General features: G+C 63.6%; 57 protein-coding genes (1 of these 57 running past the window's edge). 40 read left to right on the top strand and 17 right to left on the bottom strand.

The features are described from left to right. Window positions 1-943: the 3' portion of a DUF2332 domain-containing protein gene (locus NKI72_RS16250; protein ID WP_352491646.1), read on the top strand. Its footprint begins 101 nt before the window's first position; the window shows 943 of its 1,044 coding nt (coding positions 102-1,044); its start codon lies off the left edge, out of view; it ends in the stop codon at window positions 941-943. 16 nt (window positions 944-959) lie between these two features. Here NKI72_RS16250 and NKI72_RS16245 read toward each other — a convergent pair whose 3' ends face one another. Then, the gene (locus NKI72_RS16245; RefSeq protein WP_023721879.1) at window positions 960-1,127 is read right to left on the bottom strand and encodes a hypothetical protein; all 168 of its coding nucleotides are present in this window, start codon (window positions 1,125-1,127) and stop codon (window positions 960-962) included. 264 nt (window positions 1,128-1,391) lie between these two features. Here NKI72_RS16245 and NKI72_RS16240 point away from each other — a divergent pair, with 264 nt between their 5' ends. Together NKI72_RS16240 and NKI72_RS16235 are read left to right on the top strand one after the other, a co-directional pair. Continuing rightward, entirely contained in the window at window positions 1,392-2,309 is a 918-nt protein-coding gene (locus NKI72_RS16240) for an SMP-30/gluconolactonase/LRE family protein (RefSeq protein WP_352767356.1), read from the top strand. Window positions 2,310-2,341: 32 nt separating this feature from the next. Continuing rightward, entirely contained in the window at window positions 2,342-2,551 is a 210-nt protein-coding gene (locus tag NKI72_RS16235; RefSeq protein ID WP_352540817.1) for a tautomerase family protein, read from the top strand. A 107-nt stretch (window positions 2,552-2,658) separates the two neighbouring features. Here the strand turns inward: NKI72_RS16235 and NKI72_RS16230 are convergent, their stop codons facing one another. The 8 genes from NKI72_RS16230 to NKI72_RS16195 all read right to left on the bottom strand — a co-directional run bounded on the left by NKI72_RS16230 (window position 2,659) and on the right by NKI72_RS16195 (window position 9,765). Further along, window positions 2,659-3,192: an NADPH-dependent FMN reductase gene (locus NKI72_RS16230; protein WP_352767671.1), complete on the bottom strand. Its 534-nt coding sequence runs from the start codon at window positions 3,190-3,192 to the stop codon at window positions 2,659-2,661. Between the two features lie 40 nt (window positions 3,193-3,232). Beyond that, window positions 3,233-3,853, bottom strand: a complete 621-nt coding sequence (locus NKI72_RS16225; protein WP_352685342.1) for a pyridoxamine 5'-phosphate oxidase family protein — start codon at window positions 3,851-3,853, stop codon at window positions 3,233-3,235. Window positions 3,854-3,941: 88 nt separating this feature from the next. Continuing rightward, the gene (locus NKI72_RS16220) at window positions 3,942-4,607 is read right to left on the bottom strand and encodes a septation protein A (protein WP_352493215.1); all 666 of its coding nucleotides are present in this window, start codon (window positions 4,605-4,607) and stop codon (window positions 3,942-3,944) included. A 60-nt stretch (window positions 4,608-4,667) separates the two neighbouring features. After that, window positions 4,668-6,251 carry a signal recognition particle-docking protein FtsY gene (gene ftsY, locus NKI72_RS16215; protein WP_352850298.1) on the bottom strand — a complete coding sequence of 528 codons (1,584 nt, stop codon included), beginning with the start codon at window positions 6,249-6,251 and terminating at the stop codon, window positions 4,668-4,670. 11 nt (window positions 6,252-6,262) lie between these two features. Further along, a complete protein-coding gene (gene mtaB, locus NKI72_RS16210; protein WP_352850296.1) occupies window positions 6,263-7,564 on the bottom strand; it encodes a tRNA (N(6)-L-threonylcarbamoyladenosine(37)-C(2))-methylthiotransferase MtaB in 1,302 nt (433 codons plus the stop codon). Further along, window positions 7,564-8,448 carry a diaminopimelate epimerase gene (dapF, locus tag NKI72_RS16205; protein ID WP_352832365.1) on the bottom strand — a complete coding sequence of 295 codons (885 nt, stop codon included), beginning with the start codon at window positions 8,446-8,448 and terminating at the stop codon, window positions 7,564-7,566. Before dapF ends, mtaB begins: the two co-directional genes overlap by 1 nt. 74 nt (window positions 8,449-8,522) lie before the next feature. After that, window positions 8,523-8,684 (bottom strand): DUF1328 family protein, encoded by a 162-nt coding sequence (locus NKI72_RS16200; protein WP_031195454.1) that lies wholly within the window; start codon window positions 8,682-8,684, stop codon window positions 8,523-8,525. Between the two features lie 70 nt (window positions 8,685-8,754). Continuing rightward, window positions 8,755-9,765 carry an MBL fold metallo-hydrolase gene (locus NKI72_RS16195; RefSeq protein WP_352832366.1) on the bottom strand — a complete coding sequence of 337 codons (1,011 nt, stop codon included), beginning with the start codon at window positions 9,763-9,765 and terminating at the stop codon, window positions 8,755-8,757. A gap of 305 nt (window positions 9,766-10,070) precedes the next feature. Between NKI72_RS16195 and NKI72_RS16190 the strand changes: the two genes are divergently transcribed. Together NKI72_RS16190 and zapE are read left to right on the top strand one after the other, a co-directional pair. Beyond that, the gene (locus NKI72_RS16190; protein ID WP_352450179.1) at window positions 10,071-10,610 is read left to right on the top strand and encodes a protease inhibitor Inh/omp19 family protein; all 540 of its coding nucleotides are present in this window, start codon (window positions 10,071-10,073) and stop codon (window positions 10,608-10,610) included. A gap of 142 nt (window positions 10,611-10,752) precedes the next feature. Beyond that, window positions 10,753-11,955, top strand: coding sequence for a cell division protein ZapE (gene zapE / locus NKI72_RS16185; RefSeq protein ID WP_352832368.1), 1,203 nt, complete (start codon window positions 10,753-10,755; stop codon window positions 11,953-11,955). Window positions 11,956-11,989: 34 nt separating this feature from the next. Here the strand turns inward: zapE and NKI72_RS16180 are convergent, their stop codons facing one another. After that, window positions 11,990-12,415 (bottom strand): GNAT family N-acetyltransferase, encoded by a 426-nt coding sequence (locus tag NKI72_RS16180; protein ID WP_352832371.1) that lies wholly within the window; start codon window positions 12,413-12,415, stop codon window positions 11,990-11,992. 232 nt (window positions 12,416-12,647) lie between these two features. Between NKI72_RS16180 and mdh the strand changes: the two genes are divergently transcribed. The 11 genes from mdh to lpdA all read left to right on the top strand — a co-directional run bounded on the left by mdh (window position 12,648) and on the right by lpdA (window position 24,630). Beyond that, a complete protein-coding gene (gene mdh, locus NKI72_RS16175; protein ID WP_352456335.1) occupies window positions 12,648-13,616 on the top strand; it encodes a malate dehydrogenase in 969 nt (322 codons plus the stop codon). Between the two features lie 41 nt (window positions 13,617-13,657). Beyond that, entirely contained in the window at window positions 13,658-14,851 is a 1,194-nt protein-coding gene (gene sucC, locus NKI72_RS16170) for an ADP-forming succinate--CoA ligase subunit beta (protein WP_352832374.1), read from the top strand. A 261-nt stretch (window positions 14,852-15,112) separates the two neighbouring features. Further along, window positions 15,113-15,484 carry a cupin domain-containing protein gene (locus NKI72_RS16165; protein ID WP_352540826.1) on the top strand — a complete coding sequence of 124 codons (372 nt, stop codon included), beginning with the start codon at window positions 15,113-15,115 and terminating at the stop codon, window positions 15,482-15,484. A 2-nt stretch (window positions 15,485-15,486) separates the two neighbouring features. Continuing rightward, complete coding sequence (locus tag NKI72_RS16160) at window positions 15,487-15,984, top strand: DUF1579 family protein (protein ID WP_352832376.1); 498 nt, start codon at window positions 15,487-15,489, stop codon at window positions 15,982-15,984. Window positions 15,985-15,996: 12 nt separating this feature from the next. Next, a complete protein-coding gene (gene sucD / locus NKI72_RS16155) occupies window positions 15,997-16,899 on the top strand; it encodes a succinate--CoA ligase subunit alpha (RefSeq protein WP_352832377.1) in 903 nt (300 codons plus the stop codon). A 125-nt stretch (window positions 16,900-17,024) separates the two neighbouring features. Next, a complete protein-coding gene (locus NKI72_RS16150) occupies window positions 17,025-20,012 on the top strand; it encodes a 2-oxoglutarate dehydrogenase E1 component (RefSeq protein WP_352615459.1) in 2,988 nt (995 codons plus the stop codon). Window positions 20,013-20,041: 29 nt separating this feature from the next. Beyond that, window positions 20,042-21,343: a 2-oxoglutarate dehydrogenase complex dihydrolipoyllysine-residue succinyltransferase gene (gene odhB / locus NKI72_RS16145; protein WP_352470805.1), complete on the top strand. Its 1,302-nt coding sequence runs from the start codon at window positions 20,042-20,044 to the stop codon at window positions 21,341-21,343. Between the two features lie 9 nt (window positions 21,344-21,352). Then, window positions 21,353-21,934: a hypothetical protein gene (locus NKI72_RS16140; protein ID WP_352832380.1), complete on the top strand. Its 582-nt coding sequence runs from the start codon at window positions 21,353-21,355 to the stop codon at window positions 21,932-21,934. A 65-nt stretch (window positions 21,935-21,999) separates the two neighbouring features. Further along, a complete protein-coding gene (locus NKI72_RS16135) occupies window positions 22,000-22,452 on the top strand; it encodes a hypothetical protein (RefSeq protein ID WP_352832430.1) in 453 nt (150 codons plus the stop codon). Next, a complete protein-coding gene (locus NKI72_RS16130) occupies window positions 22,449-23,204 on the top strand; it encodes an SDR family oxidoreductase (RefSeq protein ID WP_352470803.1) in 756 nt (251 codons plus the stop codon). The genes NKI72_RS16135 and NKI72_RS16130 overlap by 4 nt, the downstream gene beginning before the upstream one ends. Before the next feature lie 19 nt (window positions 23,205-23,223). Next, complete coding sequence (gene lpdA / locus NKI72_RS16125; protein WP_352850294.1) at window positions 23,224-24,630, top strand: dihydrolipoyl dehydrogenase; 1,407 nt, start codon at window positions 23,224-23,226, stop codon at window positions 24,628-24,630. 914 nt (window positions 24,631-25,544) lie between these two features. Here lpdA and NKI72_RS16120 read toward each other — a convergent pair. Next, window positions 25,545-26,612, bottom strand: a complete 1,068-nt coding sequence (locus NKI72_RS16120; protein ID WP_352832385.1) for a TraB/GumN family protein — start codon at window positions 26,610-26,612, stop codon at window positions 25,545-25,547. Window positions 26,613-26,697: 85 nt separating this feature from the next. Then, window positions 26,698-27,636, bottom strand: a complete 939-nt coding sequence (locus NKI72_RS16115; protein ID WP_352540833.1) for a tyrosine recombinase XerC — start codon at window positions 27,634-27,636, stop codon at window positions 26,698-26,700. Window positions 27,637-27,751: 115 nt separating this feature from the next. Here NKI72_RS16115 and rimM point away from each other — a divergent pair, with 115 nt between their 5' ends. Next, window positions 27,752-28,351 carry a ribosome maturation factor RimM gene (gene rimM / locus NKI72_RS16110; protein ID WP_352540834.1) on the top strand — a complete coding sequence of 200 codons (600 nt, stop codon included), beginning with the start codon at window positions 27,752-27,754 and terminating at the stop codon, window positions 28,349-28,351. Continuing rightward, complete coding sequence (gene trmD, locus NKI72_RS16105) at window positions 28,348-29,046, top strand: tRNA (guanosine(37)-N1)-methyltransferase TrmD (protein ID WP_352540835.1); 699 nt, start codon at window positions 28,348-28,350, stop codon at window positions 29,044-29,046. Before rimM ends, trmD begins: the two co-directional genes overlap by 4 nt. On the opposite strand, the gene NKI72_RS16100 is transcribed toward trmD, so the two are convergent. Beyond that, on the bottom strand, window positions 29,028-29,780 hold the full coding sequence (locus NKI72_RS16100) for a sulfite exporter TauE/SafE family protein (RefSeq protein WP_023679781.1): 753 nt from the start codon (window positions 29,778-29,780) through the stop codon (window positions 29,028-29,030). The genes trmD and NKI72_RS16100 overlap by 19 nt on opposite strands. Window positions 29,781-30,146: 366 nt before the next feature. On the opposite strand from NKI72_RS16100, the gene rplS reads away from it, so the two are divergent. From rplS to leuC, 5 genes are all read left to right on the top strand, one after another. Further along, window positions 30,147-30,686, top strand: a complete 540-nt coding sequence (rplS, locus tag NKI72_RS16095) for a 50S ribosomal protein L19 (protein ID WP_254817835.1) — start codon at window positions 30,147-30,149, stop codon at window positions 30,684-30,686. 262 nt (window positions 30,687-30,948) lie between these two features. Next, window positions 30,949-31,746 (top strand): transporter substrate-binding domain-containing protein, encoded by a 798-nt coding sequence (locus NKI72_RS16090; RefSeq protein WP_031212709.1) that lies wholly within the window; start codon window positions 30,949-30,951, stop codon window positions 31,744-31,746. 266 nt (window positions 31,747-32,012) lie between these two features. After that, window positions 32,013-32,828, top strand: a complete 816-nt coding sequence (locus NKI72_RS16085) for an amino acid ABC transporter permease (RefSeq protein WP_352540836.1) — start codon at window positions 32,013-32,015, stop codon at window positions 32,826-32,828. 52 nt (window positions 32,829-32,880) lie between these two features. Then, window positions 32,881-33,516, top strand: coding sequence for a class I SAM-dependent DNA methyltransferase (locus NKI72_RS16080; protein WP_352817296.1), 636 nt, complete (start codon window positions 32,881-32,883; stop codon window positions 33,514-33,516). A 249-nt stretch (window positions 33,517-33,765) separates the two neighbouring features. Further along, on the top strand, window positions 33,766-35,175 hold the full coding sequence (leuC, locus tag NKI72_RS16075; protein WP_352470795.1) for a 3-isopropylmalate dehydratase large subunit: 1,410 nt from the start codon (window positions 33,766-33,768) through the stop codon (window positions 35,173-35,175). A gap of 58 nt (window positions 35,176-35,233) precedes the next feature. On the opposite strand, the gene NKI72_RS16070 is transcribed toward leuC, so the two are convergent. Continuing rightward, window positions 35,234-35,545 (bottom strand): hypothetical protein, encoded by a 312-nt coding sequence (locus NKI72_RS16070; RefSeq protein ID WP_023679773.1) that lies wholly within the window; start codon window positions 35,543-35,545, stop codon window positions 35,234-35,236. 161 nt (window positions 35,546-35,706) lie between these two features. Here NKI72_RS16070 and NKI72_RS16065 point away from each other — a divergent pair, with 161 nt between their 5' ends. Together NKI72_RS16065 and NKI72_RS16060 are read left to right on the top strand one after the other, a co-directional pair. Then, on the top strand, window positions 35,707-36,903 hold the full coding sequence (locus NKI72_RS16065; protein ID WP_352832390.1) for a GGDEF domain-containing protein: 1,197 nt from the start codon (window positions 35,707-35,709) through the stop codon (window positions 36,901-36,903). Between the two features lie 75 nt (window positions 36,904-36,978). Next, window positions 36,979-38,199 (top strand): GGDEF domain-containing protein, encoded by a 1,221-nt coding sequence (locus NKI72_RS16060; protein ID WP_352470793.1) that lies wholly within the window; start codon window positions 36,979-36,981, stop codon window positions 38,197-38,199. Here the strand turns inward: NKI72_RS16060 and NKI72_RS16055 are convergent. Beyond that, window positions 38,183-38,542 (bottom strand): hypothetical protein, encoded by a 360-nt coding sequence (locus NKI72_RS16055; protein WP_352450158.1) that lies wholly within the window; start codon window positions 38,540-38,542, stop codon window positions 38,183-38,185. The genes NKI72_RS16060 and NKI72_RS16055 overlap by 17 nt on opposite strands. Window positions 38,543-38,798: 256 nt before the next feature. Here NKI72_RS16055 and NKI72_RS16050 point away from each other — a divergent pair, with 256 nt between their 5' ends. The 7 genes from NKI72_RS16050 (at window position 38,799) to NKI72_RS16020 (ending at window position 44,195) form a co-directional block, all read left to right on the top strand. Continuing rightward, window positions 38,799-39,179 (top strand): hypothetical protein, encoded by a 381-nt coding sequence (locus tag NKI72_RS16050; RefSeq protein WP_352470792.1) that lies wholly within the window; start codon window positions 38,799-38,801, stop codon window positions 39,177-39,179. Between the two features lie 242 nt (window positions 39,180-39,421). Then, complete coding sequence (gene sdhC, locus NKI72_RS16045; protein WP_292663224.1) at window positions 39,422-39,841, top strand: succinate dehydrogenase, cytochrome b556 subunit; 420 nt, start codon at window positions 39,422-39,424, stop codon at window positions 39,839-39,841. Window position 39,842: 1 nt separating this feature from the next. Then, a complete protein-coding gene (gene sdhD / locus NKI72_RS16040; protein ID WP_292663226.1) occupies window positions 39,843-40,238 on the top strand; it encodes a succinate dehydrogenase, hydrophobic membrane anchor protein in 396 nt (131 codons plus the stop codon). Window positions 40,239-40,242: 4 nt separating this feature from the next. After that, window positions 40,243-42,081: a succinate dehydrogenase flavoprotein subunit gene (sdhA, locus tag NKI72_RS16035; RefSeq protein ID WP_352832396.1), complete on the top strand. Its 1,839-nt coding sequence runs from the start codon at window positions 40,243-40,245 to the stop codon at window positions 42,079-42,081. Window position 42,082: 1 nt separating this feature from the next. Next, entirely contained in the window at window positions 42,083-42,523 is a 441-nt protein-coding gene (locus NKI72_RS16030) for a DUF3052 family protein (RefSeq protein ID WP_352470790.1), read from the top strand. Then, window positions 42,523-43,302 (top strand): succinate dehydrogenase iron-sulfur subunit, encoded by a 780-nt coding sequence (locus NKI72_RS16025; RefSeq protein ID WP_292663232.1) that lies wholly within the window; start codon window positions 42,523-42,525, stop codon window positions 43,300-43,302. Before NKI72_RS16030 ends, NKI72_RS16025 begins: the two co-directional genes overlap by 1 nt. 251 nt (window positions 43,303-43,553) lie before the next feature. Then, entirely contained in the window at window positions 43,554-44,195 is a 642-nt protein-coding gene (locus tag NKI72_RS16020) for a YceH family protein (RefSeq protein ID WP_352470789.1), read from the top strand. Between the two features lie 47 nt (window positions 44,196-44,242). Here the strand turns inward: NKI72_RS16020 and NKI72_RS16015 are convergent, their stop codons facing one another. Then, window positions 44,243-44,668 carry an OsmC family protein gene (locus tag NKI72_RS16015; RefSeq protein ID WP_352470788.1) on the bottom strand — a complete coding sequence of 142 codons (426 nt, stop codon included), beginning with the start codon at window positions 44,666-44,668 and terminating at the stop codon, window positions 44,243-44,245. Window positions 44,669-44,890: 222 nt separating this feature from the next. Here NKI72_RS16015 and NKI72_RS16010 point away from each other — a divergent pair, with 222 nt between their 5' ends. From NKI72_RS16010 to NKI72_RS16000, 3 genes are all read left to right on the top strand, one after another. After that, window positions 44,891-45,130: a hypothetical protein gene (locus NKI72_RS16010; protein ID WP_352450153.1), complete on the top strand. Its 240-nt coding sequence runs from the start codon at window positions 44,891-44,893 to the stop codon at window positions 45,128-45,130. A 2-nt stretch (window positions 45,131-45,132) separates the two neighbouring features. After that, entirely contained in the window at window positions 45,133-45,489 is a 357-nt protein-coding gene (locus NKI72_RS16005; protein WP_352470787.1) for a YciI family protein, read from the top strand. A gap of 143 nt (window positions 45,490-45,632) precedes the next feature. After that, on the top strand, window positions 45,633-46,160 hold the full coding sequence (locus NKI72_RS16000) for a hypothetical protein (RefSeq protein WP_352818400.1): 528 nt from the start codon (window positions 45,633-45,635) through the stop codon (window positions 46,158-46,160). A 136-nt stretch (window positions 46,161-46,296) separates the two neighbouring features. Here NKI72_RS16000 and NKI72_RS15995 read toward each other — a convergent pair whose 3' ends face one another. Then, window positions 46,297-47,541 carry a ubiquinone biosynthesis hydroxylase gene (locus NKI72_RS15995; protein WP_352818429.1) on the bottom strand — a complete coding sequence of 415 codons (1,245 nt, stop codon included), beginning with the start codon at window positions 47,539-47,541 and terminating at the stop codon, window positions 46,297-46,299. Window positions 47,542-47,641: 100 nt separating this feature from the next. Between NKI72_RS15995 and tesB the strand changes: the two genes are divergently transcribed. The 5 genes from tesB to NKI72_RS15970 all read left to right on the top strand — a co-directional run bounded on the left by tesB (window position 47,642) and on the right by NKI72_RS15970 (window position 54,264). Next, complete coding sequence (gene tesB, locus NKI72_RS15990; protein ID WP_031212697.1) at window positions 47,642-48,517, top strand: acyl-CoA thioesterase II; 876 nt, start codon at window positions 47,642-47,644, stop codon at window positions 48,515-48,517. Window positions 48,518-48,736: 219 nt separating this feature from the next. Further along, entirely contained in the window at window positions 48,737-49,075 is a 339-nt protein-coding gene (locus tag NKI72_RS15985; RefSeq protein WP_023679755.1) for a P-II family nitrogen regulator, read from the top strand. Between the two features lie 49 nt (window positions 49,076-49,124). Beyond that, window positions 49,125-50,447 (top strand): ammonium transporter, encoded by a 1,323-nt coding sequence (locus NKI72_RS15980; protein ID WP_502893763.1) that lies wholly within the window; start codon window positions 49,125-49,127, stop codon window positions 50,445-50,447. Window positions 50,448-50,790: 343 nt separating this feature from the next. Then, window positions 50,791-53,448, top strand: a complete 2,658-nt coding sequence (locus tag NKI72_RS15975) for an FtsK/SpoIIIE family DNA translocase (RefSeq protein ID WP_352540844.1) — start codon at window positions 50,791-50,793, stop codon at window positions 53,446-53,448. 132 nt (window positions 53,449-53,580) lie between these two features. Continuing rightward, window positions 53,581-54,264 (top strand): outer membrane lipoprotein carrier protein LolA, encoded by a 684-nt coding sequence (locus NKI72_RS15970; protein WP_031213172.1) that lies wholly within the window; start codon window positions 53,581-53,583, stop codon window positions 54,262-54,264. Window positions 54,265-54,575: the final 311 nt, after the last annotated feature.

The raw sequence follows: 54,575 nt of genomic DNA, 5'->3' as shown, positions 1-54,575 counted from the left end.
GGTTCTCGACGCAAACACCAGGACCGGGCAGGCGGTGCTCGGTTGGCCGGGCGACGCGCGCGCCGACGCCCTCGCATTGCGGCTTTGCGGCGCGCTGCATGGGTTGGTCCTGACGGGTGCCAATGAGCGATTGGCACTGATCTATCCGCCCAACCAGACAAGCGAATCCGAGATCGCGGCGGTGCTGCCGGAGGCAATTGCGCGATCCGACGAGCGGATCGTCGCCGGCCTCGCCGGTGCGCCGCAGACCAATGAAATCGCCCGGTCGGCGATGCTGCTGCCTGGATTTCTGACAGTCGCGCGGGAAACCGGCCTGCCGCTGGACTTGTGCGAGATTGGCGCCAGCGCTGGGCTCAATCTCCTGTTCGACAGCTTTCACTACCGCTACGGCGATGCCGAGTGGGGCGACCGGACCTCCACCGTTCGGTTGGCGCCGGAGGTGCGCGGACTCGCTGTTCCGCTTGGTGGAGCGATCGACGTCCGCCACCGCGCCGGCTGTGACATCGCGCCGGTAGATGTCGCCGACGCAGCCACACGGTTACGGCTTCGGTCTTACGTCTGGGCCGATCAGGCTACGCGGCTGGCCCGGCTCGACGCTGCGCTGTCACTTGCCGAAAAGTTTCGACCGCCACTTGTCAAAGCGGACGCGGCGGATTTTGTCGGGAAGGCGCTGGCCGCGCGGCAGGAGGGTGGCGCTTTTGTGCTCTATCATTCGATCATGTGGCAATACCTGCCGCGGGCGACCAAGGACGCGATCATCGTCGCCCTGGAGCAGGCGGGCAGACAGGCCACGGCCGCTGCGCCTATCGCAAGGCTGAGGATGGAGCCGCGCGATCCCACAAACAATTGGGCGGTACTCAGCCTGACTTTATGGCCGGGCGGCGAGACGCACCGCCTGGCCCATTGCGATTACCACGGCCGCTGGATCGAATGGGTGGGCTAAGCCCGATCCCATTCACTCAGCCGTAGATCTGCTTGTGGACCTGGTAGAGCATTTCTGAGCGGTCGGCGCGCATGTCGGCGAGGTCGCGGCTGCTGAAGCTGTCGATTTCGGCGACGAGGCGGTTGTAATGCCGGCGCTTGGCGATGCTGGCGCGAGCGCGGCTCATGAGGCTGTCGATGATCATAGCGAGTTTCCTTTTGCGCCGCATTTCGCGGCCAGTTGTTCCTCCCTTGATCGATACGGAGCATGACATAGTTATGGTGCATTGCAAAAATAAGATGTTGCAATGCACCATTGCGCTGGGCGCATAGCCGGTTAACGGGATGTGACCTGCCGTCCGGGCCAGCATTCGCATTCCATAATGCTCTGACGCATCATCGATCTTGCCATATCGATCGCAGGCTGGCTTGATCGCGCCCTTGCCAAGCGACTGCTACCGGGAGGAACCATGGCCAGCGAATTCTACGAAGTTCTCGATCCGCGCTTTTCGCGGCTTTTCAACGGCAATGCACAGGTGGACAGGCTGTTTACCGGCTGCCGATGGGCGGAAGGACCGGCCTGGTTTGCAGCCGGGCGCTATGTGGTTTGGTCCGACATCCCGAACAATCGCATGCTGCGTTACGACGAGACCGACGGCAGCGTCAGCGTGTTCCGTCAGCCGTCCGGCAATTCCAACGGCAACACCGTCGACCGGCAAGGCCGGCTGGTTACTTGCGAGCATTCCGGCCGCCGCGTCAGCCGCACCGAGCATGACGGCTCGGTCATCACCATCACCGACAAATGGCGCGGCAAGCGGCTGAACTCGCCCAATGACGCGGTGGTCAAGTCCGATGGCTCGATCTGGTTCACCGATCCGAGCTACGGCATCGATACCGATTACGAGGGCGACAAGGCCGAAAGCGAAATCGGCGCCTGCCATGTCTACCGGGTCGATCCCGGCACCGGCGAGACCGAGGCGGTGATCACCGACATGGTCAGGCCCAACGGGCTCGCCTTCTCGCTCGACGAGCGCCAACTCTATGTCGCGGATACCGGCCGCACGCATGGTGCGCAAAATCCGGCACACATCCGGGTGTTCAATGTCGGCCAGGGCGGCAAGACGGTCTCAGGCGAAAAGGTCTTTGCCGACTGCACCGCCGGCCTGTTCGACGGTTTCAGGCTGGATGCGGACGGCCGCATCTGGACCAGTGCCGCCGACGGGGTCCATTGCTACGATCCAGACGGGACGCTGATCGGCAAGGTCAAGGTACCGGAAGTCGTTGCTAATTGCGTGTTCGGCGGCAACAAGCTGAACTGCCTCTACATCGCCGGCACGACCTCGCTCTACATGGTCCGGCTCATGGTCAACGGCGCCAAAACCTACTGAGCGGCCGCCAAGCATATGCAAGGGAGGGAACCATGCCATTCGTGAATATCCGCCTGGTCAAGGAGGTGATTGCCGACGACCCGGCCGGCAAAAAGGCCGCGATCGCCGCCCAGGTGACGGCGGCCATCACCGGCGTCACCGGCCTGACCAACAACGATGTCTGGGTGGTTTTCGAGGAGGTCGCTGCACGCGACTGGTTCGTCGGCGGGACCGACGTCGAGACGCGGAGGAGCAAGGGATAGTTCCCGGCACAGATTGGCCGCAGCTCCTAGCGTCGTCATCCCGGGGGCGGAGCAGGAGCGAAACTCCGTCGCGGAGACCCTGGGATGGCGAAAGCACGGTCCGGCGTTCACCGCGAGCGGATGAACTCCGCGAAGGCGGATAGGGCATCGCGCATCGTCAGCCGGTTTTCCGGCTGCGACAAGATATCCTCCACCTCCGGCGGCTTCTTGCCGAGCAGCGCTATTTCGAGCGCTGCTTCCTCATGGAGCGCAAAAGACATTGTCCGCATGATCTCGACCAGTGCGGCGCGGGCAAACAGCGAGCGCGGCGAGGCATGCACCAGCATGGCTGGCTTGCCAACGGCGGCATCGCGCGACACCAGCCAGTCAAGCGCGTTCTTCAGGCCGCCTGGCACACCGTGGGCATATTCCGGGCAGGAGACGATGACGCCGTCAGCGGCGGTGACCGCATCGATCAGCACTGCTGCTTGCGGCGGCGTCCGCTCGCCTTCGTCGTCGGGGTTGAAGATCGGCAGCCGGCCAAGTCCATCGTAGACGAAGACGTGACAGTCCGGCGGCGCGTTTTGCGCGAGTGCCGCGACCAGGGCCGAATTGGTCGAGGCGGCGCGCAGGCTGCCGGAGATGGCGAGGATGTTCAGCAAAGGAATGGAGACCGGCTTGGGCGATTCGTTGCCGGGCACGCTACCACATGGTCTCCCTGTATTCCTCATCCAGCCAGCGGTCGGTCGCCTCGGCCGAATCGGCGAGCGCCAGCTGGTCGCGCAGGATCTGGCCGAGCGTCGGCAGCGTCGCGCGGTCGTACCAGCTCTCCGGCTTCCACAGTTCGGAGCGCATGAAGGCCTTGGCGCAATGCATATAGGCGGCCTTGACCGTCACCACGACGACGCTTTGCGGCGCCTTGCCGTCGACCGCCAGCCGCTCGCGTAACGCCGCATCGACGGTGATGCGGGCATCGCCGTTGACACGCAGCGTCTCGTTCATGCCGGGAATGAGGAAGAGCAGCCCGACCGAGCGATTGAGAAGGATGTTCTCCAGCGTGTCGAGCCGGTTGTTGCCCGGCCGGTCGGGGATGGCGATGGTCTTCTCGTCGAGCACTGCCACAAAACCCGGCCTGTCGCCCTTGGGCGTCACATCGGCATTGCCGGCGCCGTCGGACGAGCCGATCAGCACGAACGGGCTCTTGCCGATGAATGAACGGCAGTGGCCGTCCAATGTCTTCAATTCCTTGCGGATCGAGCCGTCGGTCAGCCGAGGCGTCTTGTAGATCGTCCTCAACTCGTCGCGAGTGGTGATGAATTCCATGCCCTCTCCCCTTATTCTGATGCAATTCCCTAGGGAAAACGCTACGCGCTTTCCCGGGAAAACCGCTACACACTTTCCTGGAATTGCTCTATTTGCCGGCCTTCTCTTCCTTGCCGGCCTTGTCCTCGAGCGAATGGCGCAGGATCAACGGCATTTGGCTTAACGTGAAGACAAGGGTAATGGGAATCGTGCCCCAGACCTTGAAATAAAGCCAGGCTTCCTCAGAAAAGTTGCGCCACACGATCTCGTTCAGCGCAGCCAGAAAAAGGAAGAAGAGTCCCCATCGGAAAGTGAGCTTGCGCCAGCCTTCGGCGTCGAGATTGAAGGCGGAATCAAAGACATAGCCCAACAGCGATCTGCCAAACGCCAACCCGCCAAGCAACGTGATGCCGAACAGGCTGTTGATGATTGTCGGCTTCATGAAAGCGAAGGTCTTGTCCTGCAGCCACAGCGCCAGCGCGCCAAACACAAACACCACGATGGCCGAGACCAACGGCATGATCGGCCAGCTTCGCGTCAAAATCCACGAAACGCTGAGCGATAGCGCCGTCGCCACCATAAAGAACGCTGTGGCAATCAGGATAGGCTCGCCGATATGGCCGAGGATCGGAAACTTCCCGACAAGCCACGCGCCGCGGATGGTGGTGAAAAAGAACACCAGGCCAGGCCCGAGTTCGAGCAGGAATTTCAGGCCGGGGTTCAACGCCCTGCGTCGCGGATCGGACGGGTCGCCTTCGAGGATGGGTGGGTTCATAGCGTCCTTCTTACGCATGATCCAATCCAAAGAGCCTGCAACTTTTCGGAATCATGCTCGTCAAGCCACTCCAGCGATCGCCCTGGCGAATTCGCTTGCGGAAAAGGGTTCGAGGTCGTCGACCTGTTCGCCGACGCCGATGAAATAGACCGGCAATTTGTGCTTTGCCGCGATCGCCACCAGAATACCGCCGCGCGCCGTGCCGTCCAGCTTGGTCATTACCAGGCCGTTGACGCCGGCGACATTGCGGAAGATCTCGACCTGGTTGAGCGCATTCTGGCCGGTGGTGGCATCGACCGTCTGCAGCACGGTGTGCGGCGCTTCCGGATCGAGCTTGCCCAGCACCCGGACGATCTTTTCCAGTTCCGCCATCAGTTCGGTCTTGTTCTGCAGCCGCCCGGCGGTGTCGATGATCAGCACGTCGGAGCCGGCCTCCTTCGCGCGCTCGAATGCATCGTAGGCGAGGCCGGCGGCATCGGCGCCGAGCTTCGAGGCAATGACCGGCGAGTTGGTACGCTCGCCCCAGATCTTCAGCTGCTCGATCGCGGCGGCGCGAAAAGTGTCGCCGGCGGCGAGCATCACCGAGAGGCCGCCATCGGTCAGCTTTGCCGCCAGCTTGCCGATGGTTGTGGTCTTGCCGGTTCCGTTGACACCGACGACCAGGATGACATGCGGCTTGTGGCTGAGATCGAGTTCTAGCGGCATGGCGACATGGGTTAGTACCTTCTCCACCTCGGCCGCCATGATGGCGCGGACTTCGGTGTCGGAGACGTCCTTGCCGTAGCGGCTGGCGGAGAGCGCGTCGGTAACGCGCAAAGCCGTCTCCATGCCGAGATCGGCGCGGATCAGCACATCCTCCAGGTCCTGCAGCGTGTCCTCGTCAAGCTTCCGCTTGGTGAAGACGCCGGCGATGTTGCCCGACAACTCCTTGGAAGAGCGGGCAAGCCCGTCTCGCATGCGCTGGAACCAGGAGCGCCTCGGCGCCGGTTCGGGCGCCTTCTGCGGCTCGGCTTTCTGCTCGACCTTCTTGGTTACGGTGACTTTGCCGGGGGCGGGCTTTGGCTCAGGTTGCGGAACGGCTTCCGGCTCGGGCTTTACCTCCCCCTCGATGGGAGGGTGGGGCGCCGGCACGACCTCCGGTTCGGGCGCGATCTCGGTCAAGATCGGTTTCGTCTCGGCCGGCGCTGGCTGGCGGATCGGGGGCGGTATTTCGGCGGGCGGGACTTCGTGCACTGGCGCTGCTGAGGGAGCCTCGGTGGGCACTACCGGCACTTCGACGGGTGCAGGTTCCGGCTGGGAGGGGACGATTTCTGGCTGCTGCGGCTCGGCCCGGATCTCCTCCGGTTCCTCAGCAGGCGTTTCCGGCTCGGGTGGAATGGTCGGCGGCGGCTCAGGCTTCTGCTCTTCCGGCGCCGGTTGCGGTGCCGGAGGCAACTCTGGTTCGACTGGCGGTGGAGGTACGGCTTCGACTTCGGGCCGCGATTCTTCGCGTTTCAAAAACTCCGGGACGGCCTGCTCGGCGGCCGGTTTCAGCGCCTCCAGTTCGTCCCATTTGATCGGCGGCAGCGGCGCGGCCTCGTCTGGCCGCTCCTCGACGACTTCCTTCTTGCCGAACGAAAATATCTTCTTGAAAAACCCAGCCATGTCTTGCGCTCTCAGGCGGCGCGGGCGGCAAGCGGCGCGGCGATCAGTCGGATACCGTCATGGCCGGCGATATCAGCCTCGACAATGTCGCCCGGAGCGCCGGCAGAGACCGCGGCCAGCGTAAACCCTTCGGTGCGGCCAAGGCCGTCACGCTCGATCAGGATCGACTGATGCGTTCCAGCGAGCGAGGCAAGATGGCGGCGATAGGCGGCCTCGCCGGCGGCGCGCAGGCGTGCCGCGCGTTGCTTGACGACGACGCGGCGGAGCTGCGGCATGCGCGCGGCGGGCGTGCCCTGGCGCGGCGAAAACGGGAAGACGTGGAGATGCGTCAGGCCGCATTCCTCGACGATCTCCAGCGAGTTTTCGAACATGGCGTCCGTCTCGGTCGGGAAGCCGGCGATGATGTCGGCGCCGAAAACAATGCCGGGGCGCAGTTTGCGCACATCCTCGCAAAAGCGGATCGACTGGTCGCGGCTGTGCCGGCGCTTCATCCGCTTCAGGATCATGTCGTCACCCGATTGCAGCGACAGATGCAGATGCGGCATCAGCCTCGGCTCGGTGGCGATGGCGTCCAGCAGATCGTCGTCGGCTTCGATCGAGTCGATCGAGGAAAGCCGCAGGCGTTTCACGTCTGGCACCTGCTTCAGGATGGTCTTGACCAATTTGCCGAGCTTCGGTGCGCCCGGCAGATCGGCGCCAAAACTGGTCATGTCGACGCCCGTCAGCACGATCTCGGCATAACCATTGCCGACGAGTCGCTTGATCTGCTCGACCACGGCGCCCATCGGCACCGAGCGCGAATTGCCGCGACCGTACGGAATGATGCAGAAGGTGCAGCGGTGGTCGCAGCCGTTCTGCACCTGGACAAAAGCGCGCGCCCGGCCCTCGATGGCGTCGACCATGTGGGCGGCCGTCTCGCGCACCGAAAAGATATCGTTGACGCGCGCCTTCTCAGTGTCGTTGATGCCGAAATCCGGCAGCGCGCGATAGGAATGCGCCTTCAGCTTTTCCTCATTGCCGAGGACGAGATCGACCTCGTCCATGGCGACGAAATCCTGCGGGCCGGTCTGCGCGGCGCAGCCGGTGACGATGATGCGGGCGGCCGGGTTCTCACGGCGGGCTTTTCTGATCGACTGCTTGGCCTGGCGTACAGCCTCGCCGGTGACGGCGCAGGTGTTGAAGATGATGGCACCGCCTTCGAGGCCGCCGAGGCCCGCACTTTCGGCTTCACGCCGCATCACCTCGGATTCATAGGTGTTCAGCCGGCAGCCGAAGGTGACGACCTCGATACCCTTGTTGCCAAGAGGAGCCATCAGGCGGCGCTTTCGGTGTCGCGCGCCCACGCCCCGGTCGACGGATCGAAGCTGCCGGAAAATTCCCATTCGGCGGCACCGGTGAGGATGACGTGGTCGTCGTCGCGCCACAAAACATGCAGCGAGCCGCCGCCGGGCGTCATCAGCGTGACGCCGCGGCCGGTACGCCGGGTGCGGGACGCGGCGACCACAGCGGCGCAAGCAGCCGTGCCGCAGGCCTTGGTCAGGCCGGCGCCACGCTCCCAGGTGCGGATGGCCATGGTCTCCGGCGAGGTCACCTGCGCGATGGTGATGTTGGCGCGCTCGGGGAAGATCGGATGGTTTTCGAGCAGCGGGCCGAAGCGCTCGAGCTCGTACGACCAGACTTCGCGGTCGACCCAGAAGATGGCGTGCGGATTGCCCATCGAGACGACCGACGGCGAATGCAGCACCGGGGCATCGATCGGGCCGATCTGCAGCTCGATCATGCGGGTGTCGCGGAATTCCTCGGCCAGCGGGATGTCCTGCCAGCCAAAGCGCGGCCTGCCCATGTCGACCGAGATCATTCCGTCGGCATGTTCCTCGGCATTGAGGATGCCGGCGACTGTTTCAAAGGCAAATGTCTTCTGGCCGGTCTCGGCGGCGAGCGCCTGGACGACACAACGCATGCCGTTGCCGCAGGCTTGCGCCCTGGTTCCGTCGGAATTCAAGATGTCGATGAAAAAGGCGGTGCCCGGCGTCCTGGGGTCGTGGATCGCCATGATCTGGTCGAACCTGGTCGCCGCATCGGCATTAAGCGCGACGGCTGCCGCAGGCGCCACGCGATCGGCACGGCCACGCATATCGGCAACGATGATTTCGTTGCCGATGCCGTTCATCTTGGCGAAAGGGGCCGCGCTTGCCATCGATCGAAAGGTCTCTTGCCGGTTTGGCGCCTATATGGCGGATAGCGGCAGAAATTACCAGCGCGGCGTGATTTTCAAGTCACCGCGAAGACGCCAAGCACGATCAGCAGGAAGATGATCAGCACGATGCCGATGAGGATGCGCGCGCCGGTGGCGGCGGCTCCGGCCAGTGCCGGCATGCCGAGCAGGCTCGCCGCGGCCGCGATAATCAAAAGAATGATGATCCACCTGATCATGAGAGACACCTCGCAGCCGACAGGTTTGAACACCTACAAACGTCTATGTGATGCCTTAGGTTCCGCCGCGCTAGACCGCCGGCACGTCCCAGACTTCGCCCGGCCGCAAGGCGCGAAAACGTTGCCGCGGCAGGCCGGCAGCATCGAGCGCTTCGCCGAGCTTTCTGGGCGGCTCGTCGATCGGCTCGTTGGTGAGCCGGAACGTGCCCCAGTGACAGCCGGCTGCATAGGCGGCGTTGCACAAAAGCATGCCTTGCACCGCCTCCTCCGGATCCTGGTGATGTGGCGCCATGAACCAGCGCGGCTCGTAGGCGCCGATCGGCAGGATGGCGAGGCGGAAGCCGCCGTGCTTTTGCGCCATCAGCCGGTAATTGATGCCACCGTGGAAGCCGGTATCGCCGGCGAAATAGATCTTTGCGTCGGGCGTCTCGACGACGAAACCCGCCCACAGCGCCATGCGCCGGTCGCGAGTACCGCGGGCCGACCAGTGGTGCACCGGCTCGACATGGACGGCGACGCCATCGCCGATATCGACCCGGTCGCCCCAGTCATGCGCGGAAAGCCTCATACGGGGCACGGCAGCGCCGATGATCGTGTCGTTGCCGAGCGGCGTCAGCAGCAGCGGGTCGTGTCTTGTCGTCAGGCGCTTCAGCGTGGCGAGGTCGAGATGGTCGTAATGGTTGTGGCTGACCAGCACGAGGTCGATCGGCGGCAAATGCGAAAACGCGATGCCCGGCGGATTGACGCGTTTCGGACCGGCGAAGGAGAGCGGCGAGACGCGTCGCGACCAGACTGGGTCGGTCAGGATGTTCAGGCCGGCTGTCTGGACGAGCAGCGAGGAATGACCGACCATGGTGAGGCGCAGCGCAGAACCATCGATGCGCTCGACCGGTCTTGCCGGTGGAAACGGGCTCGGATCCGCCGCCGGCCATTTCGAGCGCTCGCGGCTCAATTGCCATTTCAACAGATCGGCAAAGCGACCCGGCGGCCGTCCGTCGGGATTGAAGAACAAGGTGCCGTCGAAATGATCGCTGGGCGGCCCGCTGTAATAGCGGTTGGCGGCTCTCTTTCTCGCGGCCAAGAAATCGGCTCCCTGCAGTTTGCTGATCGCCAAGAGATAATGCCGGCGCCGGCCCGCACAAGCATTTGAGGTGAACGCCAGGGATTTGGCGCCAGCGCGCCGTATCGAATCAACCGGAGGTGTCGGCCAAACGGCCAAGGCGTAACGCAATTTCAGACAATGTGCATTTTGCGACAAATTTGCAACATTACCGGCGCAAACCGTATTTTAACCATATCGGGTTGAAATTTCGCCACCTTCTCCATCTTGGTGAGGGGGACATTGCGCGGACGGCACCCCCAGCCCGATCCGACGGAGGTTGAAGAATGAAATTTTCGAAAACCGGCCTGCTGGCCGTATCGCTGGCCGCGCTCGTTGCGAGCGGCTGTTCAACCTCACGGTTCACATCGATGGACGAGCAGCAGCCGGCGCCGCTGGAAGCTGCGCCCGCCGGCAAGGTGACCGCAAACCAGCTGCCGCCGCCGGCGACACCCGGCCCGGCCGATCCGTCGAAATTTCCTACCGCGCCGCAGAACACCCAGGTCGCCTCGCTGCCGCCGGACGGGACGGCGCCTGCCGGTGCGGCCGACCTTACCGCGTCCAGCGTCGCCGGCGTGTGGAAGGCAAGCGTGTCCGGCCAGAGCTGTCAGGTGGCGACGCCGCAGACCAAATTCGGTTCGGGCTACCGCGCCGGACCGCTGCATTGCCCGGCGCCGCTCGATGGCATCAAATCGTGGAACGTCGCCGGCAAACAGCTGACGCTCTTTGACGAGAATGGCGGCACGCTGGCACGGCTCTATTCTTCGGGCGGCGAGAAATTCGACGGCCAGACTTCCAACGGCCTGCCGATCTCGCTTACAAGGTAAGAGAACGGCCCCCATTGTTACGCAATTCCGGACGGAAAACCGTTACACACTTTTCCTGGAATTGCCTCTTTTGTTTTTACGCAATTCCGGACAGAAAACCGCTGCACACTTTTCTTGGAATTGCTCCGGAACGACGTGACCAATGCATCTGCGTGACGGCCTCCAGACCCATGCGACCGTCAAGCAGCGCTGTGACCATCTGGTCGAGACGGGCGCCATCGGGCGCGATCCGGCGCAGGAGCGGATCGCCGCTGCGCTCGACCGGCTGATCGAAGAGATATCGGCAAAGCGGCTGGCGCAGAAATCAAGCGCGCTGGGGTGGTTGTTCGCCCGCAAGCGCGAGGTGCACGAGGCGGTCAAGGGCCTTTATATCCATGGCGGCGTCGGCCGCGGCAAGACCATGCTGATGGACATGTTTTTCGAGCTGCTGCCGGTGCGGCGCAAGCGCCGGGTGCATTTCAACGACTTCATGGCCGACGTGCAGGACCGCATCCAGAAGCACCGACAGGCTCGCAAGAACGGCACGGCCAAGGAGGACGATCCGATCCCGCCGGTGGCGCGCGCGCTGGCCGAGGAAGCCTGGGTGCTATGCTTCGACGAGTTCTCCGTCACCGACATCGCCGATGCGATGATCCTGTCAAGGTTGTTTTCGGCGTTGTTTGCCAATGGCGTGGTGCTGGTTGCCACTTCCAATGTTGCGCCGCAGGATCTCTACCGCGACGGCCTGAACCGTCAGTTGTTTTTGCCGTTTGTCGCTATCCTGGAGCGCCACGCGCAGGTGCTGGCGCTTGACGCCGACAAGGATTACCGCCTCGACAAGCTCAGCCGCATGCCGGTCTACGTCACCCCGGCCGATGCCGCCGCCGACCATGCGCTCGACGACGCGTGGGCGGTGATGACACATGGCAGGCCGACGGCCGAGACGATGCTGACGGTGAAGGGCCGGCACGTCATGGTGCCGCGGGCTGCAGGGGAGGCTGCGCGGTTTTCCTTCGCCGATCTCTGCGAGAGGCCGCTCGGCGCCCGCGACTATCTTGCCATTGCCGCCCGCTTCTCGACCATCTTCATCGACCATGTGCCGGTGCTCGGCGAAGGCAAGCGCAACGAAGCCAAGCGCTTCATCCTGCTGGTCGATACGCTCTACGATCATCATGTACGGCTGGTGATGAGCGCCGCGGCACCGCCGGCGCAGCTCTATACGGCCAAGCGCGGCAACGAAGTCTTCGAGTTCGAGCGCACCGCATCGCGGCTGATCGAGATGCAGAGCCACGACTGGCTGGAGGACTGGGCGAAGAGGCAGAGGGCGCAGGGATCATCGACGGAGGCACGGCAGGCACAGGCGTGAGGGATAGTACCGAAGGGGGCGCTGCCGCCGGCGCCTATAATCGATAAACATACATGACGAACCCCTCCGCCGGCCCATGCGGCTCTTTTCGCGACTCGTAAAGTGCGCGAGCAGCAACATTGTCCGGCTCGGTGCCGACCCACGCCTCCTCACAATGCTCGCGACCGAGTGCGAACATGGCGCCGAGCATCCTCGTCGCAATGCCCTGGCGTTGAAAGGCCGGCGCCACGCCGACCTCGTCTACGTAGAGTTCGCTCACCTTGTCCGGGTGGCGGTGGATGACGGCTGCGCATTGGCCAACGACGATGCCGTCGGCGAGGGCCACGACCATGAAATGACCGGGCTCCGCGAGATAGGCGGAGAGCCGATCCGGCCTGACCGGCTCGTCGAAGACTTCGTCGGCAACCCGCATCACAAGGGCGTCATCGCCAGGAAACAGCCTTCTGATTTCCAGTGCCATTGTGTAGAATTCCTCTAGTCGGCTTCAGAATTTTGACGTTTACGTAAGTCCCATTGTTTCTAACCGATTGAAATTACTCACTCCAAAATAATCGTTTGAATTTTTGTGCGGCCGGGGCTATTGCGTGCGGCGAATTTCGCGGTTCCGCAGCATTCCGGCCTCTTCCTCCGACGCCGTCATCAAATCGTCAAGGATTTGGGCGCCGTCATAGTCAAAGGGAAAACATCCTGACATGGCACGCAACAAGATAGCGCTCATCGGCTCGGGCATGATCGGCGGCACCCTCGCCCACATGGTCGGCCTCAAGGATCTCGGCGACGTCGTGCTGTTCGATATCGCCGAAGGCATCCCCCAAGGCAAGGGACTGGACATCGCGCAGTCGTCGCCGGTCGATGGGTTCGACTCGAGGCTGACCGGCGTCAACGACTATGCCGGCATCGAGGGCGCCGATGTCTGCATCGTCACCGCCGGCGTGCCGCGTAAGCCCGGCATGAGCCGCGACGATCTTCTAGGCATCAATCTGAAGGTGATGGAGCAGGTCGGCGCCGGCCTCAAGAAATACGCGCCGAAAGCCTTCGTCATCTGCATCACCAATCCGCTCGACGCCATGGTCTGGGCGCTGCAGAAGTTTTCCGGCCTGCCCAAGAGCCATGTCGTCGGCATGGCCGGCGTGCTCGACAGTTCGCGCTTTCGTTATTTCCTGGCCGAGGAATTCAAGGTCTCGGTCGAGGACGTCACCGCCTTCGTGCTCGGCGGCCATGGCGATTCCATGGTGCCGATGATCCGCTATTCGACGGTTGCCGGCATCCCGCTGCCCGACCTCATCAAGATGGGCTGGACCTCGAAAGAGCGGCTCGACCAGATCGTGCAGCGCACCCGCGACGGCGGCGCCGAGATCGTCGGCCTGCTCAAGACCGGCTCTGCCTTTTATGCGCCGGCCGCCTCGGCCATCGCCATGGCCGAAGCCTATCTCAAGGACAAGAAGCGGGTGCTGCCCTGTGCGGCGTACCTCTCCGGCCAATATGGCGTCAAGAACACCTATGTCGGCGTTCCCGTGGTAATCGGCGCCGGCGGCGTCGAGCGGATCATCGAGATCGAGCTCGCGAAGAGCGAGCAGAAGATGTTCGACAATTCGGTCGCGGCGGTGCAGGGCCTGTGCGACGCCTGCGTCAAGATCGCTCCGCATCTCGCGGCCAAGTAAGCCGGTAACCAAGCCCGCCAAGCAAGCTGGAGACATAGCGCATGAACATCCATGAGTATCAGGGCAAGGCGCTGCTGAAAGGCTTTGGCGCACCCGTGGCCGAGGGCGTGCCGGTGTTCAAGGCGAGCGAGGCGGAAGCTGCCGCCAAGGCGCTGCCCGGCCCACTCTATGTGGTCAAGAGCCAGATCCATGCCGGCGGCCGCGGCAAGGGCAAGTTCAGGGAGCTCGGGCCCGATGCCAAGGGCGGCGTCAGGCTGGCGAAGTCGGTGGCCGAGGTCGTCGCCAACGCCGAGGAGATGCTCGGCCATACGCTGGTCACCAAGCAGACCGGCCCGGCCGGCAAGCAGGTCAACCGGCTCTACGTCGAGGACGGCGCCGACATCGACCGCGAGCTCTATCTGTCGATCCTGGTCGACCGCTCGGTCGGGCGCGTCGCCTTCGTCGTCTCGACCGAGGGCGGCATGGACATCGAGGCGGTCGCCCACGACACGCCGGAAAAGATCATTACCGTCGCCATCGACCCGGAAAAGGGCGTGACGGCCGACGATGTGAAGAAACTCAACGCGGCGCTGAAGCTCGACGGCGACGCCGCCAGGGATGGCGCGACCCTGTTTCCGATCCTCTACAAGGCGTTTGTCGAGAAGGACATGAGCCTGCTCGAGGTCAACCCTTTGATCGTCATGAAGAACGGCCGGCTGCGCGTGCTCGACGCCAAAGTGTCGTTCGACAACAATGCGCTGTTCCGCCACCCCGACGTGCTCGAATTGCGCGACACCACCGAAGAGGACGAGAAGGAGATCGAGGCGTCGAAATACGACCTCGCCTATGTCGCGCTCGACGGCAATATCGGCTGCATGGTCAACGGCGCCGGCCTTGCCATGGCAACGATGGACATCATCAAGCTCTATGGCGCCGAGCCGGCCAACTTCCTCGATGTCGGCGGCGGCGCGTCGAAAGAAAAGGTGACGGCGGCGTTCAAGATCATCACCAAGGATCCGGCGGTCAAAGGCATCCTGATCAACATCTTCGGCGGCATCATGAAGTGCGACATCATCGCCGAGGGCGTCATCGCCGCGGTCAAGGAGGTCGGCCTGCAAGTGCCGCTGGTGGTGCGGCTGGAAGGCACCAATGCCGAGCTCGGCAAGAAGATCATCAACGACAGCGGGCTGAACGTGGTGTCGGCCGATGACCTCGATGACGCAGCCAAGAAGATTGTCGCGGCGGTGAAGGGCTGAGCATTTGGAAAACGCTCCGTTTGCCCATCCAATATGGTCAATATTTATGATTGCCATGGGTATCGGCGGACTGTGGGCCTTTCCCGAGCGGAGAAAGATGTCGGAAAAGATGCGCCGCCACACCTCGTTCAGAATTGTTCTTCCAAGATCGCTTGACCTTGGGGTGCATCTTGGCGTGAGCGTCATGCTCTTCTTGGTGGGCCTCCTGTTGCTGTTTCGGATTATCCAGTGAGAACAGAGCGAGTCAGAGGTCGATAGGCGATGCCTCCGCACAAGATAAACCTCGTCGAGGCGGCGGATCAGAAGATCAAGAAGGTCTTCGATCCGCATATCGCCGGCGACGTGAACGACAGCCAGGTCAAGATCGCCAAGTTCGGCGATGTCTTCGACTGGCACGCGCATGACAATGAAGACGAAGCATTCCTGGTGCTGCGCGGCCGCATCGCCATCGATTTCCGCGACGGCACGGTTGAGCTTGGCAGCGGCGAGTTCATCGTTGTGCCGCGCGCCGTCGAGCACCGTCCGCGCTCACTGAGCGAGGAGCCTGTCGTGCTGATGTTCGAGCCGGCGACGACGCTCAACACCGGCAACGCTAAGAGCGACCTCACCGTCGCCGATCTCAAGCGGCTCTGACCATGAACGCTGCGCCCTTCTCCTCACTCTCGGCCGATCACCAGCGCCTGCGGGCGCTGGTCGGAGCGTGGCGCGGCGAGGAAGAGGTGTCGGCCACGAAATGGGCCGATGGCGGAACAGCGAGTTCGGAAATACTGGCAGAGGCACAGTTCGGCGGCCTGTTCGTAGTGCAGCGCTATCGCCAGCGCCGCGACGGCACGGTTTCGTTCGGCGCGTACAGCGTGTTCGGCTTCGACCAGCAAAACAAAATCGTCACCATGCACCAGTTCGATTCGATGGGTTTCGTGCCGATGTCGCCGGCCAAAGGCAGCTGGAACGGCACGGAGCTGGCTCTGGAGCGGTCGTCGCAGCGCGGCTCCGCGCGTGTGACTTATATTTTCGACAATGCCGATGCCTTCCGCATGCGACTGCATTTCAAACCTGCCGGCGGCGATGGCTGGCAAGACATGGTGAGCGGCGTCTATCGGCGCGTCTCGCCTTCCTCGATCAACGGTTTTTAGAAAAGGGCTCCGATGTCCATTCTCGTCGACAAGAACACCAAGGTGCTGGTGCAGGGCCTGACCGGCAAGACCGGCACGTTCCATACCGAACAGGCGCTCGCCTATCACGGCACAAAGATGGTCGGCGGCATCCACCCCAAGAAGGGCGGCGAAACCTGGACCGGCGCCAAAGGCGAGGCGCTTCCGATCTTCGCCACCGTAGCCGAAGGCAAGGCCAGGACCGGCGCCAACGCTTCGGTCGTCTACGTGCCGCCGGCGGGTGCTGCCGAAGCGATCCTGGAAGCGATCGAGGCCGAGATCCCGCTGATCGTCTGCATCACCGAGGGCATACCGGTGATGGACATGATCAAGGTCAAGGCGAGGCTCGACCGTTCGACGTCGCGGCTGATCGGGCCGAACTGCCCCGGCGTGCTGACCCCCGACGAATGCAAGATAGGCATCATGCCCGGCAGCATCTTCCGCAAGGGCTCGGTCGGCGTTGTTTCCCGCTCGGGAACGCTTACCTATGAGGCGGTGTTCCAGACCACGAATGTCGGCCTCGGCCAGACCACCGCTGTCGGCATCGGCGGCGACCCGGTCAAAGGCACGGAGTTCATCGATGTGCTGGAGATGTTCCTCGCCGACGACGAGACCAAGTCGATCATCATGATCGGTGAAATCGGCGGTTCGGCCGAGGAAGACGCCGCGCAATTCCTCAAGGACGAGGCAAAGCGCGGCCGCAGCAAGCCGATGGCCGGCTTCATCGCCGGGCGCACCGCACCGGCGGGCCGCACTATGGGCCATGCGGGCGCGGTCATCTCCGGCGGCAAGGGCGGCGCGGAAGACAAGATCGCGGCGATGGAATCGGCCGGCATCAAGGTTTCGCCATCGCCGGCCCGGCTCGGCACGACGCTGGTCGAGGCGATCAAGGGTTAGGGGAGTAAGGGAGTACGGGAATAGGGGAGTAGGGAACAAGACGAGGGCATTGCCCTACTCCCTTACTCCCCTATTCCCTTACTCCCCTCCAACAAAGGAGACGAAGCAAAGGCTTCGACAGTGACATGGCAAGACAAGATCAGGCCAACGACCAGTTTTCGCTTACCTCTTTCCTCTATGGCGGCAATGCCGATTATATCGACGCGCTCTATGCCGCCTATGAGGACGATCCCGCGTCGGTCGATCCCGAATGGCAGGACTTCTTCGCGGCGCTGAAGGATGACGCCGGCGACGTGCGCAGGAACGCCAAGGGCGCCTCTTGGGCCAAGCCCTCCTGGCCGATGCAGGCCAATGGCGAGCTGGTCTCGGCGCTGGACGGCAATTGGGGCCTGGTCGAAAAGCACATCGAAAAGAAGGTCAAGGACAGGGCGGTCGGCAACGGCGCAGCGCTTTCCGACGCCGACGTGCATCAGGCGACGCGCGATTCCGTCCGCGCCATCATGATGATCCGCGCCTTCCGCATGCGCGGCCATTTGCACGCCAATCTCGATCCGCTGGGCATTGCCAAGCCGCTCGAGGATTATAACGAGCTGTCGCCGGAGAATTACGGCTTCACCGAAGCCGATTACGACCGGCCGATCTTCCTCGACAATGTGCTCGGGCTGGAATTCGGCACCATCCGGCAGATGCTCGATATCCTGACCCGGACCTATTGCTCGACGCTCGGCGTCGAATTCATGCATATTTCCGATCCCGAGGAGAAGGCCTGGATCCAGGCGCGCATCGAGGGCACCGACAAGGAGATCTCCTTCACCGCCGCCGGCAAGAAGGCGATCCTGCAGAAGCTTGTCGAGGCGGAAGGCTTCGAGCAATTCATCGATGTCAAGTACAAGGGCACCAAGCGCTTCGGCCTCGATGGCGGCGAGTCGCTGATCCCGGCGCTGGAGCAGATCATCAAGCGCGGCGGCCAGCTCGGCATGAAGGAGATCGTGCTCGGCATGGCGCATCGCGGCCGGCTGAACGTGCTGTCGCAGGTGATGGCCAAGCCGCACCGCGCCATTTTCCATGAGTTCAAGGGCGGCTCGGCTGCGCCCGACGAGGTCGAGGGCTCGGGCGATGTGAAGTACCATCTCGGTGCCTCGTCGGATCGCGAGTTCGACGGCAACAAGGTGCATCTGTCGCTGACCGCCAATCCCTCGCATCTGGAAATCGTCGACCCGGTGGTGATGGGCAAGGCGCGCGCCAAGCAGGACTATCTGTTCGGCCGCAGCCGCGAGGAGATCGTGCCGCTGGAAGAGCGCGCCAAGGTGCTGCCGCTGCTGTTGCATGGCGACGCCGCCTTTGCCGGTCAGGGCGTGATTGCCGAAATCCTCGGCCTGTCGGGCCTGCGCGGCCACCGCGTCGCCGGCACGCTGCATTTCATCATCAACAACCAGATCGGCTTCACCACCAACCCGCGCTTCTCGCGCTCGTCGCCCTATCCGTCCGACGTGGCCAAGATGATCGAGGCGCCGATCTTCCACGTCAATGGCGACGATCCGGAAGCCGTGGTCCATGCCACCAAGGTGGCGATCGAATTCCGCATGAAGTTCCACAAGCCTGTCGTGGTGGACATGTTCTGCTACCGCCGCTTCGGCCACAATGAGGGCGACGAGCCCGCCTTCACCCAACCGATCATGTATCGCAAGATCCGCAACCAGAAGACGACGGTGCAGATCTATGCCGACCGGCTGATTTCCGAAGGCCACATCACCCAGGCCGAGTTCGAAAAGATGAAGGCCGATTGGCGGGCGCATCTCGAGCAGGAATTCGAGGTGGGCCAGCATTACAAGCCGAACAAGGCGGACTGGCTGGACGGCGCGTGGTCCGGCCTGCGCTCGGCCGACAACCAGGACGAACAGCGGCGCGGCAAGACCGCCGTGCCGGTCAAGATGCTGAAGGAGATCGGCAAGAAACTGACCGAGGTGCCGAAGGATTTCGAGGCGCACAGGACGATCATCCGCTTCCTCGACAACCGCCGCCAGGCGATCGAGTCCGGCGAAGGCATCGACTGGTCGACGGCCGAGGCGCTGGCCTTCGGCGCCATCCTGCTCGACGGCAATCCGATCCGGCTGTCCGGACAGGATTCGGAGCGCGGCACCTTCTCGCAGCGCCATTCCGTGCTCTACGACCAGCGCGACGAGACACGCTACATTCCGCTCAACAATCTGTCGGCGGCGCAGGCCGGCTTCGAGGTCATCAACTCGATGCTGTCGGAAGAGGCCGTGCTCGGCTTTGAATATGGCTACTCGCTGGCCGAGCCGAAGGCGCTGACGCTGTGGGAAGCGCAGTTCGGCGACTTCGCCAACGGCGCCCAGGTGGTGTTCGACCAGTTCATCTCGTCGGGCGAGCGCAAATGGCTCAGAATGTCGGGCCTCGTCTGCCTGCTGCCGCATGGCTATGAAGGCCAGGGGCCGGAGCACTCGTCGGCCCGGCTCGAGCGCTTCCTGCAGCTTTGCGCCGAAGACAATATGCAGGTCGCCAACGTCACGACGCCGGCCAATTACTTCCACATCTTGCGCCGGCAATTGAAGCGGGACTTCCGTAAGCCGCTGATCCTGATGACGCCGAAGTCGCTGCTGCGCCACAAGCGGGCGGTATCGACGCTGCCGGAAATGTCGGGCGAAAGCGCCTTTCACCGGCTGTTGTGGGACGATGCCCAGCTGCTGTCAGGCCAGGCCATCAAGCTCACCAAGGATTCGAAAATCCGCCGTGTCGTGCTCTGTTCGGGCAAGGTCTATTACGACCTCTACGAAGAGCGCGAGAAGCGCGGCATCAACGACATCTATTTGCTGCGCGTCGAGCAGCTCTATCCGTTCCCGGCCAAGGCGCTGATCACCGAACTGTCGCGCTTTCGCAATGCCGAGATGGTGTGGTGCCAGGAGGAGCCCAAGAACATGGGCGCATGGTCGTTCATCGACCCGTATCTCGAATGGGTGCTGGCGCATATCGACGCCAAGCATCAGCGGGTGCGCTATACAGGCCGGCCAGCCGCCGCCTCGCCGGCGACCGGATTGATGTCGAAGCATCTCGCCCAGCTTGCCGCCTTGCTCGACGACGCGCTTGGTGAATAGAACAGAACCGAAAGAAACGGACAGGCACAATGGCAACCGAAATCCGCGTCCCGACACTTGGTGAATCCGTCACCGAGGCGACCATCGGCAAATGGTTCAAGAAGGTCGGCGACGCGATCGCCGCCGATGAGCCGCTGGTTGAGCTCGAAACCGACAAGGTGACGGTGGAAGTGCCGGCCGCCGCCGCGGGCACGCTCGCCGAGATCGCCGTCAAGGAAGGCGAGACGGTCGGCGTCGGCGCACTGCTCGGCACGATTTCGGCGGGCGCCGGCGCGGCAGCCAATGCCGCCGCCGCTCCGGCGGACAAACAGGATGCGGTATCGCAGGCTTCGGCTCCCACCGCAGCCTCGAGCGTCAAGCAGGCCGCTGCCGAGACGGCCAAGATCGCCGGCGACGCCGGCGCGATCGAGACGCGCACAATGCCGCCGGCGCCGTCGGCGGCAAAGCTGCTGGCCGAGCACAATCTCGCGGTCGACCAGGTGTCGGGCTCGGGCAAGCGCGGCCAGGTGCTGAAAGGCGACGTGCTCGACCTTATCGCCAGGGGCGCGCCGTCGCAGCCGGCCGAAATGCCGAAGGCAGCGCCTGTACCGGCACCCGTTGCCGCGCGCGCGCCGTCCCCGGCCGACGATGCGTCGCGCGAGGAGCGCGTGCGCATGACCAAGCTGCGCCAGACGATCGCGCGCCGCCTCAAGGAAGCGCAATCGACCGCCGCCATGCTGACCACCTTCAACGAGGTCGACATGAGCGCGGTGATGGCGCTGAGGGGCAAATACAAGGACGTGTTCGAGAAGAAGCACGGCGTGAAGCTCGGCTTCATGGGCTTCTTCACCAAGGCCGTCACCCATGCGCTGAAGGAGATCCCGTCGGTCAATGCCGAGATCGACGGCACCGACATCATCTTCAAGAACTACGCTCATATCGGCGTTGCCGTCGGTACAGAGAAAGGCCTTGTCGTGCCGGTTGTGCGCAATGCCGACCAGATGTCCATCGCCGAAATCGAGAAGGACATCGGCAGGCTGGGGCTTGCGGCGCGCGACGGCAAGCTCTCCGTCGCCGATATGCAAGGCGGCACGTTCACGATTTCCAACGGTGGCGTTTACGGGTCGCTGATGTCGACGCCGATCCTCAATGCGCCGCAGTCGGGCATTTTGGGCATGCACAAGATCCAGGAGCGGCCGGTGGTGGTCGGCGGCCAGATCGTGATCCGGCCGATGATGTATCTGGCGCTGTCCTACGACCACCGCATCGTCGACGGCAAGGAAGCGGTGACTTTCCTGGTCCGGGTCAAGGAAAGCCTGGAGGATCCCGAGCGGCTGGTGCTCGACCTCTAGGGGGCTCCGGTGGCTGAGCCGATCGACCCGATAGATCTGTTCGAACTATTGTCGACAGGCCGTGCTGGCCCAATCGAGCTCGGCAAGAGCGACCGCGAGACGGTTCGCAGCTTGATAGATCCGGAGGATCTGCGGGCGGACAATCATTATCGCCACGGGGACGCCGGATCGGCGTGGTGCATCTATGGTGCCAATTGCGAGTTCTTCTTCAGTCCCGATTTTCGTCTGAGGTCGATTAGTGTCGAGCCTGTCTTCGGAAGACTGGAATCGGGTGGAACGATGGCGACTTGGTACGGCCATCTTAACGTCGATGTGGGCCGGCATCCCGTGACTTTTGCAGGCACAAAACCGATTGCCATACATACCTTGCCCAAGGCACTGCAGTTCCTGAACAAGAGCGAGTTCAAGTGGGCAATCGGCGGCGGTCGTGAGCGCGACGTCTATATTGAGCTGGCGGAGAGTTCTCGCATCTTGACCCTCAAATACGAGGTGAACGCGGTTCCGGTCGACAGGAATGAAAACGTAGCGTTTGAGATAGACTATTTTCTTTCGACGGTCTTCATCCTCGATCAAGCTGTTCAAGGCGGATAGCAGTGACGATCCGTTCTTTCTTGTCCGAAAGCCTGTCGACCGCATCGATAGCGGTCGGCGCGGCGATGATCCCGGCGGTCGCGCACGCCGCCTGCCCGCTCGAGCTCGCCGTCTATGGCGATCCTGAAAACGCCGCCGAGATCGATTTCAGGCCGACCGGCGAGTCGGCCGCCGTCACCAACAGCTTCAAGATGGTGCTCGACAAGGGCGTCGTGCTCGACGGCATCGTCATGTGGACCGAGAGCGCGGCGCGGCCGCATGGCTCGCTGATGTACAAATGCCCGGCCGGCGACGTCACCGGCGACGAGCTCGCCGCCTGCACCGTGTGGGAGGGCGTCATCTACACTGCCGACGACCAGGGCAATATCGCGTTGCTGCCGGGCGAAGGAAAGGATGCGCCGAAGAAGCTGATCCTGCCCGATCTGGGAGCGTCGTTGCAGATGTCGGCGGCCTACGGCGCCAACGGCTTTTCCAAGGTGCCCTGGGACGTCTTTGCCCTGAAAGGATGTCAGGAATGAGCGCGAGCGGAAAGATCCTGCTGGTGACCGGCGGCAGCCGCGGCATCGGCGCCGCTACATGCAGGCTTGCCGCCAGGGCCGGCTATCGTATTGCGGTCAATTACATGTCGAATGCAAAAGCCGCCGAAACGGTGGTCGCCGACATCGAGGCTGCTGGCGGAGAAGCCTTTGCGGTCAAGGGCGATGTCGGCAGCGAGACGGACGTGTTGGCCATGTTCGAGGCTGTCGATGCCCGTTTCGGTCGGCTCGACGCGCTCGTCAACAATGCCGGCGTGGTCGACCAGAGCGCGCGCGTCGACGAGCTGAGCGCTGCGAGGCTGGAGCGCATGATGCGCATCAATGTGATCGCGCCGATGCTTTGCGCCCGCGAGGCGGTGAAGCGGATGTCGACCAGGCATGGCGGCAAGGGCGGTGCCATCGCCAATGTTTCTTCGATCGCGGCAAGGCTTGGCGGGCCGGGTCAATATGTCGACTACGCCGCCTCCAAGGGCGCGGTCGATTCCTTCACCGTCGGGCTTGCCCGCGAAGTGGCCGGCGAAGGCATTCGTGTCAACGCGGTCAGCCCGGGCATCATCGACACCGAAATTCATGCCTCCGGCGGTCAGCCGGATCGGGCCGAGAGAATGCGCAAGGTGGTGCCTATGCAGCGCGTCGGCACCGCCGAGGAAGTCGCAGCCGCAATTCTCTGGCTGCTGTCGGACGAGGCGTCCTACACAACCGGCGCCAATCTGGAAATCGGCGGCGGCCGCTAAAGCAAAAGGGGACAGTATCATGGCCTATGACGTCGTTATCATCGGATCGGGACCAGGCGGCTATGTCTGCGCCGTCAAGGCGGCGCAGCTCGGTCTGAAGACGGCGGTGGTCGAAAAGAACCCGACCTTCGGCGGCACCTGCCTCAACATCGGCTGCATCCCGTCAAAGGCGCTGCTGCATGCGTCCGAGATGTTTGCCGAGGCCGGCCATTCCTTCGAGGCGCTCGGCGTCGAGATCGGCGCGCCCAAGCTCAACCTTGGGAAGATGATGGCACACAAGGATGCGACGGTGACGGCCAACGTCAATGGCGTCGCCTTCCTGTTCAAGAAGAACAAGATCGACAGTTTTCGTGGCACCGGCAAGGTGGTTGCGGCCGGCAAGGTGTCGGTGACCTCCGATGACGGCAAGGTCGAGGAGATCGAGACCAAGAACATCGTCATCGCCACCGGCTCCGACGTCGCCGGCATTCCCGGCGTCGAGGTCGATTTCGATGAGAAGGTGATCGTCTCGTCGACCGGCGCGCTGTCGCTGGACAAGGTGCCGGGCCATCTGGTGGTGGTCGGCGGTGGTGTCATCGGTCTGGAGCTCGGCTCGGTATGGGCGCGGCTCGGCGCCAAGGTCACCGTGGTCGAGTTCCTCGATACCATCCTGGGCGGCATGGATGGCGAGGTCTCCAAGCAGTTCCAGCGCCTGCTGTCGAAGCAGGGCTTTGAATTCAGGCTGGGCGCCAAGGTGACCGGCGTCGCCAAGGCCAAGAAGGGGGCGACGGTTACCTTCGAGCCGGTCAAGGGCGGTGCGGCCGAGACGATCGAGGCGGACGCGGTGCTGATTGCGACGGGACGACGGGCCTATTCGGACGCTCTCGGGCTGAAGGAGGCCGGCGTCGACGTCGACGAGCGCGGCCGGGTCAAGACCGACGGCCATCTCAGGACCAACGTGCCCGGCATCTACGCCATCGGCGATGTCATCGCCGGGCCGATGCTTGCCCACAAGGCCGAAGACGAGGGCGTGGCGGTGGCCGAGACCATCGCCGGCCAGGCCGGTCATGTGAACTATGACGTGATTCCGAGCGTCGTCTACACCACGCCGGAAATCGCCACGATCGGCAAGACCGAAGAAGAATTGAAGAAGGCCGGCATCGACTACAAGGCCGGAAAATTCCCGTTCAGCGCCAATGGCCGCGCGCGCGCCATGCTGCACACCGACGGCTTTGTGAAAATCCTGGCCGACAAGGCCAGCGACCGTGTACTCGGCGTCCACATCGTCGGCTTCGGCGCCGGCGAGATGATCCACGAGGCGGCCGTGCTGATGGAATTTGGCGGCTCGTCGGAAGACCTAGCCCGCACCTGTCACGCCCATCCGACAATGTCGGAAGCGGTAAAGGAGGCGGCATTGGCGACGTTCTTCAAGCCGATCCATATCTGAGCGGTTGAATCGCAGGCGACGGTGGCGATTGGCGAAATAGCCAATCTCCCCCAAGTGGCCCCAAGTGGGGAGATGTCCGGCAGGACAGAGAGGGGCGCGAAGGATCACCACAGACGGCTTCCATTCTCAACCGCAGATGGATTCCAGGGTCTCCGCGATGTCGCTTCGCTCCTGCTCCGCGCTGGATGACGAAGATGAAGTTGGCCATGGCTAATCGCAGCTCAGAGCATCGACGGCTGCTCCCCAAAAAAACGGCCCGCCTTTCAGCGGACCGTTCATATATTAAATCAGCAGTCTGATTACTGAGCCGGTGCCGGCGCTGGTGCTGGGGCTGGCGCAGGGGCCGGAGCCGGAGCCGGTGTTGCCGGGGCCGGAGCCGGAGCGGGTGTTGCCGGAGCTGGCGCAGGAGCCGGTTCGGCTGGTTTCATCGGCTCGGCCGGCGCTGGTGCCGGAGCTGGTGTGCTGGCTGCGGGCGGTTCGGCAGGCGCAGGTGCCTCGCTACGTCTTCCAAAAACATAATAGGCGACAATTGCCAGGATAACGACGACCAGGGCAATCAGCCAGCCGCTGCCGCCGCCGCTTGGCCGTGCGGAGCCCGGCGAGGTGAATGGGTCGTTCGGATTGGGTGTGTTCGCCATAAAAGTGTCCTCCGTGGATGAAAAACATCAAGTAATAGCCATCAACGTACAATCGTTGAATCGGTTTCACATTAGGCGTTGAAAACGCCGAAAACAGGGCAATTCTGATCCGGAATCGCTCGCAGGCATGCATTTCCACCGCAAAATGGGTTCGATCGAGCCAAACCGAACCTTTTTCGGTTTCTTGGTACGAAGCGCGGCTGGTCCGCCGTCGCGCCACGCGTAAGGGCTGGTCCCGCCTCGGCAATGATTCGGTGCGCAACTCCGCCGTGTCGTTCAGTTGACGGCGGTCACCGTATAGCCGGTCTTGCGGAAACCCTCGACCAAGCCTTGCGCTCCGGGAAGGTGCATGGCGCCGACCGCCATGAAGACATTGCCGTGGGCGAGGATCGGCGCTGCACGATCGACCATCACCTTGTTGCGGCTGGTGATCATGGTCTGCTCGAATTCGGCGTAACCCGATTGGTCGTCTACCTGTTCGGGGACGATAGCCCGAAACAGCGGTACATACATGCCAGTGTCGCCACGCCGGTAAAGCACGATCATGGTTTCGTTGACGTCGTTCACCTTGTCGCCAAGCTTCAGCGTATCGACCAGTCCCTTCAGGTGAAAGGCGATCGGCAGCGAAGCCATGGCGCGCAGCTGGTCGGCGATTGTCTCCAGCCCCTCGACCGATTTGCCCGAAGCCTCGGCGTCCTTGGCAAGCTTGACGTCGAGCACTGGCGCACCGCCAGCCTGGCGGGCGACTTCGCATGCAGGTAGCGCCACCATCGCCGACAGCAACCAAGGTTTCATCTTGGCGACGGTCGCTGGCGGGATGCCACGCGCATCGAGCGCCTTGTTGACCACCGCCGCATCCTCCGGCGACAGCAGCGACGAAAGCGTCGTCTTGTCGGTGAACATCATCAGATCCGGCTCTTTCAGCATTGCTGCCATCATCTTCTGCTTGTCGAGCACTTCGGTGGTCTCGATGATGACGGTGCCAGCCGCATCGAATGCCTTCTGTGCGGCGGGTGGCAGCGTGGTGACGCGCGGGTCGGTAACGTGCATGGTGCCGAACAGGAAGGACGGTTTTTCGCCCGATTTTTCGAGCTTCCACAGCAGGCCCTTGCCGTTCGGCGTCGCTGCCGCCTCCGCCTCGATCTTGCGGTAGGCAGCCGGGTCGTCCTTTTGCAGCGCGCTCAGCATATCGCTACCGGTGCAGGCCGAAGTCTCGGCGCGTGCCTTGCCCGCCGCGAGCAGCGCGACGATGAGGAAAGAGAGGAAAAACAGGGCGTTCAGCGCGACGAGCAGCTTCAGCGACACATGGGTCGCGCGGTCGGCGATGGCGATGAGGCGTTTCATGCTGCGGTTCTAGGCGCAAAAAGCGGCAAAACGGTTAACCGGCGCATCAAAATTGTTGCGAGATGGCCACCGACACATGCATCGATCACGCACGAGGATGAGCTGCTTCGTAAATCTCGAGCAGCCTGGCGGTGTCGACGCCGGTGTATATCTGGGTTGTCGACAGGCTGGCGTGGCCGAGCAACTCCTGGATGGTGCGCAGGTCGCCGCCGCGCCCTAGCAGATGCGTGGCGAAGGAATGGCGCAGCGCATGCGGCGTCGCCGTGTCGGGCAGGTTGAGCGCCGAGCGCAGCTTGGCCATGTCGCGCTGGACGATCGCCGGGTTGAGCGGGCCGCCGCGGGCACCGCGAAACAGCAGGCCCTTGGGATCGAGATACCAGGGGCAGAGGCGGCGGTATTCAGCAATCGCCCGCAGCGCCACCGGCAGAACCGGCACCAGCCGGGTCTTGCCACCCTTGCCGGTGACGCGCAGCACGGTATCACCAGGCGAGGACAGATCGGCGCTCGACAGGCCGAGCGCCTCGGAAATGCGCAGGCCCGAACCGTAAAGCAATGTCAGCACGGCAGCGTTGCGGGCGGCGATCCACGGCTCCTCCGCCACCTGGCCTTCCACCGAGACGACGTGTTTTGCATCGCTTGCCGTCAGCGGCTTGGGCAGTGATTTCGGCTGCCGCGGCGCCCGCAAGGCCGCCGCACCCGCCGCATTGGCGAGGCCGCGCCGTTCCAGGAAACGCAGCAGCGAGCGGATGCCGGCCAGCCCCCGCCCGAGCGTACGCGGGCCGGCGCCTCCGGCACGGCGAGCAGCGAGAAAGCCGCGCAGATCGGCGGGGCGCAGATCGGCGATGTCGGAAATGCCGGGCGAGCCGCCGCAATGGCCGGTGAGGAAATGCAGGAACTGGCGCGTGTCGCGCTCATAGGCCTCGACGGTTTCGGGCGACAGCCGGCGTTCTCGCGCCAGCATCTTCAGCCAGGCCTCGCGCGCCGCCTGAAGGTCGGGTTTTGCCGGGATGAGGAATTCCTGCATTGCGCTCTTCCAATTCCCTACCATCTTCCGGCACTCGGGTTAGGAAGCGGTGAAGAGCGGCGTCATTGAAATGACGACGGGCTGGGGTTAGAGCAAGGCAAAGGATTTTCCGCAGATGAGCAAGCCGCAAAACCCCGTCCAGATGGCCGTGATCGGTGCCGCGCATGGCATCAAGGGCGAGTTGCGCGTCAAGAGCTTTACCGGCGATCCGCTGGCGCTGGCCGATTACGGTCCGCTCTATGCCAGGGACGGCCGCGCCTTCCAGATCGTCGACATCAGGCCCGCCAACACCGTGGTGGTGGTGCGCTTCAAAGGCATCAGCGATCGTAATGCCGCCGAGGCGCTCGCCGGCACCGAATTGTTCGTCGACCGTTCGGTGTTGCCGGACGAGGGCGAAGAGAACGAATTCTATCATGCCGACCTCGTCGGGCTGGAGGTCAGGGATGACACGGGTGCCGCCATCGGCGAGGTCGTCGCCGTGCACAATTTCGGCGGCGGCGACATTCTCGACGTGACGCTGGCGGGGCGCAAAGGCGTGCTTATTCCGTTTACGCAGGCCGCCGTTCCGGAAGTGTCGATCGCCAGTGGCTTTGTCCGCGTCGATCCGGCCGCGGCAGGGCTGGTCGAGGACGACGACGGAGCGTCTGCCGACCGCGACAGCTTCGACCCCAAGGGCAGGCCGCGCGGGCCGAAGGACGCCGGAGGCAACCGGTGAGCTTTTCCGCTTCGGTGCTGACGCTCTATCCCGAGATGTTTCCCGGCGTGCTTGGGCTGTCGCTGGCCGGACGCGCGCTGGAGACCGGCATCTGGTCGCTCGAAGCAATCCAGATCCGCGACTTCGCCAGCGATCGCCATCGTACCGTCGACGACACGCCGGCCGGCGGCGGCGCCGGCATGGTGATGCGGGCGGACGTGCTGGCCAGCGCCATCGACCATGCCTCGCCGCCGGGCGATCGGCGTCCAAAACTGCTAATGAGTCCGCGTGGAAAACCGCTGACACAGGCGCGAGTGCGCGAGCTCGCCGCTGGGCCGGGTGCGGTGATCGTCTGCGGTCGCTTCGAAGGCGTCGACCAGCGGGTCATCGAAGCGCGGGGGCTCGAAGAAGTGTCGATCGGCGACTTCATCCTGTCCGGCGGCGAGCCGGCAGCACTTGTGCTGCTCGATGCGGTGGTGCGGCTGTTGCCCGGCGTCATGGGCAATGCGGAATCGGGCGAGGAAGAGAGCTTTGAAAACGGCCTGCTCGAACATCCGCATTACACACGGCCGCAGGAATTCGAGGGGCGGCCGATCCCCGAAGTGCTGATTTCGGGCAATCACAGGAAGATCGCGGCGTGGCGGCGGGCCGAAGCGGAGAGGCTGACGAAGGAGCGACGCCCGGATCTGTCAGCCGCTCAGCCCTTATCGAAATAGTAGAAAGCCAGGAACAGGCCGACGGCGATGACGAAGCCGCGCACCGCGTTCTGCGGCACGCGCCTGGCGATCCAGACGCCGGCATAGCCACCCAGCGCGCCACCCGGGATCATGATGATCGCCTGCAGCCAGGCAATGACGCCGCCCGAGACGAAGACGAGGATGGCAACCGCAGCAATGACCACGGCCAGCATGTTCTTCAATGCGTTCAGCCGGTGATAGTCGCCGGACTGGGTGAGACCGAGCGTCGCCAGCATCATGACGCCCATGCCGGCGCCGAAGAAGCCGCCATAGACGGCGGTGGCGAACTGCGCCAGCGACCCGACCAGCGAACCTACCGCGGCCTCATGCTCCGGCTTGGGCGCCGGCTTCAGCCATGGCCCGGCAGCGAACAATGCGGTTGCCGCCAGCAGCAGCCACGGCACCAAGGCGCGGAACGACGGGTTGTCGAGCCCTAGAAGGATGAGCGCGCCAGACAGCGCACCCAGAGCCGAAATGAGGCTGAGCAGCAGTGCGCCACGCCAGAAATGCTTGATGTCGTGCCAATAGGCGAGCGTCGAGGTGATGTAGCCAGGAAATTGCGTCACCGACGATGTCGCATTGGCGACGATCGGCGGCAGGCCGGCCAGGGTCATGGCGCCAAAGGTTATGAACGTGCCGCCGCCGGCAACGGCATTGACCGCGCCTGATAGAAAGCCGGCGAGAAAGAGCAGGACCGCGTCCAAGATTGGCATGAGGGTGTCGTCGCTGGAGGAAAATGCTTATCTTCCGGCTTAGGAAGCTTGACGCGCGGGCGCAACCCCCTGGACCACAAGCGATCACGGGATTGCCACAGCGGCCTCAGCCAAAAAGAAACAGCGCCAAAAAAGAAACAGCGAAGGCGTGACAAAGCGCCGAAATAGCTGTATGTGCGCGCCGAACCGGAAGAAAATATGCCAAGAGCGATCTTCTGGCCCGTCAACAATGACGGTGTAGTCGCCCCTGCCCGATGTTCTCGAACAGAAGTTCTCGAACGAAGGGCATAGCCGAGCGGTCGATGCGACTGCAAGGCGAGTGTCGGACGCTCTGACTGTCGGAAGAACAAGAAGTGGATTATTGAGATGGACATCCTCCGTCAGCTCGAGGCCGAGCAGGCCGCCAAGATCGAAGCCAAGCGCAAGCTCCCCGAATTCCAGCCCGGCGATACCGTGCGCGTCCAGGTCCGTGTGACCGAAGGCACCCGCACCCGCGTCCAGGCCTATGAGGGTGTCGTCATCGCCCGCGCCGGCGCCGGCTTCCAGGAAAACTTCACCGTCCGCAAGATCTCCTACGGCGAAGGCGTGGAGCGGGTGTTCCCGGTCTATTCACCGATGGTCGAAGGCGTCGAGATCGTGCGCCGCGGCAAGGTGCGTCGCGCCAAGCTGTACTATTTGCGTGACCGTCGCGGCAAATCGGCCCGCATTTCGGAAAACACCGGCGTGCGCGCCCGCAAGCTGAACGACGAAGAGCGCGATGCGCTGAACGCCGAGAAGGCGCGCATCGAGGCCGAGAAAGTGGCCGCCGCCCAGGCGCTGGCCGCCGAGAAGGCCGCGCAGGACGCCGCCGAGAAGAAGGCCGCCGACGAGGCCGCCAAGGCCGCGGAAGCAGCTGCCGCCGAATAAGGCTCTTCAAGAACGTATTTTCGGAAAGGCGGCTTCGGCCGCCTTTTTGTTTCGCGAGGCGGATTCTATTTTGCCGGGCTGCATCGGCCGCAATCGATACGGATCGTTCCGTAATGCCGCCGATGAAAGCATTGAAATCCATTTTCGTGCCGAACGCCGCATCGGAGCGGCTTGCAAGGCGCCGGCGGAAAGCTAAAGTCGGCGCCGGATTTCCTGCATGCCTCGGCCGATCGAGGCGGTTCAGTTCCTGGGGAGCATCGTCATGATCAATTCGAAACTGCTGCTGGCCGGCCTGCTGGCTTGCCTTCTCGTGCCTGTCGCGGCTCTGGCGCAGGCGCTGCCCGACCTCGGCGGCAAGAAAGTGGTGGTGGTGACCGAAAACGCCTATCCGCCGCTGCAGTTCATCGATGCCAAGACCGGCAAGCAGATCGGTTGGGAATATGACGCGATGAACGAGATCGCCAAACGGCTGAATTTCAAGGTCGAATACCAGAATACCTCCTGGGACGCGATGATCCAGGCGGTTTCCGACAATCAGTACAACATCGGCATGACCGGCATCACCATCAAGGACGACCGCAAGCAGAAGGTCGATTTCTCCGATCCGTATATGCGCTCGGAACAGTTCATGCTGGTGCGCGGCGACGAGAAGCGCTTCACCGATGCAAAGACGTTCGCCGCCTTCAAGGACGGGCTGATCGGCGCGCAGGCCGGCACCACGCCCTTCTACACCGCCGTCTACAGCGTGCTCGACGGCAACGAGCAGAACCCGCGCATCAAGCTGTTCGAGACATTCGGCGCGACGGTGCAGGCGCTGAAGGCCGGCGACGTCGACGTCGTGCTCACCGACGGCACTGCCGGCAAGGGCTATGTCGATGCGTCCAATGGCGGCCTTAAGCTGATCGGCGGCCCACTCGGCACCGAGGATTTCGGCTTCATCTTCCCCAAGGGCTCCGACCTGGTGAAGCCGGTCAACGCGGCAATCGCTGCGCTCAAGGCCGACGGTACGCTCGACGCGCTCAACAAGAAGTGGTTCCTTGATTACAAGATGGGGCAGTAGGCCCGCTTGTTGCGCGCATTTCATGACGATTGTGCGCGGGAACTCGCGCTGACTCTGCGCTCGTACACCCCCCTCTGTCCTGCCGGACATCTCCCCCTCAAGGGGGGAGATCGGCTTTCGCATCGGCTTTCGCCAATTTTCAGTGTTGCAGAACGGGCCGCGAGGTCAAAGCTGCCGATCTCCCCCCTTGAGGGGGAGATGGCCGGCAGGCCAGAGGGGGGTGTGACAGAACGCTGCCTTCGTGACTCTGTTATCGGTACCGCTTGATGCCGTCGGCGCCTCTCGCCTCAGCCAAATCCGACTTCCCGTGGTGGCTTGCCGTGGCCGTGGCGATCGCCTTGGCCGCCGCCATCTTCATCGCTGCCAGCGACGTCTATGCCCAGGTCTTCGCAACCGTCGCCAAGGGCATCGGCGTCACCATCTTCGTCACGGTGGTCGCCTTCGCGCTGGCTTGCGCGATCGGCCTCGGCGTCGCGCTGATGGGCCTGTCGGGCTCACGCTGGCTCAGCCAGATCGCCCGCTTGTACGTCGAGATCATCCGCGGCGTGCCGATGCTGGTGCTGTTGTTCTGGATCGCCTTTGCCGGCGCGCCGGCCTTCGTCGCGGCATGGAACGCGCTGACGGCGCCGCTGCAAAGCGCCGGCCTCTTCGGTGAGCTGCTGGTACGCGACGTGTCGTTGCTTTGGCGCGCCGTCATGGCGCTGACCATCGGCTATTCCGCCTTCATTTCGGAGGTGTTCCGCGCCGGCATCCAGGCGGTCGAGAAGGGGCAGATCGAGGCGGCCAAGGCGCTCGGGCTGACGCGCACCCAGCGCTTCCGGCTGGTCATCTTTCCGCAGGCGATCCGCACCATCCTGCCGCCGCTCGGCAATGATTTCGTCGCCATGGTCAAGGATTCCTCGCTGGTCTCGGTGCTCGGCGTCGCCGACATCACCCAGATGGGCAAGATCTACGCCGCCGGCTCGTTCCGCTTCTTCGAAACCTATTCGATCGTCGCCTATATCTATCTCATCCTGACCGTCGGCCTGTCGTTGGCCTTGCGGGCGCTGGAGAAGCGGCTGCGCCACCAGCATGGGGAATAGAAGGCAGGCGAAAACGGCGCTACCATCGAGCGGACGCGACCGGGAAGGACCCATGATCATCGACAAGGCCAATGCGGCGCTGGAAGCGGTCTATACGGCCGACACGCCTGAGACGCTCGCCAAGGCCTATGCGCAATGGGCCGCGACCTATGACGGCGAAACCGCGGCGCTCGGCTATCTCCTGCCGTTCCTGATCACCGCCTGGGTGGCGCGCCATGTGCCGCCGGGCGAAGGGCCGCTGCTCGACGCCGGTTGCGGCACCGGCCTGTCGGGGCCGTCGCTCAAGGCACTCGGCTACCACGATATTGCCGGGCTCGACCTGTCGCAGGACATGCTGAAAATCGCCGGCAGCCGGCAGGCCTACAGCGAGCTGAAACAGGCGATGCTCGGCGGGCCATTGCCTTGGGCGGACGGGTATTTCCGCGCCTTTTTCTCGACCGGCGTGTTCACCATCAGCCACGCACCGGCGTCGGGCCTGCATGAACTGGTACGCATCACCAGGACGGGCGGCCACGCCATCTTCACGGTCCGCGACCAGGTTTTTGAAAGCGGCGGGTTTCAAGCCGTGTTTGGCGAACTGGAGCAGGCGAAAAAATGGCGGCCGGTCGAGGAGAGCCCGTGGTTCCGCTGCTACGCAATCGCCGAGCCCGACGCGCTGGTGAAGACGTTTGTGTTCGAGGTGCTGTGAAGCGCCTGCGAAGGCCGCCACGATTGCTGAAAAGCCAAAACATTGATATGAGCAGCGCCATGGAAGAGCTTTTTGGCGATCCGGCCTATAAGGGTTTCGTGCTGCAGGACAGAAAACGCCTGCCGTCGCGATTTTCCGCGCGCGTCTGCGGGGCGCTGACCAGCCGACTTAGCTAGGGCAGACTCGCCAGGCTGTTTCGCCGGTCCGACCGGCGTCGTTTTCCCTTTTTAAATCGACGGATTTAAGCAAATGAGCGCACCGCGCACCCTCTACGACAAGATTTTCGACGACCATGTCGTCGACCGCCAGGACGACGGCACCTGCCTGCTCTATATCGACCGCCATCTGGTCCACGAAGTCACCAGCCCGCAGGCTTTCGAAGGCCTGCGCATGACCGGCCGCAAGGTTCGGCATCCGGAAAAGACGCTGGCCGTGGTCGACCACAATGTGTCGACCTCGCCCGAGCGCAAGTTCGGCATCAAGAACGAGGAAAGCCGCATCCAGGTCGAGGCGCTGGCCAAGAACGCCAAGGATTTCGGTATCGAATATTATTCCGAGAAGGATATCCGCCAGGGCATCGTCCACATCATCGGTCCCGAGCAAGGCTTTACGCTGCCCGGCATGACCATCGTCTGCGGCGACAGTCACACCTCGACGCATGGCGCGTTCGGGGCGCTGGCGCATGGCATCGGCACCTCGGAAGTCGAGCATGTGCTGGCGACGCAGACGCTGATCCAGCGCAAGGCCAAGAACATGCTGGTGCGCGTCGACGGCGCACTGCCGGAAGGCGTCACCGCCAAGGACATCATCCTCGCCATCATCGGCGAGATCGGCACGGCCGGCGGCACCGGCTATGTCATCGAATATGCGGGCGAGGCAATCCGTGCGCTGTCGATGGAAGGCCGCATGACGATCTGCAACATGTCGATCGAAGCCGGCGCGCGCGCCGGCCTGATCGCGCCCGACGAGACCACCTTCGCCTATGTCAAGGACAAGCCGCGCGCCCCCAAGGGCGAAGCCTGGGACGCCGCGCTCGCCTACTGGAAGACGCTGCAGTCCGACGAAGGCGCGCATTTCAACAAGGTGGTCGTGCTCGACGCGGCAAAGCTGCCGCCGATCGTCTCCTGGGGCTCCTCGCCCGAGGACGTGGTCTCGGTGCAAGGCATCGTGCCGAACCCGGACGACATCACTGATGAGAACAAGCGCACCTCCAAGCAGCGCGCACTCGACTATATGGGCCTGAAGCCGGGCACCAAGATCACCGATATCGAACTCGATCGCGTCTTCATCGGCTCCTGCACCAATGGCCGCATCGAGGATCTGCGCGCCGCCGCCAAGGTGATCGAGGGCAGACAAGTCAATCCGCGGGTCAGTGCGATGATCGTGCCGGGCTCCGGCCTGGTCAAGGAACAGGCAGAGGCCGAAGGCCTCGACAAGATCTTTGTCGCCGCCGGCTTTGACTGGCGTGAGCCGGGCTGCTCGATGTGCCTTGCCATGAACGACGACCGGCTGAAGCCGCATGAGCGCTGCGCCTCGACCTCGAACCGCAATTTCGAAGGGCGCCAAGGCTTCAAGGGCCGGACGCATCTGGTGTCGCCGGCAATGGCCGCGGCGGCGGCGATCGCCGGCCATTTCGTCGACATCCGCGAGTGGAAATAGGGCAGGCGCGCGCAGTCGGATATGAGGAGCCCGAGCCGCAATGCGGTTCGGGCATTCTTCAGTCGGGCCGCCTGACGAATTCGTGGAATCCCTCACGACGGCCGGGTTGGTCCTTTGCGACGACCAGCGCCAGTTGGCGCTCGTCGAAGAGTTTGAACCATTCATCCCATTCGACCAGTTCGTAGCCGCCGGCATTGACCGGACGTTCGGCCTCATCCTGGTCCTGATAGGCATGCTGGCCGAAGACCAGCCTCAGCATGGGCTGCGTTCCGGCTTCGGGCGACACGTCGACGATCGCCGGAAAGCCGGCGCGTGCCGCGGCCCATGAGCGAATTGCATCGTGATCGGTCAGCATGATCGTGTCGGCCATCGGAGCGTCTCCTGGTTGCCGTCGTGAAACGCCGCTCGCCGTTCGCGGTTCCGCCCAGCGGCTTTGTCGACGCACCTGTCGTATATTCGCTTTCGCTTAACCGCTTGTTTGGGCTTCCGCTCTAAGGTCCTCCAAGGGGAAGCGAGGGGAAATTACAGCGCTTGGACACCGGCCTGCTCATAGCGCTGCTCAATCCAGGCATCGCCCTCACACTCGGCGCGGCATTTCTCGTGCTGTGGTTCTATCAGCGCCACCGTCCCTATCTGGCTGTGCTGGCGGCGGGCTACTCGGCCTCGGCCGCAGGCTTCCTGCTCCAGTATTTCACGCTGCCGGTCGGCATGGCGCCGACCAAGCTCATCTCGATCCTGTGCTTCACCTTCGCCACCTGCTGTCTCGCCGGCGCGGTCATTGCGCGCTATGGGCGGCGCGTGCCTTACCCGGCGGTCGGCATTCTGGCCTGCGGCGGCCTGGCCGCGTTCTCGTGGTTTCTTTTTGCCCGGCCGGATCTCACCTGGCGCATCCTTGCCATCAATTTCAGCTTCGGCGGCATCAGCCTGGCTGTCGCCGCCGAGTTGCGCGTGGTGCGCAACAACGGCCCGACGGAAATGATCCTGTTCGTGCTGTCGCTGCTTTCCGGCCTGAACTTCCTGGGGCGGACGCTTGCCGTCGTCATCGCGCATGGGCCGTTCACCAGCTATGAAGGGCTTTACTCCTCGTCCTACTGGACGACGGCTCTGCTGTCGCATGCATTGCTGTCGCTGCTTATTGCGCTTTGCCTGTTCGGCGCCGCCGCGCTCGATGTGATGAAGGCCCTGAAGACCGAAACCCTGACAGACCCGCTGTCGGGCCTGCTCAACCGCCGCGGCTTCGAGGAGCGCGCCATGCTTGTCCTGCAGCACTGTGCCACGGCGCAATTGCCGGTTGCTCTGGTGCTTGCCGATCTCGATCATTTCAAGGCGCTCAACGATCAACATGGCCACGCGGCCGGCGATCGCGTCATCGCCGACTTCGCTGCCAAGCTTCTGTCGGCTGCAGGTACGCGCGGCGTTGCCGGCCGCATCGGCGGCGAAGAGTTCGCCGTGCTTTTGCCGCTCAGCGACCTTGGCGCGGCAAGACTGTTTGCCGAAACCATTCGCACGCTCTATTCGGCGGACAGAATCGACGGGCTTCCGCCCGAGACAAGAGTGACCGCCAGCTTCGGCGTGGCCGCCCGCGCCAGCGACGAAGGGCTGGACCCGCTGATGCGCCGCGCCGACGAAGCGCTCTACAGAGCCAAAAGGAGTGGCCGCGACAGCGTATGCCTGTCCTATCAGCGGCCTGAGACGGTCGTCCTTCCCAATAGGACCAGTGCTGGCTGAGCGTCAGCGACGGCTTCGAATTAACGTCTTTTTCGCGCGTTGGTGATTTGCTGTTCGGGGGAGTGCCAAAACGCCATGGGCAGCGCTAATTTCATCCTGCTGATCAACCTGTTCGTTGCCGGGCTGCTGGCGGCGGCCTTCATGACGATCGCGGTCTATGACGCCGGCCGGGTGTCGGCACGCTGGCTGGCGTTCGGCTATGTGCTCGGCACGGCTTATTTCGCGATCGAGTTCAGCATTCCTGCCTTCGACAATGCGCGCCCCGTGGTTGTCGCCGCCTTTGCCGCCTTCCTTGGCGCTACCGTCGCCTTCAATGGCGGGCTTGCCCATAAATACCGCGTTTCGCCGCCTTGGCCGCCGATGCTGTTCTTCCTGGTCTTCGCCACCCTCGCGGTCTACTTCGTGCAGGACCTGCCACGCCAATCGTTCGTGCGAATGGCGGCCTACCAGCTTCCCTATGCGGCCATGCAGTTCACCGGGCTGGCGATCGTCTTGTCGTCCAGGCAAAGACGCGAGCGGCTCGACTATATGCTGATGGCTGTCCTTGCGGCCAGCACCTTGCAGTTCGCCAGCAAACCCTTCATCGCCCATGCGCTTGGTGGCTGGGGCGCCAACCCGCAATCTTATGCGCAGACCAGCTATGCGTTGGTGTCGCAGTCGGTCGGCACCGTGTTCGGCCTGGCGCTTGCGCTGGTGACATTGGCTATCCTGGTCCGCGACGTGCTCGCCGAGGCGACGTCGAAATCGGAAACCGACACGCTTTCGCGGCTGCTCAACCGTGGGGGCTTCGAGCGCCATGCCGAGATCGCACTGCGTGACGCCATGCGGCGCGCCGTTCCAGCCGCACTGGTCATTGCCGATCTCGACCATTTCAAGCGCATCAACGATACTTACGGCCACGCGTCGGGCGATCGGGTCATCGAGACCTTTGCCGGTTTTCTCCGCGATGCCGCGGCCGACCATCATGTCGCCGGCCGCATCGGCGGCGAGGAATTCGCGATTTTCCTGCCGGGGACCAATCTAGCCGCCGCCCGGCTCTTTGCCGAGGGCACGCGGAGCGCCTTCGGTGCCACGCCGATCGACTGCCTGCCCGCGGATCACCGCTGCAGCGCCAGCTTCGGCGTTGCCGAGCTTGGTCCGGGCGAAAGCTTTTCCGACCTGTTGCGGCGCGCCGACAAAGCGCTCTATCAGGCGAAGGGCAGCGGTCGCGATTGCGTGCGTGTCTCGGTGGGGCCGGCTGTTGCCCTGCCGGCGCCGTCAACCAAGGGCGGCGTGGCCGTCAGCGGCAGGGGCTGAGCTCCGGCATTTCGCCGTCGGAGAGGCCGTACATATAGCTGCGGCCCTTGACGAAAACCGGCGGCCTATAGCAGTCGCCGCCGCGGACATCGTCCGATTCGTTTTCGTAGATCACGTCGGGCTGGCCGGCGCTGGTGTAGTCGGACAATTCCTTGGCCAGCTTGCCCTCGCCAACGAGGATACGCTTGTAGCCGGCGGCGCTGTCGATGACGAGATTGCCGAAGGAATCGGCATAGACGCGGTCATGATGGCGCGTCCCGGCGAATGCCGGTGCGACGACGCCGACGGCGAGCGCCGCCAATAGGAACCAGGGAAGGCGCGATCCTGCTGAATTCGAATGCATGGCGTGCTGCTCCAGTTGCTGAGAGGCAAGCCTCCTCGAATCAGAAATTAACCTTTTATTAACCTTTGTTAAGAGGGCAACCGCAGCACGGGCGAGGTCTCGGAAAATATGGTTAATACCCGATCGCCCACCGGCCATCATTCGGCCACGCCTTGTTCCCACCATTCCCAGCATCGGGCGCGACTCAAAAAGCATGAAATCCGGTGGCTTGCCGGAGCATCGCGGCGGGCTCGATACGCGGTGGGGAAGGCAGCAAATGAGATTACGCCGCACGTTTCGGATGGCGCTGGCCATTCCGCCGCTGCTGGCTGCAGCCGCCTGCGCGCCGCAGACCAGCGCGCCCAAGCTCGGCAACACGGCCGCCGCTTCCGTGTCGCTTGCTCCGGCTGCTAGCGAACCGACGGCACCGCAGCCGCGCACAGCTACTTACAACTGCGCCGACGGCAGCGTGATGACCATCGAGAATCTCGGCACGTCGGTGCGCGTCCTCGGCCAGAACGGCGCCAGCGCCGAGCTGCCGGCCTCACCGGCCAATCAGACCAGCCGTTACGGCGAGGCGCATGACGCAATCGTGATCGATGGGCGTGAGGCGCTGGTGATGAAGGGCGGTGCACCACCGCTGGCCTGCAAGCGCTGATCCGCCCCTTGCGCCAGCCATATTTTGCAGTGCGACGACATTGTGCCGGCGCAAGGCGACAGCCCTAATCGATTGAAGCTGAAAGCCTCGCTTTCATCAGACTAAATTACGTTTTCGAAACGGTTTTCCGGCTTTGACGCGGTGCAAAAAGAGCATTAGAAACCGGCTGTCCGAAGTCGCAACCGGAAGCGGTAATGCCGCATTCCCACCTGAGGCTCCAGAGACGCCGAACTGGGGGAGCCATGAGCAAATCACCAGCCACCCGCGAATTTGCCAGGCGTGAACGGCCGCTTTCGCCGCATCTGACCGTCTATCGGCCGCCGATCACCATGACGATGTCGATCGTCCACCGCATCACCGGCGGGGCGCTCTATTTCGGCACGCTGCTGGTCGCGCTGTGGCTGATGGCGGCGGCGAGCTCGGAGGCGACCTTCAACGCCGTAAACTGGGCCTTCGGCTCGTGGCTGGGACGGCTGGTGCTGTTCGGCTACAGCTGGGCGCTGATGCACCACATGCTGGGCGGTGTGCGCCATCTTATCTGGGACACTGGGGCAGGGCTGGAAAAGCATACGGCATCGAGGATCGCCTGGGCGACGCTTGCCGGCTCGGTCACGCTGACGCTGCTGATCTGGATCGCCGGCTACATGGCGCGGGGAGCCTGACATGAACGGCAAGAACACCGACATGCGCACGCCGCTGGCCAAGGTCCGCGGCCTCGGTTCCGCCCGCGAGGGCACCGGCCATTTCTGGCGCCAGCGGCTGACGGCGATCTCCAACATCCCGCTGGTCCTGTTCTTCGTCGGCTTCCTGATCGCACTCAACGGCGCCAGCTATCTCGAGGTGCGCGCCGCACTTGCCAATCCGTTCGTTGCACTGGTGCTGGCGCTGGTGCTGTTGTCGGTGCTCTACCACATGCGGCTCGGCATGCAGGCGATCATCGAAGACTATGTGCATGGCGAAGGCACCAGGCTGGCGCTGCTTGCCCTCAACACATTCTTTCCCGTAGTCGTCGGCGTCGCTTCGGTCTTCGCCCTGCTTAAACTGGCATTTGGAGGCTGATTTTTTGGCCAAGGACGCGAAGAACGCCAACACGGCTTCCGCCTATAGCTATGTCGATCACAAATTCGACGTCGTGGTCGTCGGCGCCGGCGGCGCCGGCCTGCGCGCCGCGCTCGGCATGGCCGAGCAAGGCCTGCGCACCGCCTGCATCACCAAAGTGTTCCCGACGCGCTCGCATACGGTTGCGGCGCAGGGCGGCATCGCCGCCTCGCTCGCCAATATGGGGCCCGACAACTGGCAGTGGCATCTCTTCGACACCGTCAAAGGCTCAGATTGGCTGGGCGACACCGACGCTCAAGAATACATGGTGCGCGAAGCGCCGGCGGCGGTCTACGAGCTCGAGCACTACGGCGTTCCCTTCAGCCGCACCGAGGACGGGAAAATCTACCAGCGGCCGTTCGGCGGCATGATGATGAATTTCGGCGAGGGGCCGCCGGTGCAGCGCACCTGTGCGGCCGCCGACCGCACCGGCCACGCCATGCTGCACACGCTCTACGGCCAGTCGCTGAAGCACAATGCGCAGTTCTTCATCGAGTATTTCGCGCTCGACCTGATCACGGAGCCGGACGGCACCTGCACCGGCGTGGTCGCCTGGAACCTCGACGACGGCACCATCCACCGCTTTTCGGCCAAGATGGTGGTGTTGGCGACCGGCGGCTATGGCCGCGCCTATTTCTCGGCCACCTCGGCGCATACCTGCACCGGCGATGGCGGCGGCATGGCCGCACGCGCAAGCCTGCCGCTGCAGGATATGGAGTTCGTGCAGTTCCACCCGACCGGCATATACGGCGCCGGCTGCCTGATCACCGAGGGCGCGCGCGGCGAGGGCGGCTATCTCGTCAATTCCGAGGGCGAGCGCTTCATGGAGCGCTACGCGCCGTCAGCCAAGGATCTGGCTTCGCGCGACGTGGTCTCGCGCTGCATGACGCTGGAAATCCGCGAGGGCCGCGGCGTCGGCCCGAAGAAGGATCACATTTTCCTGCATCTCGACCATCTCGACCCGGCCGTTCTGCACGAGAGGCTTCCGGGTATTTCGGAATCGGCAAAGATCTTTGCCGGCGTCGACCTGACCAAGGAGCCGATCCCGGTGCTGCCGACGGTCCACTACAATATGGGCGGCGTGCCGACCAATTACTGGGGCGAGGTGCTGAACCCGACGGCGTCGAATCCGGACCAGGTGTCGCCCGGGCTGATGGCGGTCGGCGAAGCCGGCTGCGCCTCGGTGCACGGTGCTAACCGGCTGGGCTCCAACTCGCTGATCGACCTGGTGGTGTTCGGCCGTGCGGCGGCAATCCGGGCCGGCCAGGTGATCGACCGCACATCGGCGATCCCTTCGCCCAACGAGGCCGCCGTCGAAAAGATCATGGACCGCTTCGACCGGCTGCGTCACGCCAACGGCTCGACGCCGACCGCGGTGTTGCGCGAAAAGATGCAGAAGGCGATGCAGGAGGACGCGGCGGTGTTCCGCACCCAGGACTCGCTGGAAAGCGGCTGCAGGCGCATTTCCCAGATCTGGGGCGAGCTCAAGGACGTAAAAGTGTTCGACCGCTCGATGATCTGGAACTCCGATCTGGTCGAGACGCTGGAGCTGGAAAACCTGATGGCCAACGCCATTACCACCGTCTACGGCGCCGAGGCGCGCAAGGAAAGCCGCGGCGCGCACGCGCGGGAGGACTTTTCGGCCCGCGACGACGCCAACTGGCGCAAGCATACGCTGGCCCGGCTCAACGAGGCCGGCGAGGTGGCGCTCACCTACCGGCCGGTGCACACCGAAACGCTGCTCAAGGAAGCAGACGGCGGCATCAACCCGGCCAAGATCGCGCCGAAGGCCAGGGTGTATTGAGATGAGGCTGCTGGCGGTTGCGGGATATTCCGGCACGCCCCTTCCGGCCAAGCTCGGCCTGAAGGACGGGATGATTGCCGCTTTCGTCGCCTTGCCGGCCGAACTCGAGGATTTGGCCGAAGCCGTGGATTTTGCCGAGCTCGATCGGCTGGCCAACTGGTCGGCGATTTCGGGCGTTCATGAGAAATACGATGCCGTACATGCTTTCACCCGGCAGCGTGTCGAGATCGAGGACCGTCTTGGCGACGTCGAAGCGGCAATCAAGCGGGACGGCATGGTCTGGGTGTCATGGCCGAAGAAGGCATCGAAAGTGCCGACCGACGTCACCGAGGACGTTATCCGCACAGAGGCGCTGAAGCTCGACCTTGTCGACGTCAAGGTCGCCGCCGTGAACGAGATCTGGTCCGGGCTGAAGCTCGTCATCCGAAAGGACCTGAGGTAATGGTCGAACTCACGCTTCCGAAAAACTCGAAGATCATGGCCGGAAAAACTTGGCCGAAGCCGGAGGGCGCGACCAACCTGCGCGAATATCGCATCTACCGCTGGTCGCCGGACGATGACGAGAACCCGCGCATGGATACGTATTTCGTCGACATGGACGATTGCGGGCCGATGGTGCTCGACGCGCTGCTCTGGATCAAGAACAAGATCGATCCGACGCTGACGCTGCGCCGCTCCTGCCGCGAAGGCATTTGCGGCTCGTGCGCCATGAACATCGACGGGTCGAACACGCTGGCCTGCACCAAGGGCTGCGACGACATTTCCGGCGCGATCAAGGTCTATCCGCTACCGCACATGGCCGTGGTCAAGGACCTGGTGCCCGACCTCACCAATTTCTACGCCCAGCACGCCTCGATCGAGCCGTGGCTGAAGACGGTGTCGCCCGAGCCGGCCAAGGAATGGCTGCAGAGCCATGAGGACCGCGAAAAGCTCGACGGGCTCTACGAGTGCATATTGTGCGCCTGCTGCTCGACCTCCTGCCCGAGCTACTGGTGGAACGGCGAGCGCTATCTCGGCCCGGCGACGCTGCTGCAGGCCTATCGCTGGCTGATCGATTCCAGGGACGAGGCGACGGGCGAGCGGCTCGACAATCTCGAAGACCCGTTCCGGCTCTATCGCTGCCACACCATCATGAACTGCGCCCAGACTTGCCCCAAGGGGCTCAACCCGGCCAAGGCGATCGCCGAGATCAAGAAGATGATGGTGGAGCGACGGGTTTAGGCGGCGGGCGGGTTGCAGCCGAGATCGTCTCGTCCGCAGCGATCCTTCGCGCCCCCCTCTGTCCTGCCGGACATCTCCCCCCTTGAGGCCCCTTGAGGGGGGAGATTAGCAGCTTGGAGGACAGCGCCCTTTCTGCAGCCTTGAAAAGTGGCGAAGCGGTGATGACAGCCAATCTCCCCACTAGAGGGGGAGATTGGCCGGCAGGACAGAGGGGGGCGCTGTCCCGCCGAGTTCGAAAGGATAGCAAACTTATGACCGATTCCGACCTTCCCATCCTCTCTCCCATCGAAGCCCGCGTGCTCGGCTGCCTGATCGAGAAGAAGGAGCTGACGCCGGACGTCTATCCGCTGACGCTCAATGCGGCACATGCGGCGGCCAACCAGAAGACGGCGCGCGAGCCGGTAATGTCGGTCGAGCTTGCCGAGGTCAGGCGGGCGCTTGGCCAGCTGGAGCAGAAGGGCCTCGTCAGGCAAGTGTTCGCGTCGCGCGTCGAGCGCTACGAGCATATCGTGGCGCAGCGCTTTTCCCTGACCTCGGCGCAGATCGCGCTGCTCGGCCTGTTGCTGCTGCGCGGCCCGCAGACGGCCTATGAATTGCTGGCGCGAAGCGAGCGCATGGCGCGGCTGCCGTCGATCGACGAGCTTCGCGGCAATCTCGATCTGCTGATCGGCCGCCGGCCACCGCTGGTGCAGCAGATCGATCGCGGCCCAGGCCAGCGCGAGGATCGCTACGTCCATCTGCTCAGCGGGCCGCCGCAGCTGTCGGCTGCCGCAGCACCCCTGCAGTCGTCCTCGCCGGCGTCGGATATGGAAATGCGCGTGCGGGCCCTCGAGGAGGAGGTCGCGGCATTGCGCGCCCGCCTCGACGCGCTCGTTGGCGAAAAAAGCCAATAATCATTCGAGAGGGGGCGCGAAGGATCGCCCGCTTCGCAGACCAGCTCTCACCCGAGCCTGGCGTCGAGCGATACTTTGATGGCGCCGAGCGCTTTCGAGACCGGGCATTCGGCCTTGGCCTTCTCGGCCAATTCCTTGAACTTGGCGGCATCAATGCCCGGTACCTTGCCGACCAGCGTGATCGCGCTGCCGGTGATGCCGGTGCCGGGGACCAGCGTTACCACGGCCTTGGCGTCGAGCTCGGCAGCCGGAGTGCCGTTCTCGGCGAGAAAATGCGAAAGCTGCATGGCGTAGCAGCCGGCATGGGCGGCGGCGATCAGCTCTTCCGGGTTTGTGCCGGATTTGCCGCTTTCATCCTCGAAACGCGTCTTGGCCGAATAGGGTGTGCCCTTCAGCACCCCGCTCTGGGTTTCGAGTGTGCCCTTGCCTTCCTTGAAACTGCCTTTCCAAACGGCGTTGGCGGTGCGGTCCATCAATTCCTCCTTGATTGTCGTGGCTGAGCCCGTGATCGGCATCCAGTCGACTATAGCGCGCGCGGGAGCGAAGGCCACCCACGCTTTCGTATCGGCGGCGGCGTGACACATCATGTCGAGCGAAAAAAATTCGAAAAAAATATGCGTGCAAAAATGTCGACTTCCATCTGTCCCGGCCGTCCTGCGGGCGGCCATGGACTTGGTGGCCGGATGGAGGACCACATGAACAATCTGTTTTCTGCTCACTGGACAAGCACCGGCCACAGGGCCGGTGAACAACAAGCCGACTGGTCGCGCCTGCAGCCTTCCGGCTTCGGCCGACTGCTTGCGGCGATTGCCATCATTGGGATTGCGGTATCTCTTCTCGACTATGCTGCGGCCGGTCTCGATTCTGCGGCAGGCAAGGGCTCCGCGGAGATTTCCGTAGCCTCGTCTTCGGCTTCAAGCCAGGAATGGAGATAAAAATGAAGTATGTTTGCCTAGTCTATGGTGAAGAAAAAGATCTCTACGCAATGACCCCCGAGAGGCTGGCCAAGCTCGACGCCGATTCGATGGCCCATGACCGGTCATTGGACCAACGCGGGATGCTGATCATCGCGCAGGCGCTGCAATCGGTGAAAACGTCGAAAACCGTTCGCAGGCGCAAGGGCAAGCGGCTGGTCACCGACGGCCCCTTCGCCGAAACCAAGGAGCAGTTGCTCGGTTTCGTCATGATCGAGGCCGAGAGCCTCGACGAGGCGCTGGGGATCGCGGGCGAGATTCCGCTCGCCGAAATCGGCACGATCGAGGTGCGGGCGATCTACAAGGTGCCCGGGTCATAGAGATGTCTCGATAAGTTCCTCCGCGGAGCGGTGGCGACCAACGACTGGCGCAGGCTGTCGTTTTCTTCAATCGGCGCAACTTTTGCGTGTTGAAGCGAAGCAATACTTCTCCTATCGTCGCCCGAGATTGGGGGATCTTGGGCATGCATATATTGATTGCTGCAATCGGCCTGCTTGGGGCGGCGGCGTTCTGGTGGTACCGGCTGAAGATCATGAACGACGCGGCGCGTGAGGTTGCCGACGTGGTTGGCCGCGTCCAGGGCAACGTCCGCCGCAAGAAACTGCGCAAGCAGGCGGCGCTCTCGCCGCTGACAGCGATCGACGATCCGGTCGTCGCCGCCGCGACGCTGATCACCGCCATCGTTTCCGAACATGGTCCTGCGCTGCCGCAACGCGAAGCTGCCATTCGATCGGTGATCTCGGAGATTGCCGACAAAAAACAGACCGATGAAGCGGTGATCTACGCCAAATGGGCGGCATCGCAAATCGACGACGCCACGGTCGTCATCGACAAGCTGGCACCGTTCCTGCGCGAACGGCTCGACGCGGTCGAAAGGAGCGATCTGCTGCGGATGGTCAGCCGTGCGGCGGAAGCCGGCGGACAAAACCTGCAGATTCCCGACCAGCGCATGCTGCGGCTGCGCCAGAAGCTGGGCTTCGAGGTCAACTAAGTCCCCTGATACGAAATTCGGCAGACCGCATGGCGATTAAGCCGAGACGCCTGATCGCTTCGTCATCCTGGGTCTTCTCTCCGCTTCGCGTCGCTACGCCCAGGGATGACGAAGTTGGGGAAGCTTCAGGGCCTGTTTAGATCGCCTCGCCCTTCAACAATTTCGGCGTGTCGCCGGACAGACCCGACGCCTGGCGGATGAAAAACCCCTTCAGCCGGGGCATGCGCTCGACGAGGCCGAGGCCGATGTCGCGCAAAGTGCGCAGCGGGCCGAAATCGTTGGAAAACATCCGGTTCAGCACATCGGTGGTGATGCCCATCTGCACCGTGTCGAAACGCCGCCATTGCTGGTAGCGCTCGAGCACGTCGAGCGCGCCGATGTCCTGGCCGAGCCGGTCGGCCTCGACCACCACTTCGGCCAGCGCCGCCACGTCCTTGAAGCCGAGATTGAGACCCTGGCCGGCGATCGGGTGGATGCCGTGGGCGGCGTCGCCGGCCAAGGCGATGCGCGGCGCGACGAAGGCGCGCGCAATGATCAGCCCGAGCGGCCAGGCACGCGGCTTGTCGGCGAGATGGATTTCGCCGAGTTTCAGGCCAAAGCGCTGCTCGAGCTCATATTCCAGGACCAGCGTGTCGCCACTGACCAGTTTCTCGGCATCCTGCGACCGTTCGACCCAGACGATCGACGAGCGGTTGGTGCCGTCCTTGCCCGGCTTGAGTGGCAGCGTGGCAAACGGGCCTGCGGGGAGGAAATGCTCTTCGGCGCGGCCGTTGTGCGGCCGCTCGTGCGCCACCGTGCAGACGATGCCGGACTGGCCATACTCCCATTTCACCGTCTTGATGCCGGCCATGTCGCGCAGCTTCGAATTGACGCCGTCGGCGGCAACCAGCAGCCGCGCCTTCAGCGTCGCGCCGTCGGCAAGATGCACGGTGATGCCGGCGCCGTTGATGTCGAAGGCGCTGACGGCGACGCCTTCGATGATGCCGATGCCGAGTTGTTCGGCGCGCCGGCGCAAGGCGCCGTTCAAATCCTTGTTGGCGACCATATGCGCAAAGGGTTCGCCGGGCGCGACCTCGCCGTCGAAGGTGAGGAACACCGGGCGGACCGGATCGGATGTGCGCGAATCGGTGACGATCATTTCGGTGATCGCCTGCGCCCCCGGCGCGATCTCGTTCCAGACGCCGAGCTGGTCGAGCATGCGGCACGCGGCGGCGGCAATCGCCGAGGCGCGGCCGTCCTTCTGCCAGACCCTGGCGGGTGCTGCATCGACGACGGCGACGGCGAGGCTCGGCCGCGCCTGCTTCAGCGACACGGCGGCGGCCAGGCCGACATAACCGGCGCCGGCGACCAGAACGTCGAGCGAATTCTTGCTGTCGAGCATGGCAATTCCTTTCGCAGCCTGACTGTCGCCGGGCATTCCGCCCTTGACTGCCCGCTGTTCCTGTCGGAAACCGCCATGGTAATTTTGCGGCGAGGTCAAGATGACGGCAGCCATGGACGAGCTTCTCGGCATTCTCGACCTCGAGCAGCTGGAACACAACCTGTATCGTGGTCGCAGCCCCAAGCTCGATTGGCAGCGCATCTTCGGCGGCCAGACCATCGCCCAGGCGCTGGTCGCCGCGCAGCGAACGGTCGAGCCCGAGCGCCACGTGCATTCGCTGCATGGCTATTTCATGCGGCCGGGCGACACCAAGGTGCCTATCATCTACGAGGTCGACCGCATCCGTGACGGCGGCTCCTTCACCACGCGCCGCGTCGTGGCGATCCAGCACGGCCAGGCGATCTTTTCGCTGGAAGCCTCGTTCCAGCAGGATGAGGTCGGCCTGGAACATCAGGTGCCGATGCCGCAGGACGTGCCGGCGCCCGACACGTTGCTGTCGCAGCGCGAATTGCTGGGCAAGTTCGGCGAAGCCGTGCCCGACGGCATCAAGCGCTATTGGGAGCGCGACCGGCCGATCGAGATGAAGCCGGTGATGCTGAAGCATTATACCAGCCGGGAAAAACTCGAGCCGAAGCAGAACATCTGGATCCGCACCACCGGCCCGGTGCCGGCCGACCGCGCCACGCAGGCGGCCGTGCTCGCTTACCTCTCGGATATGACGCTGCTCGACACCTCGACCTTTGCTCATGGCCGCGCCATTTTCGATCGTGATATCCAGGCAGCCAGCCTCGACCACGCCATGTGGTTCCACCGCAGCCATCCGCTCGACGACTGGATGCTGTACACGCAAGACAGTCCGTCGACGCAAGGATCGCGTGGCTTTACCCGCGGCTCGCTGTTTGCCCGCGACGGCACCTTGATCGCCTCGGTTGCCCAAGAAGGACTCATCCGGCTGAAGCGGCCGCCTGCGGAGTAGGCATTTTTCGAAATTTGCCTATTTTTTAAGCATATGCACTGCCGCGCCTGTGAACAGGCAGCTGCCAGACCTTCTCGATTTCGTTGTTTAACAACAGCTTAACACCCTGCTTCGGCAATTGGCACGGAGCTTGAATCCTAGCGGGCACTCTCCGGCTCTCATGGGGATCGGCGAAGTCGTGCAAACGCGGGGACCCGCAACAGCAAAGGGTGAAACCTTATGAAGATCGTGATGGCAATCATAAAGCCGTTCAAGCTCGACGAGGTGCGCGAGGCGCTCACCGCAGTCGGCATCCAGGGCCTGACCGTCACCGAAGTAAAAGGCTACGGACGTCAGAAGGGTCACACGGAAATCTATCGCGGGGCGGAATACGCGGTCAGCTTCCTGCCGAAGATCAAGATCGAAGTCGCGGTCGCTGTAGACATGGTCGACAAGGCCGTCGAAGCCATCACCGCGGCGGCCAAGACCGGCCAGATCGGCGACGGCAAGATCTTCGTTTTCGGCATCGACCAGGCGGTGCGCATTCGCACCGGCGAAACAGACACCGACGCGCTTTGAGCTGCGGATACGTATTCCAATGGAGAGTTCAATGAATATTCCTTCTACCTTGAAGATAACGGGACGCGCGGCCGTTTTAAGTTCGCTCGCTCTCGCTGCACTGGGCACGGTTGCTGCGTTCGCGCAGGAAGCGGCACCGGCGGCACCGGCAGCCCCTGCGCCCGCGCTCGACACCGGCAACACAGCCTGGATGCTGACCTCGACGGCGCTGGTGCTGATGATGACCGTACCGGGCCTGGCGCTGTTTTATGGCGGCATGGTGCGCAAAAAGAACGTGCTCGCCACCATCATGCAGAGCTTTGCCATCACCTGCCTGGTGACGGTGCTGTGGTTCATGTTCGGCTACTCGCTGGCCTTCTCGGATGGCGGCGGCATGAATGCCTATCTCGGCGGCTTCTCGAAGTTCTTCCACAACGGCATCACCACCTCCTCGCTGTGGCTGCCGGGCGTGGCGAACATTCCTGAGTTCGTCTTCTCGATGTTCCAGATGACCTTCGCCATCATTACGCCGGCGCTGATTGCCGGCGCCTTCGCCGAACGCATGAAGTTCTCGGCGCTGCTCATCTTCATGGGCGCGTGGCTGCTGGTGGTCTACGCCCCGATCGCGCACTGGGTGTGGGGCGGCGGCTTCCTCGGCACAGCCGGCGTTCTCGATTTCGCCGGCGGCACGGTCGTTCACATCAACGCCGGCGTTGCCGGCCTGGTCTGCGCGCTGGTTCTCGGCAAACGTGAAGGCTACGGCACCACCAACATGGCGCCGCACAACCTCGTCTACTCCGTCATCGGCGCTTCGCTGCTGTGGGTCGGCTGGTTCGGCTTCAACGCCGGCTCGGAACTGGCCGCCGACGGCCTTGCCGGTGCCGCGATGCTGAACACCCAGGTTGCCGCTGCCGCTGCGGCGCTCGCCTGGATGTTCGCCGAATGGATCGTCGCCAAGAAGCCGAGCGTGCTTGGCATCATCTCGGGCGCCGTCGCCGGCCTGGTCGCGGTGACGCCGGCTTCCGGTTTCGTCAATCCGACCGGCGCCTTCATCGTCGGCATCGTCGCCGGCGTGCTCTGCTACGTCTCGGCCGTCAAGCTCAAGCACGCGTTCGGCTATGACGACTCGCTCGATGCATTCGGCGTGCACGGCATCGGCGGCATCATCGGTGCATTGCTGACCGGCGTGCTCGCCGATCCGGCGATCAACAGCCTTGGCTCGGGTGCCTCTGTCGGCAAGCAGCTCTACGGTATCGTCTTCACCATCCTGTGGACGGCGATCGCGAGCTTCGTGATCCTCTATATCGTCAAGGCGCTGGTCGGCCTGCGTCCTTCCACCCAGGAAGAGGTCGAAGGCCTCGACATCAGCCAGCACGGCGAAGTGGTGCCGTGAGGTTTATCGGCTGGCACCGGCGTTTTGCCGGTGCCGGGAAGATCCCGTCGTGATGCTCCCGAAAGGGCTCACGCCTTGAGGCCCGGAAACCTTCCGGGCCTCTTTTTTGTGTGCAGGCGGCCGTTATGGCTCGATCATACAATCGCTTGATCAAGGTGGCTCGATCCGCCGGCGGCGTGAAACAGCGGCCGCAACGCTCCGAACTGTGGTGGCGGTCGCCCGTTCCGGTGACGCAGAATGCCCATGGTTAATGCGCCCTTAACCTTCCCGCCGCTAGTCTGACAGCCGAATCTGCCGTGTTGCGCGTCCGCGCCCGGCCGGGCAACGACAGACGAGGAAAAGCATGCGTTCAGGGGCTTCAGCACCGCTTGCGCTGGCCGATACGGAGCACGGCATCCGGTCGTTCGCGAGGCGCCAGGTCGGGCGGCTGGTCGGTGCCGGGCTGTTTGCTCTGGTTGGTTTCGGCGTCGCCGCCCTTGCCACCTGGAACGTCGCCGATCCGAGCTTTTCGCACGCCACCGACAATATCGTCACCAATGCAATGGGTTATGCCGGCGCCGTCTTTTCCGACATTGCCATGCAGTTCTTCGGACTTGCCGCCGTTGCGGCGCTGGTGCCGGCGGTGATCTGGGGATTTCTGCTGTTTACCGCGCGCGGCGTCGACCGGCTGCCGAAACGGGCACTGGCCTGGTTCGGGTTTTCGCTGCTTGGCGCGGCAATTGCCGGCTGCGTGGTGCCGCCCAAGACCTGGCCGCTGCCGACCGGCCTCGGCGGCGTCTTCGGCGACATGGTGCTCAATATCCCGGGCCTGGTCATCGGCGGCTATCCGACCGGCCTCGTCGCCAGCGTGCTCGCCGTGCTCCTGGCAGCGCCGGCGCTGTGGGTATTCTTGTATGGCTCGGCGCTGATTTCGCGCAAGAACGGCTTTGCCGTCCTCGAACAGCCCGCAGTGCCCGATCCGCAGGACGACCTGCTTTTCGACAATGAAGAGGACGAGGGCGACGAAGGTATATTGGCGCTTGGCGCCATCACCCACTGGTGGCTGTCGCTGCGGGCCTATCTGCGCCGCCGCGCCGCGCGCCGGCGCGAGCGCGACGATTTCGAGCCGGAGATGGAACCGCGCCCCAGCGCCTGGCGGCGGGCGGCCGAACGGGTCGAATCGGCCGAGTTCGCCGAGGCGCGGATGAGCCCGGGCGGGCGCGCCCGCGTCGAGCCGGAATTCTTCGCCGCCATGGTCAACGACCGCAGTGCCTCGATCGACCCTGACGATGCCGACGTCTTCGATAACGACGACAATGACGACGACATGGATTTCGCGCCCGAGCCGGCCGGCCAGCGCCGCGCCGCGCCAACGGCCAGGGTGCAGAACTTCCGTTCCGACGCGGCGACACGCGTCGAGGCGCCGGCGCCGCGGCCGGCCCCCGGCGCCCGCGTCCAGCGCGAGGCGCAGACTTCGCTGATCGGCTCGGAAAAATTCGAGATGCCGTCGCTGCACTTCCTGTCGGAACCAAAGAACGTGGTGCGCGACGCCAGCCTGTCCAAGGATGCGCTGGAGCAGAACGCCCGCCTGCTTGAGGGCGTGCTGGAGGATTTCGGCGTCAAGGGCGAAATCATCCATGTGCGTCCGGGTCCGGTCGTCACGCTCTACGAGCTGGAACCGGCGCCCGGCATCAAATCGTCGCGGGTCATCGGCCTGTCCGACGACATCGCCCGCTCGATGAGCGCCATCGCCTGCCGTGTCGCCGTGGTGCCCGGCCGCAACGCGATCGGCATCGAATTGCCGAACGCCAGGCGCGAGACGGTCTATTTGCGCGAGATCATGGCCAGCCGCGATTTCGAAACCACCAAGGCCAAGCTGGCGCTGGCGCTGGGCAAGACCATCAATGGCGAGGCGGTGATCGTCGACATCGCCAAGATGCCGCACGTGCTGGTCGCCGGCACCACCGGCTCGGGCAAGTCCGTCGCCATCAACACCATGATCCTGTCGCTGCTCTACCGGCTGACGCCGCAGGACTGCCGGCTGATCATGATCGATCCAAAGATGCTGGAGCTCTCGGTCTATGACGGCATTCCGCATCTTCTGACGCCGGTCGTCACCGATCCGAAGAAGGCGGTGGTGGCGCTGAAATGGACCGTGCGGGAGATGGAGGACCGCTACCGCAAGATGTCCAAGGTCGGCGTCCGCAACATCGACGGCTTCAACGCGCGCGTGCAGCAGGCTGAGAAAAAGGGCGAAAGGATCTCGCGCACCGTGCAGACCGGCTTCGACCGCCAAACCGGCGAGGCGATCTACGAGACGGAGAACCTCGACCTCGAGCCGATGCCCTACATCGTCGTCATCATCGACGAGATGGCCGATCTGATGATGGTCGCCGGCAAGGACATCGAAGGCGCGGTGCAGCGCCTGGCGCAGATGGCGCGCGCCGCCGGCATCCATGTCATCATGGCGACGCAGCGGCCATCGGTCGACGTCATCACCGGCACCATCAAGGCGAATTTCCCGACCCGCATCTCCTTCCAGGTGACATCGAAGATCGACAGCCGCACCATCCTGGGCGAACAGGGCGCCGAACAGCTGCTCGGCATGGGCGACATGCTCTACATGGCCGGCGGCGGCCGCATCCAGCGCGTGCACGGTCCCTTCGTCTCCGACGACGAGGTGGAGAAGATTGTCGCGCATCTGAAATTGCAGGGCGTGCCGGAATATCTCGACGCCATCACCGAGGACGACGACAAGGATGACGATGAGCCGACGGGCAAAGGCAGTGGCGGCGGCGACGGCGGTAATTTCGAGGATTCCGACGATCCCTACGACCAGGCGGTCGCGGTGGTGCTGCGCGACGGCAAGGCCTCTACCAGCTACATCCAGCGCCGGCTCGGCATCGGCTACAATCGCGCCGCCTCGATCATCGAGAAGATGGAGAAGGAAGGCATTGTCGGCCCGGCCAACCATGCCGGAAAACGCGAAATCCTGGTGCCGACGGAGGACGACAAGTTCTAGAGCGCGTCCGCGCCGGCAACTTTGAACCTTTTGGCGCGTTGCAACGACGGGCGCCGTGCGGCCGCCAAACTTAAGCCCAACTGGGGGGCCAGACCAATATAACGAGCAAGCAATCAGATGATGGTGACCGGCATGAAAAACGCAACTCTCGCCCCAAGCAGGGATTTCGCCCCAACCCGCCGGCAGGTGCTCGGCCTCGGCCTGGTCCTGGCCGGTGCGGCGGCCGCCAACCTCGTGCCCGGCTTCCAGCTGCTGGCGTCGGCGCAAGCAGCGGTTCCGGCGACGGCGCAGAAGATCGCCGATCATTTCTCCTCGGTCAAATCGATGAGCGGCGAGTTCGTGCAGTTCGGACCCAAGGGCGAGCAGACCGGCGGCAAGTTCTTTCTGGAACGGCCGGGCAAGATCCGCTTCAATTATGACGGCGCCTCGAATTTCAGGGTGATTTCCGACGGCAAGTCGGTGGTCATCCTCAACAAGAAGCTGCGGACGTCCGACCTCTATCCGCTGTCGAAGACGCCGCTGAAGCTGCTGCTCGACGACAAGATCGATCTGTCGGGCGGGCGCGTCAGAAGCGTCAAGGAAGAGGACGATCTCACCACCATCCAGCTTGCCGACAAATCGGTGTTCGGCAATTCGAAGATCACCATGATGTTCGATCCGAAATCTTATGAATTGCGGCAGTGGACCATCACCGATGCGCAAGGCAAGGACACGACGGTGATGATCTTCAACACCAAGGAGGGCGTCAGCTTCGCCCCCGACACCTTCGCCATCGACTATACGGCGAACCGCGAGCTGAACACCAAGACGCGGTAACTTCCTACTGCTGCGGGATGGTTTTTCCGCGTTGGTGCGGGCGGCTTGTTTTTGCGGTGCGCGGCTGGCAGTAGTTTCCGCGATTGACTTCCGTCGGAGCCATCCGGCGGATCTTGCGTTGTCCGGAACCCCACATGCCGTTTTCCGTCGCTACCTGGAACATCAACTCCGTCCGGCTGCGCATGCCGATCGTCGAGCGCCGGCGGGGGGAGCAGGCGGCGGGCCTGGGGGGCCGGCCCGAAAACACAGTTGCGGTCGCATTGTTTAGGGGGCAGGGGTTGCGCACGCGCGGCGACGAGCACAAAGCCGTG

The sequence above is a fragment of the Mesorhizobium sp. M0437 genome (genome assembly GCF_040321335.1).
Classification (GTDB): domain Bacteria; phylum Pseudomonadota; class Alphaproteobacteria; order Rhizobiales; family Rhizobiaceae; genus Mesorhizobium.
Note: the sequence above shows the minus strand (reverse complement) of the source record. Positions and strands in the feature narration are given on the sequence as shown.

What these genes read in the sequence shown, in the direction of transcription:
- leuC (WP_352470795.1), top strand. Translation starts at nt 33,766, where the DNA reads ATGAGCGCACCGCGCACCCTCTACGACAAGATTTTCGACGACCATGTC.
- sucC (WP_352832374.1), top strand. Translation starts at nt 13,658, where the DNA reads ATGAACATCCATGAGTATCAGGGCAAGGCGCTGCTGAAAGGCTTTGGC.
- mdh (WP_352456335.1), top strand. Translation starts at nt 12,648, where the DNA reads ATGGCACGCAACAAGATAGCGCTCATCGGCTCGGGCATGATCGGCGGC.
- NKI72_RS16015 (WP_352470788.1), bottom strand. Translation starts at nt 44,668, where the DNA reads ATGGACCGCACCGCCAACGCCGTTTGGAAAGGCAGTTTCAAGGAAGGC.
- NKI72_RS15970 (WP_031213172.1), top strand. Translation starts at nt 53,581, where the DNA reads ATGAAAAACGCAACTCTCGCCCCAAGCAGGGATTTCGCCCCAACCCGC.
- NKI72_RS16115 (WP_352540833.1), bottom strand. Translation starts at nt 27,636, where the DNA reads ATGCAGGAATTCCTCATCCCGGCAAAACCCGACCTTCAGGCGGCGCGC.
- NKI72_RS16010 (WP_352450153.1), top strand. Translation starts at nt 44,891, where the DNA reads ATGAACAATCTGTTTTCTGCTCACTGGACAAGCACCGGCCACAGGGCC.
- tesB (WP_031212697.1), top strand. Translation starts at nt 47,642, where the DNA reads ATGACGGCAGCCATGGACGAGCTTCTCGGCATTCTCGACCTCGAGCAG.
- NKI72_RS16100 (WP_023679781.1), bottom strand. Translation starts at nt 29,780, where the DNA reads ATGCCAATCTTGGACGCGGTCCTGCTCTTTCTCGCCGGCTTTCTATCA.
- NKI72_RS16130 (WP_352470803.1), top strand. Translation starts at nt 22,449, where the DNA reads ATGAGCGCGAGCGGAAAGATCCTGCTGGTGACCGGCGGCAGCCGCGGC.
- NKI72_RS16220 (WP_352493215.1), bottom strand. Translation starts at nt 4,607, where the DNA reads ATGAACCCACCCATCCTCGAAGGCGACCCGTCCGATCCGCGACGCAGG.
- NKI72_RS16025 (WP_292663232.1), top strand. Translation starts at nt 42,523, where the DNA reads ATGGTCGAACTCACGCTTCCGAAAAACTCGAAGATCATGGCCGGAAAA.
- NKI72_RS16055 (WP_352450158.1), bottom strand. Translation starts at nt 38,542, where the DNA reads ATGCATTCGAATTCAGCAGGATCGCGCCTTCCCTGGTTCCTATTGGCG.
- NKI72_RS16135 (WP_352832430.1), top strand. Translation starts at nt 22,000, where the DNA reads ATGATCCCGGCGGTCGCGCACGCCGCCTGCCCGCTCGAGCTCGCCGTC.
- NKI72_RS16235 (WP_352540817.1), top strand. Translation starts at nt 2,342, where the DNA reads ATGCCATTCGTGAATATCCGCCTGGTCAAGGAGGTGATTGCCGACGAC.
- NKI72_RS16080 (WP_352817296.1), top strand. Translation starts at nt 32,881, where the DNA reads ATGATCATCGACAAGGCCAATGCGGCGCTGGAAGCGGTCTATACGGCC.
- NKI72_RS16000 (WP_352818400.1), top strand. Translation starts at nt 45,633, where the DNA reads ATGCATATATTGATTGCTGCAATCGGCCTGCTTGGGGCGGCGGCGTTC.
- NKI72_RS16160 (WP_352832376.1), top strand. Translation starts at nt 15,487, where the DNA reads ATGAACGCTGCGCCCTTCTCCTCACTCTCGGCCGATCACCAGCGCCTG.
- NKI72_RS16245 (WP_023721879.1), bottom strand. Translation starts at nt 1,127, where the DNA reads ATGATCATCGACAGCCTCATGAGCCGCGCTCGCGCCAGCATCGCCAAG.
- NKI72_RS16070 (WP_023679773.1), bottom strand. Translation starts at nt 35,545, where the DNA reads ATGGCCGACACGATCATGCTGACCGATCACGATGCAATTCGCTCATGG.
- NKI72_RS16060 (WP_352470793.1), top strand. Translation starts at nt 36,979, where the DNA reads ATGGGCAGCGCTAATTTCATCCTGCTGATCAACCTGTTCGTTGCCGGG.
- NKI72_RS16190 (WP_352450179.1), top strand. Translation starts at nt 10,071, where the DNA reads ATGAAATTTTCGAAAACCGGCCTGCTGGCCGTATCGCTGGCCGCGCTC.
- NKI72_RS16020 (WP_352470789.1), top strand. Translation starts at nt 43,554, where the DNA reads ATGACCGATTCCGACCTTCCCATCCTCTCTCCCATCGAAGCCCGCGTG.
- dapF (WP_352832365.1), bottom strand. Translation starts at nt 8,448, where the DNA reads ATGGCAAGCGCGGCCCCTTTCGCCAAGATGAACGGCATCGGCAACGAA.
- NKI72_RS15985 (WP_023679755.1), top strand. Translation starts at nt 48,737, where the DNA reads ATGAAGATCGTGATGGCAATCATAAAGCCGTTCAAGCTCGACGAGGTG.
- NKI72_RS16180 (WP_352832371.1), bottom strand. Translation starts at nt 12,415, where the DNA reads ATGGCACTGGAAATCAGAAGGCTGTTTCCTGGCGATGACGCCCTTGTG.
- NKI72_RS15975 (WP_352540844.1), top strand. Translation starts at nt 50,791, where the DNA reads ATGCGTTCAGGGGCTTCAGCACCGCTTGCGCTGGCCGATACGGAGCAC.
- NKI72_RS16150 (WP_352615459.1), top strand. Translation starts at nt 17,025, where the DNA reads ATGGCAAGACAAGATCAGGCCAACGACCAGTTTTCGCTTACCTCTTTC.
- sdhC (WP_292663224.1), top strand. Translation starts at nt 39,422, where the DNA reads ATGAGCAAATCACCAGCCACCCGCGAATTTGCCAGGCGTGAACGGCCG.
- rplS (WP_254817835.1), top strand. Translation starts at nt 30,147, where the DNA reads ATGGACATCCTCCGTCAGCTCGAGGCCGAGCAGGCCGCCAAGATCGAA.
- NKI72_RS16030 (WP_352470790.1), top strand. Translation starts at nt 42,083, where the DNA reads ATGAGGCTGCTGGCGGTTGCGGGATATTCCGGCACGCCCCTTCCGGCC.
- ftsY (WP_352850298.1), bottom strand. Translation starts at nt 6,251, where the DNA reads ATGGCTGGGTTTTTCAAGAAGATATTTTCGTTCGGCAAGAAGGAAGTC.
- NKI72_RS16165 (WP_352540826.1), top strand. Translation starts at nt 15,113, where the DNA reads ATGCCTCCGCACAAGATAAACCTCGTCGAGGCGGCGGATCAGAAGATC.
- rimM (WP_352540834.1), top strand. Translation starts at nt 27,752, where the DNA reads ATGAGCAAGCCGCAAAACCCCGTCCAGATGGCCGTGATCGGTGCCGCG.
- NKI72_RS15995 (WP_352818429.1), bottom strand. Translation starts at nt 47,541, where the DNA reads ATGCTCGACAGCAAGAATTCGCTCGACGTTCTGGTCGCCGGCGCCGGT.
- lpdA (WP_352850294.1), top strand. Translation starts at nt 23,224, where the DNA reads ATGGCCTATGACGTCGTTATCATCGGATCGGGACCAGGCGGCTATGTC.
- sdhD (WP_292663226.1), top strand. Translation starts at nt 39,843, where the DNA reads ATGAACGGCAAGAACACCGACATGCGCACGCCGCTGGCCAAGGTCCGC.
- NKI72_RS16120 (WP_352832385.1), bottom strand. Translation starts at nt 26,612, where the DNA reads ATGAAACGCCTCATCGCCATCGCCGACCGCGCGACCCATGTGTCGCTG.
- zapE (WP_352832368.1), top strand. Translation starts at nt 10,753, where the DNA reads ATGCATCTGCGTGACGGCCTCCAGACCCATGCGACCGTCAAGCAGCGC.
- NKI72_RS16225 (WP_352685342.1), bottom strand. Translation starts at nt 3,853, where the DNA reads ATGGAATTCATCACCACTCGCGACGAGTTGAGGACGATCTACAAGACG.
- odhB (WP_352470805.1), top strand. Translation starts at nt 20,042, where the DNA reads ATGGCAACCGAAATCCGCGTCCCGACACTTGGTGAATCCGTCACCGAG.
- NKI72_RS16085 (WP_352540836.1), top strand. Translation starts at nt 32,013, where the DNA reads ATGCCGTCGGCGCCTCTCGCCTCAGCCAAATCCGACTTCCCGTGGTGG.
- NKI72_RS16005 (WP_352470787.1), top strand. Translation starts at nt 45,133, where the DNA reads ATGAAGTATGTTTGCCTAGTCTATGGTGAAGAAAAAGATCTCTACGCA.
- sucD (WP_352832377.1), top strand. Translation starts at nt 15,997, where the DNA reads ATGTCCATTCTCGTCGACAAGAACACCAAGGTGCTGGTGCAGGGCCTG.
- NKI72_RS16200 (WP_031195454.1), bottom strand. Translation starts at nt 8,684, where the DNA reads ATGATCAGGTGGATCATCATTCTTTTGATTATCGCGGCCGCGGCGAGC.
- NKI72_RS16090 (WP_031212709.1), top strand. Translation starts at nt 30,949, where the DNA reads ATGATCAATTCGAAACTGCTGCTGGCCGGCCTGCTGGCTTGCCTTCTC.
- NKI72_RS16050 (WP_352470792.1), top strand. Translation starts at nt 38,799, where the DNA reads ATGAGATTACGCCGCACGTTTCGGATGGCGCTGGCCATTCCGCCGCTG.
- NKI72_RS16240 (WP_352767356.1), top strand. Translation starts at nt 1,392, where the DNA reads ATGGCCAGCGAATTCTACGAAGTTCTCGATCCGCGCTTTTCGCGGCTT.
- mtaB (WP_352850296.1), bottom strand. Translation starts at nt 7,564, where the DNA reads ATGGCTCCTCTTGGCAACAAGGGTATCGAGGTCGTCACCTTCGGCTGC.